Origin of the sequence: Klebsiella sp. YJ, from assembly GCF_002108615.1 — a bacterium.
Taxonomy (GTDB): Bacteria; Pseudomonadota; Gammaproteobacteria; order Enterobacterales; family Enterobacteriaceae; genus Klebsiella; species Klebsiella planticola.
Genome location: NZ_MTEG01000017.1, coordinates 57,672 through 115,342, shown reverse-complemented (window position 1 = coordinate 115,342; position 57,671 = coordinate 57,672). Strand labels below are relative to the sequence as shown.

At 57.9% G+C, this 57,671-nt stretch carries 48 protein-coding genes (2 of these 48 cut by a window edge); 17 read left to right on the top strand and 31 right to left on the bottom strand.

The features are described from left to right. The 8 genes from aldA to BV390_RS18520 form a co-directional block, all read right to left on the bottom strand. On the bottom strand, positions 1 to 565 hold the start of the coding sequence (aldA, locus tag BV390_RS18555) for an aldehyde dehydrogenase (protein WP_085397208.1). The gene continues 875 nt to the left of window position 1, outside the view; the window shows 565 of its 1,440 coding nt (coding positions 1–565); the start codon lies at positions 563 to 565; its stop codon lies off the left edge, out of view. Between the two features lie 198 nt (positions 566 to 763). After that, positions 764 to 1,564, bottom strand: coding sequence for a YdcF family protein (locus BV390_RS18550; RefSeq protein ID WP_046852596.1), 801 nt, complete (start codon positions 1,562 to 1,564; stop codon positions 764 to 766). A gap of 367 nt (positions 1,565 to 1,931) precedes the next feature. After that, positions 1,932 to 3,368, bottom strand: a complete 1,437-nt coding sequence (locus tag BV390_RS18545) for an amino acid permease (RefSeq protein WP_032687948.1) — start codon at positions 3,366 to 3,368, stop codon at positions 1,932 to 1,934. Positions 3,369 to 3,378: 10 nt separating this feature from the next. Further along, positions 3,379 to 4,374 (bottom strand): succinylglutamate desuccinylase, encoded by a 996-nt coding sequence (gene astE / locus BV390_RS18540; protein ID WP_085397207.1) that lies wholly within the window; start codon positions 4,372 to 4,374, stop codon positions 3,379 to 3,381. Between the two features lie 10 nt (positions 4,375 to 4,384). Beyond that, positions 4,385 to 5,725 carry an N-succinylarginine dihydrolase gene (astB, locus tag BV390_RS18535; protein WP_032687950.1) on the bottom strand — a complete coding sequence of 447 codons (1,341 nt, stop codon included), beginning with the start codon at positions 5,723 to 5,725 and terminating at the stop codon, positions 4,385 to 4,387. Between the two features lie 22 nt (positions 5,726 to 5,747). Continuing rightward, positions 5,748 to 7,214 (bottom strand): succinylglutamate-semialdehyde dehydrogenase, encoded by a 1,467-nt coding sequence (gene astD, locus BV390_RS18530; protein ID WP_032700028.1) that lies wholly within the window; start codon positions 7,212 to 7,214, stop codon positions 5,748 to 5,750. Beyond that, entirely contained in the window at positions 7,205 to 8,227 is a 1,023-nt protein-coding gene (gene astA / locus BV390_RS18525) for an arginine N-succinyltransferase (protein WP_165457264.1), read from the bottom strand. The genes astD and astA overlap by 10 nt, the downstream gene beginning before the upstream one ends. A 17-nt stretch (positions 8,228 to 8,244) precedes the next feature. Continuing rightward, complete coding sequence (locus tag BV390_RS18520) at positions 8,245 to 9,450, bottom strand: bifunctional succinylornithine transaminase/acetylornithine transaminase (protein ID WP_032687954.1); 1,206 nt, start codon at positions 9,448 to 9,450, stop codon at positions 8,245 to 8,247. 528 nt (positions 9,451 to 9,978) lie between these two features. Here BV390_RS18520 and BV390_RS18510 point away from each other — a divergent pair. From BV390_RS18510 to BV390_RS18485, 6 genes are all read left to right on the top strand, one after another. Beyond that, positions 9,979 to 11,253, top strand: coding sequence for a Glu/Leu/Phe/Val family dehydrogenase (locus BV390_RS18510; RefSeq protein WP_004861355.1), 1,275 nt, complete (start codon positions 9,979 to 9,981; stop codon positions 11,251 to 11,253). 249 nt (positions 11,254 to 11,502) lie between these two features. Continuing rightward, positions 11,503 to 11,934, top strand: a complete 432-nt coding sequence (locus BV390_RS18505) for a MarR family winged helix-turn-helix transcriptional regulator (RefSeq protein ID WP_032687956.1) — start codon at positions 11,503 to 11,505, stop codon at positions 11,932 to 11,934. Then, positions 11,934 to 13,586, top strand: a complete 1,653-nt coding sequence (locus BV390_RS18500; RefSeq protein WP_032687958.1) for an MFS transporter — start codon at positions 11,934 to 11,936, stop codon at positions 13,584 to 13,586. The genes BV390_RS18505 and BV390_RS18500 overlap by 1 nt, the downstream gene beginning before the upstream one ends. Positions 13,587 to 13,614: 28 nt before the next feature. Beyond that, a complete protein-coding gene (locus BV390_RS18495) occupies positions 13,615 to 14,700 on the top strand; it encodes an HlyD family secretion protein (RefSeq protein WP_032687959.1) in 1,086 nt (361 codons plus the stop codon). Further along, complete coding sequence (locus tag BV390_RS18490) at positions 14,697 to 16,076, top strand: efflux transporter outer membrane subunit (RefSeq protein WP_032687960.1); 1,380 nt, start codon at positions 14,697 to 14,699, stop codon at positions 16,074 to 16,076. The genes BV390_RS18495 and BV390_RS18490 overlap by 4 nt, the downstream gene beginning before the upstream one ends. Before the next feature lie 15 nt (positions 16,077 to 16,091). Beyond that, on the top strand, positions 16,092 to 16,751 hold the full coding sequence (locus tag BV390_RS18485) for an O-methyltransferase (protein ID WP_032687961.1): 660 nt from the start codon (positions 16,092 to 16,094) through the stop codon (positions 16,749 to 16,751). 119 nt (positions 16,752 to 16,870) lie between these two features. Here BV390_RS18485 and hrpA read toward each other — a convergent pair whose 3' ends face one another. After that, positions 16,871 to 20,773, bottom strand: coding sequence for an ATP-dependent RNA helicase HrpA (hrpA, locus tag BV390_RS18480; protein WP_085397204.1), 3,903 nt, complete (start codon positions 20,771 to 20,773; stop codon positions 16,871 to 16,873). Between the two features lie 201 nt (positions 20,774 to 20,974). On the opposite strand from hrpA, the gene azoR reads away from it, so the two are divergent. Next, positions 20,975 to 21,580: an FMN-dependent NADH-azoreductase gene (gene azoR, locus BV390_RS18475; protein WP_032687963.1), complete on the top strand. Its 606-nt coding sequence runs from the start codon at positions 20,975 to 20,977 to the stop codon at positions 21,578 to 21,580. A gap of 268 nt (positions 21,581 to 21,848) precedes the next feature. Here azoR and paaY read toward each other — a convergent pair whose 3' ends face one another. The 13 genes from paaY to paaA all read right to left on the bottom strand — a co-directional run bounded on the left by paaY (position 21,849) and on the right by paaA (position 33,052). Then, positions 21,849 to 22,445, bottom strand: a complete 597-nt coding sequence (gene paaY, locus BV390_RS18465; protein ID WP_032687964.1) for a phenylacetic acid degradation protein PaaY — start codon at positions 22,443 to 22,445, stop codon at positions 21,849 to 21,851. A gap of 9 nt (positions 22,446 to 22,454) precedes the next feature. Further along, positions 22,455 to 23,381 carry a phenylacetic acid degradation operon negative regulatory protein PaaX gene (gene paaX, locus BV390_RS18460; RefSeq protein ID WP_163922586.1) on the bottom strand — a complete coding sequence of 309 codons (927 nt, stop codon included), beginning with the start codon at positions 23,379 to 23,381 and terminating at the stop codon, positions 22,455 to 22,457. A gap of 130 nt (positions 23,382 to 23,511) precedes the next feature. Next, positions 23,512 to 24,828 (bottom strand): phenylacetate--CoA ligase PaaK, encoded by a 1,317-nt coding sequence (gene paaK, locus BV390_RS18455; RefSeq protein WP_032700076.1) that lies wholly within the window; start codon positions 24,826 to 24,828, stop codon positions 23,512 to 23,514. Between the two features lie 26 nt (positions 24,829 to 24,854). Then, a complete protein-coding gene (gene pcaF / locus BV390_RS18450; RefSeq protein ID WP_032700034.1) occupies positions 24,855 to 26,060 on the bottom strand; it encodes a 3-oxoadipyl-CoA thiolase in 1,206 nt (401 codons plus the stop codon). Continuing rightward, positions 26,060 to 26,482 (bottom strand): hydroxyphenylacetyl-CoA thioesterase PaaI, encoded by a 423-nt coding sequence (gene paaI, locus BV390_RS18445; RefSeq protein ID WP_032687967.1) that lies wholly within the window; start codon positions 26,480 to 26,482, stop codon positions 26,060 to 26,062. Before paaI ends, pcaF begins: the two co-directional genes overlap by 1 nt. After that, on the bottom strand, positions 26,472 to 27,914 hold the full coding sequence (gene paaH / locus BV390_RS18440; RefSeq protein WP_085397203.1) for a 3-hydroxyacyl-CoA dehydrogenase PaaH: 1,443 nt from the start codon (positions 27,912 to 27,914) through the stop codon (positions 26,472 to 26,474). Before paaH ends, paaI begins: the two co-directional genes overlap by 11 nt. Positions 27,915 to 27,917: 3 nt before the next feature. Further along, on the bottom strand, positions 27,918 to 28,706 hold the full coding sequence (gene paaG, locus BV390_RS18435; protein WP_032687969.1) for a 2-(1,2-epoxy-1,2-dihydrophenyl)acetyl-CoA isomerase PaaG: 789 nt from the start codon (positions 28,704 to 28,706) through the stop codon (positions 27,918 to 27,920). A 2-nt stretch (positions 28,707 to 28,708) separates the two neighbouring features. Next, positions 28,709 to 29,476: a 2,3-dehydroadipyl-CoA hydratase PaaF gene (paaF, locus tag BV390_RS18430; RefSeq protein ID WP_032700037.1), complete on the bottom strand. Its 768-nt coding sequence runs from the start codon at positions 29,474 to 29,476 to the stop codon at positions 28,709 to 28,711. Beyond that, positions 29,473 to 30,543: a 1,2-phenylacetyl-CoA epoxidase subunit PaaE gene (paaE, locus tag BV390_RS18425; protein WP_032687972.1), complete on the bottom strand. Its 1,071-nt coding sequence runs from the start codon at positions 30,541 to 30,543 to the stop codon at positions 29,473 to 29,475. Before paaE ends, paaF begins: the two co-directional genes overlap by 4 nt. 7 nt (positions 30,544 to 30,550) lie before the next feature. Then, complete coding sequence (gene paaD, locus BV390_RS18420) at positions 30,551 to 31,048, bottom strand: 1,2-phenylacetyl-CoA epoxidase subunit PaaD (RefSeq protein ID WP_049267979.1); 498 nt, start codon at positions 31,046 to 31,048, stop codon at positions 30,551 to 30,553. A 12-nt stretch (positions 31,049 to 31,060) separates the two neighbouring features. After that, positions 31,061 to 31,816: a 1,2-phenylacetyl-CoA epoxidase subunit PaaC gene (paaC, locus tag BV390_RS18415; protein WP_032696329.1), complete on the bottom strand. Its 756-nt coding sequence runs from the start codon at positions 31,814 to 31,816 to the stop codon at positions 31,061 to 31,063. Between the two features lie 7 nt (positions 31,817 to 31,823). Continuing rightward, entirely contained in the window at positions 31,824 to 32,111 is a 288-nt protein-coding gene (gene paaB, locus BV390_RS18410; protein ID WP_004861295.1) for a 1,2-phenylacetyl-CoA epoxidase subunit PaaB, read from the bottom strand. 11 nt (positions 32,112 to 32,122) lie between these two features. After that, positions 32,123 to 33,052 carry a 1,2-phenylacetyl-CoA epoxidase subunit PaaA gene (gene paaA / locus BV390_RS18405; RefSeq protein WP_085397202.1) on the bottom strand — a complete coding sequence of 310 codons (930 nt, stop codon included), beginning with the start codon at positions 33,050 to 33,052 and terminating at the stop codon, positions 32,123 to 32,125. A 286-nt stretch (positions 33,053 to 33,338) separates the two neighbouring features. Here paaA and paaZ point away from each other — a divergent pair, with 286 nt between their 5' ends. After that, on the top strand, positions 33,339 to 35,384 hold the full coding sequence (gene paaZ / locus BV390_RS18400; RefSeq protein WP_049267978.1) for a phenylacetic acid degradation bifunctional protein PaaZ: 2,046 nt from the start codon (positions 33,339 to 33,341) through the stop codon (positions 35,382 to 35,384). A 319-nt stretch (positions 35,385 to 35,703) separates the two neighbouring features. Continuing rightward, a complete protein-coding gene (tynA, locus tag BV390_RS18395) occupies positions 35,704 to 37,971 on the top strand; it encodes a primary-amine oxidase (protein WP_085397201.1) in 2,268 nt (755 codons plus the stop codon). A gap of 78 nt (positions 37,972 to 38,049) precedes the next feature. Here the strand turns inward: tynA and BV390_RS18390 are convergent, their stop codons facing one another. The 4 genes from BV390_RS18390 to BV390_RS18375 form a co-directional block, all read right to left on the bottom strand. Beyond that, the gene (locus tag BV390_RS18390) at positions 38,050 to 39,681 is read right to left on the bottom strand and encodes an esterase/lipase family protein (protein ID WP_085397200.1); all 1,632 of its coding nucleotides are present in this window, start codon (positions 39,679 to 39,681) and stop codon (positions 38,050 to 38,052) included. A 28-nt stretch (positions 39,682 to 39,709) separates the two neighbouring features. Next, positions 39,710 to 40,489: an NlpC/P60 family protein gene (locus BV390_RS18385; protein WP_085397199.1), complete on the bottom strand. Its 780-nt coding sequence runs from the start codon at positions 40,487 to 40,489 to the stop codon at positions 39,710 to 39,712. Positions 40,490 to 41,085: 596 nt separating this feature from the next. Next, on the bottom strand, positions 41,086 to 41,976 hold the full coding sequence (locus BV390_RS18380; protein ID WP_085397212.1) for an oxidoreductase: 891 nt from the start codon (positions 41,974 to 41,976) through the stop codon (positions 41,086 to 41,088). A 122-nt stretch (positions 41,977 to 42,098) separates the two neighbouring features. Beyond that, positions 42,099 to 43,628 (bottom strand): DUF2235 domain-containing protein, encoded by a 1,530-nt coding sequence (locus BV390_RS18375; RefSeq protein ID WP_032700046.1) that lies wholly within the window; start codon positions 43,626 to 43,628, stop codon positions 42,099 to 42,101. Positions 43,629 to 43,815: 187 nt separating this feature from the next. Here BV390_RS18375 and BV390_RS18370 point away from each other — a divergent pair, with 187 nt between their 5' ends. After that, a complete protein-coding gene (locus tag BV390_RS18370) occupies positions 43,816 to 44,466 on the top strand; it encodes an SLATT domain-containing protein (RefSeq protein ID WP_085397198.1) in 651 nt (216 codons plus the stop codon). Positions 44,467 to 44,474: 8 nt separating this feature from the next. On the opposite strand, the gene BV390_RS18365 is transcribed toward BV390_RS18370, so the two are convergent. Next, positions 44,475 to 45,974, bottom strand: a complete 1,500-nt coding sequence (locus BV390_RS18365; RefSeq protein WP_085397197.1) for an aldehyde dehydrogenase family protein — start codon at positions 45,972 to 45,974, stop codon at positions 44,475 to 44,477. Between the two features lie 234 nt (positions 45,975 to 46,208). On the opposite strand from BV390_RS18365, the gene feaR reads away from it, so the two are divergent. The 3 genes from feaR (at position 46,209) to BV390_RS18350 (ending at position 49,996) form a co-directional block, all read left to right on the top strand. Further along, positions 46,209 to 47,117, top strand: coding sequence for a transcriptional regulator FeaR (gene feaR, locus BV390_RS18360; RefSeq protein WP_085397196.1), 909 nt, complete (start codon positions 46,209 to 46,211; stop codon positions 47,115 to 47,117). Positions 47,118 to 48,126: 1,009 nt separating this feature from the next. Continuing rightward, positions 48,127 to 49,572 (top strand): sugar porter family MFS transporter, encoded by a 1,446-nt coding sequence (locus tag BV390_RS18355; RefSeq protein WP_085397211.1) that lies wholly within the window; start codon positions 48,127 to 48,129, stop codon positions 49,570 to 49,572. Next, positions 49,562 to 49,996, top strand: a complete 435-nt coding sequence (locus BV390_RS18350; RefSeq protein ID WP_032687982.1) for a PTS sugar transporter subunit IIA — start codon at positions 49,562 to 49,564, stop codon at positions 49,994 to 49,996. The genes BV390_RS18355 and BV390_RS18350 overlap by 11 nt, the downstream gene beginning before the upstream one ends. 88 nt (positions 49,997 to 50,084) lie before the next feature. Here the strand turns inward: BV390_RS18350 and BV390_RS18345 are convergent, their stop codons facing one another. Genes BV390_RS18345 through BV390_RS18335 form a run of 3 tightly spaced genes read right to left on the bottom strand, consistent with a single transcriptional unit; the run spans position 50,085 to position 53,237 of the window. Continuing rightward, on the bottom strand, positions 50,085 to 50,408 hold the full coding sequence (locus tag BV390_RS18345) for a YdbL family probable chaperone protein (RefSeq protein ID WP_032700050.1): 324 nt from the start codon (positions 50,406 to 50,408) through the stop codon (positions 50,085 to 50,087). Between the two features lie 7 nt (positions 50,409 to 50,415). Beyond that, the gene (locus tag BV390_RS18340) at positions 50,416 to 50,601 is read right to left on the bottom strand and encodes a YnbE family lipoprotein (RefSeq protein WP_004861256.1); all 186 of its coding nucleotides are present in this window, start codon (positions 50,599 to 50,601) and stop codon (positions 50,416 to 50,418) included. Further along, entirely contained in the window at positions 50,598 to 53,237 is a 2,640-nt protein-coding gene (locus tag BV390_RS18335) for a YdbH family protein (RefSeq protein ID WP_085397195.1), read from the bottom strand. Before BV390_RS18335 ends, BV390_RS18340 begins: the two co-directional genes overlap by 4 nt. Positions 53,238 to 53,652: 415 nt before the next feature. Here BV390_RS18335 and BV390_RS18330 point away from each other — a divergent pair, with 415 nt between their 5' ends. The 3 genes from BV390_RS18330 (at position 53,653) to hslJ (ending at position 55,837) form a co-directional block, all read left to right on the top strand. After that, positions 53,653 to 54,153 (top strand): DedA family protein, encoded by a 501-nt coding sequence (locus BV390_RS18330; protein ID WP_032687987.1) that lies wholly within the window; start codon positions 53,653 to 53,655, stop codon positions 54,151 to 54,153. Between the two features lie 146 nt (positions 54,154 to 54,299). Next, positions 54,300 to 55,289 (top strand): 2-hydroxyacid dehydrogenase, encoded by a 990-nt coding sequence (locus BV390_RS18325; RefSeq protein ID WP_032687988.1) that lies wholly within the window; start codon positions 54,300 to 54,302, stop codon positions 55,287 to 55,289. Positions 55,290 to 55,414: 125 nt separating this feature from the next. Further along, positions 55,415 to 55,837, top strand: coding sequence for a heat shock protein HslJ (gene hslJ / locus BV390_RS18320; RefSeq protein ID WP_032700055.1), 423 nt, complete (start codon positions 55,415 to 55,417; stop codon positions 55,835 to 55,837). On the opposite strand, the gene BV390_RS18315 is transcribed toward hslJ, so the two are convergent. Then, the gene (locus BV390_RS18315) at positions 55,834 to 56,100 is read right to left on the bottom strand and encodes a putative hemolysin (RefSeq protein ID WP_004861238.1); all 267 of its coding nucleotides are present in this window, start codon (positions 56,098 to 56,100) and stop codon (positions 55,834 to 55,836) included. The genes hslJ and BV390_RS18315 overlap by 4 nt on opposite strands. A gap of 1,371 nt (positions 56,101 to 57,471) precedes the next feature. Between BV390_RS18315 and nifJ the strand changes: the two genes are divergently transcribed. After that, positions 57,472 to 57,671, top strand: the beginning of a protein-coding gene (gene nifJ / locus BV390_RS18300) for a pyruvate:ferredoxin (flavodoxin) oxidoreductase (protein ID WP_032700058.1). The gene runs 3,328 nt beyond the window's last position; the window shows 200 of its 3,528 coding nt (coding positions 1–200); it begins with the start codon at positions 57,472 to 57,474; its stop codon lies off the right edge, out of view.

The window sequence follows — 57,671 nt, the reverse complement described above, 5'->3', positions numbered from 1 at the left end:
CAAATGCGACGGCGTTGTTGGGGGTAAACTCGCTGGGTTTAATGACGATGGTGTTGCCGGTAATTAGCGCTGGCGCCAGCTTGCGGGCGATGAGGAAGAACGGGAAGTTCCACGGCAGAATTCCGGTGGTGACGCCCAGCGCGCGTTTGAAGACGAGGATATTTTCCCCTGGCCGATCGCTCTGGACGATTTCGCCTTCATAGCGACGCGCCCACTCGGCCATATAGTCAAGATAATCGGCGGTAAATGAGACCTCCACCGCCGCCAGCTGCTGGATTTTGCCCCCTTCCGCCACGATCAGCGCGGCAATCTCCTGCGCGCGCTGGCGAATGCCGGCGGCAATTTTCCGCAGCCAGCCCGCGCGCTCAATCGCCGGCAGCGCCTCCCAGGCCGGCTGCGCACGCTCTGCCGCCTCAATAGCCCGCCGGGCATCGTCAGCCGTACCATCGGGGATACGGGAAAGCAGCGCTTCCGTTGCCGGGTTGAGTACATCGATCCAGGCGTCGCCACGCCCAACCACAAACTGACCATCAATATACATCGGGTGCTGAACGGGTGCTGTCATGGCCTGCTCCTGTAGATTTAGTGTTTTTAACAAGTAACTTATTTGTTAAAAATCTACCCACGCGCAGCGCCAGAAGCAGACGGTCAGCATGATTTTGTGAAACAGCTCATGAAAACGCGCCGACATCACGGCGATAAAGTTACATATTGGCAACAAAAACTGCCCGTTTGCGAAAAACGCGCCGCAAACGGGCAACACTCAGCCGGGAGCGCGGGCGTTCAGCGCTTCACCCAGCAGGTTGTCCTCACTCAACCGTTGTCCGGCTTCGAGGATCCGGGCGGGGATATCCACATGGACGATAAAATCTTTTCCGCGCGGGCCGTATCCCTGGGGGGCATCCAGCAACCGCGGCAGCTCTCCCAGAATCAGCGACAGATAGCGTCCGACCGGCCACAGCCCGGCAGCGTCACCGCGAAAAGCCAGCCCGTTCGCCGTATTGCCCAGCAGCGGCGCACAGCCCGGCGTACTGTACCACTGCGGCGCGACCGTCTCGTCCTGCCAGACGCGGGCAAAGGTCGCCATGGTCCGCCGCTGCATCGTCGGATCCTGGAGCACCACGCCGGCGCGGGGAGCGATTCCCGTCGCCGCCAGCATCTCGCGGGTAAAGCGCGCGTTCTCGCCGCAGTTGGTGGAACGATCCTCAACCACGATCCTGTCGCGGGGGATATGCCAGAAACGGTGGGCGATATCGGCGAGGATATGCGCCTCCGGGCGCCCGTCGACCGGCAGCGACCGATAGCGCGGCTCGTTGCGTATCGCGTCGTAAAGAAAGGCCGTGGAGTGGCCAACCCCGCCGCTAATCAGCAGCGGCACCCCGGCGTCAGCCGCCAGCCGACAGGCGGCGTCAATGGTCGGGATCACCGCGTTGCCCGCCAGCACCACAATATCCACCGCCGGCGTCGGCGCCTGTGCGGTAAAATCATCCAGCGCCAGCCACTGGCCCAGGCAGTTGGCCGCCGCCAGCGTGGCATCCGGCAGGGATGGAAACTGCTCACTCATACTCGCTCCTTTCGTGCCATCTCATCCGTCAAGGACGTCGGCCATATCATAAACCGCCGCCCACGGTGGCGGCGAATAAACGGCAATACATCACTAAAAAAGAACCCACAATAGCGAAAAACGCTGGCCTGCGCCCGAATCATGGCCGCAATGATGCCATTAACGCGCAGAGGCTCGCTAATAATCATGTTGGCCACGCGAAGATCGATAACAGGCGCGGAGGACGGTCGCGGGGGTATCTGGCAGGAACGACGGGCTTGTCGACAGACGCCCTCTTCTGTGGCAGCAGACGGAATACGATGCCTGCGGGCAGGTCATGATTGGCTAAGACCACGCCGACAGCAGACTCGCTGCTGTCGGCGTCAGGTCAGGCGTTCAGCTTCTCCAGCTGCGTTTGCCCTTCCCGCTTCTGTTTTATCTTCCAGAACAGCCACAGCGCCACAAACCACAGCGGCGTCGCCATCAGCGCTTTCAGCGTATCCGGATCGAAGATCATGATAAAAATCGAGAAGGCGAAAAACAGCAGGCTGATCCAGCTCATGACAACCCCCGCCGGCATCTTAAACATCGATTGCTGATGCAGATCCGGACGCTTGTGGCGGTACACCAGATAAGCCACCAGAATCATCCCCCAGCTGAATACCACCATAATCGCCGCCAGCGTCGAGACAATGGTGAACAGCGTCATCACGTTCGGCACCAGGAACAGCAGCAGCGTGCCGCTGAGCATGCAGAAGCAGGAGAACAGCAGGCTACGCACCGGAATACGCGTGGTGCGCGACAAAATGCGGAACTGGCCGTGGGCATGTTTCTCTACCGACAGGCCGTACAGCATGCGGGTACTGGAGTAGACGCCGCTGTTGGCCGATGACATCGCCGAGGTCAGCGCGACAAAGTTAATCACCGCCGCCGCCGCAGGCAGCCCGGCATTAGCAAACAGCGTCACGAAGGGGCTGGCATCCGGCGAGACGCCAGGCCAGGAAGCCACGGCAATAATCACCACCATCGAGAGCAGATAAAAAATGATAATCCGCAGCGGCAGCGCGTTAATCGCCTTCGGTAAAATCTTCTGCGGGTCACGGGTTTCGGCGGTCATCGTTCCGAGCAGCTCAATTCCGGTAAAGGAGAAGATAGCTATCTGGAAACCGGCAAAGAAGCCGGTGACGCCATGCGGCATAAACACCGTCGGGTCGGTGATGTGGCTCAGCGAAGCTTTCACGCCATCAGGCGAGGTCCAGCCGGTCGCCACCATCCACGCGCCGGTGACGATCAGCGCAATAATCGTAATGACCTTGATCAGCGCAAACCAGAATTCGGCCTCGCCGAACATTTTGACCGACAGCAAATTGAACAGGAACAGAATGCCGAGGGTGCTGAGCGCCGGCATCCAGGCTGACATCTCCGGAAACCAGTACTGCATATAGCTGCCGCACACCACCACATCGGCGATGCAGGTCACCACCCAGCTCAGCCAGTAGGTCCAGCCTAAATAGAAGCTGGCCTGCGGACCGAGATAATCGCCGACGAAATCGGCGAAAGAACGGTAATCAAGCCGGGTGAGCAGCACCTCGCCCATAGCCCGCATCACCATATAGGTAAAAAAACCCACCAGTAGATAAATCACGAGGATTGACGTCCCCGCCACCGCAATATTTCTTCCCGCCCCCATGAACAGGCCGGTGCCGATAGCGCCGCCCAGCGCAATCATCTGAATGTGCCGGGCGCCAAGGCCGCGTTTGAGTTGCGACGGGCACTCCCCGTCGATGGCAGGATTCACCTGCCCCTCGCGTTGATGTTGAGTCATGTCGATTCCTTCAAGCAGGCAAAGAAAGGCATGGCGCGGCTGACTTCAGCAACAAACCGGCGCGTTGCCCGGTTGCCACTCCCGCATTCGGAAATAAGATGTACGGCGCGTGAGCCGGAACAACCCACGTTTTATCCGGCTGGCGGGCAATTTCATACCCGGCGGGCAGCGCGGTGAAGTTGTCAATTTTCGGGTCAAGGTTGAGCGTAAAATCGCTGTCACTCTTGATGATGCTCTCCTGCACCAGAAAATAGTCCGCCGGCGCTTTGGTCCGCGCAGGTAGCGCAGCGTCGGCAATCAGCGCGCGCACCGTGGCGTCGGTCCCGGTAAACAGACGGAGGTCGTTTTCGCCAAAAGCCAGCACCTTGCCCAGCTCCAGGGTGGCACTTTGCGCGCCGAATTTTTCGCTGGTGTAGTGCGTAAAGGTGCCGCCCGGTTCGGTATGACGCACGATGGCATCCATATCGCTGGCCTGCAGCAGCGCGTAAAACCCGGCGTCATACTCGCCCTCGCGGGCCGGGAGCAGCGCAAACTGGCGGTAGCGCGAACCGCGTATCGCGGTATGCAAATCCAGATGCAGACGGCGCACCTGGCCCTGGCGATCCGCGGTCGCAAAGAAGGCCGTAACCGCCCCCTCCAGCTCCGCCGCACGCCGGGACTCATTCCCCGGCGCCACGGCGAGATGCCGCCCGCCGAACAGGCGGTTCAGGTCGTTATGTAAATAGCGGCGACCGGCGCGAATGGCCGGCAGATTGCCGAACACCAGCAGCAGCGCATGGCTGAGCGGCTGTTTACCCTCGCTCAGCGCCTGCATGATCTGCAGCAGGATCTCAATCGGCGCGGTTTCGTTGCCATGAATCCCCGCCGACACTACCGTAGCCTGCGTCCAGGGCGTCTGCGGCAGCAGTTGCAGCACGCCATCGGCTAACCAACTGGCCTCCATCGCCGCCGGAAAAGGCCAACTGCTCAGCTTGCAGTGGAGTAAATCATTGACTGTATTTTCCATTCCCGGCCCCTTAGCGCTGGAAGTCATAGACCGAACCCAGACCTAAAATCTGCGTCAGTTCATCAAGGGCCTGGTAAACCTCGCTCAACAGCTGCGGGTCGCCGAGATCGCTGGCATGCAGACGGTCGCGGTAATGTTTTTCAACCCAGCCGGTCAACTGCTGATAGCGTTCGTCATTCATCAGGCTACGTGGATTCACCGCCGCCAGTTCGTCATGATTCAGCACGACGCGCAGGCGCAGGCACGCCGGGCCGCCGCCGTTACGCATGCTTTCTCGCAGATCAAAGACCGCCACTTCGTTGATCGGCGAAGCGCCGCTGCTGACCAGTTCATTCAGGTACTGCCAGACATTACTGCGCTGGCGACACTCTTCCGGCACCACGATCAGCATCGAACCATCCGCTTTACTGAGCAGCTGACTGTTGAACAGATAGGAGGCCACGGTATCGTCGAGACTGACCTGCGCCTGGGGCACTTCGACGCTGGTAAACGGGATATCCAGCCGTGCAGTTTTCTCCCGCAGCGTGTCCAGCACCGCCTGCTGATTTAAAAAAGCATGCTGATGATGGAACAGCACGTGGCGGTTGCTGACCGAAATCACATCGTTATGGAACACGCCGTGGTCGATGGCCGCCGGATCCTGCTGGGCGAATACGGTATATTCCGGATTCAGCCGATGCAGCCGTGCAATCGCCTGGCTGGCTTCGAGGGTCTGGCGGGCCGGATATCTCGACGGCGCCACGCCGCCGCTGGCGCGCTTACCGTAGACAAAAAACTGTACCCCCTGGCGGCCATAGTCGGTGCAAAAGCGGTTATGGTTCGCCGCCCCTTCGTCGCCTAAATCGCCATGCTGCGCCAGCGCGTCGTGGTGGCTAAAACGGGTCTCATCGGCAAAGGTGGCGCGCAGAATCGACGCTGTGGTCGGCGCCTCCTGAGAACGATGCAGCTTGTTGTTCAGGTTGGCGACCGTGAAATGCAGCTTCCCGTCGGCGCTGTCGGCGGAAGGCGATACCGTGGCGGCGTTAGCGGTCCACATCGACGACGCAGAGCTAAATGCGGACAGCAGGTGCGGCGCTTCGACTGCGGCCTGCTGAATCACCTGCGCATCGCTCCCCTGAAAACCCAGTCCGCGCAGAGCGGAAATATTCGGCCGCGGCTGCGGCGGTAAAATCCCCTGAACGAAGCCTTTATCGGCCAGGGTTTTCATTTTAAACAGCCCCTGCAGCGCCGCTTTCTTCGGGTTGGATAAGCCGTCGCGGTTGTTTTGCGAGGCTTCGTTGCCGACCGAGAGACCGGCGTAATGGTGCGTCGGCCCAACCAGGCCGTCAAAATTAGCTTCAAAACCAGACATGGTGTCCTCACAGAATCCGTTATCAGAATGACAGGCCAGGCGAGAGGGTCGCCGGTAGCGTCAGCGTTTCGCTGACCAGGGAGGCCATTGGCCACGCGCAGTAATCGGCGGCATACCACGCCGAAGCGCGATGGTTGCCGGAAGCCCCCACGCCGCCAAAAGGCGCTTTACTGGAGGCGCCGGTCAGCGGCTTGTTCCAGTTAACGATCCCGGCGCGTGCCTCGTCGGCAAGCTGCGCAAACAGCGCCGGATCGGCGGAAATGAGCCCTGCTGCCAGCCCATAACGGGTGTGGTTAGCAATGCGGATCGCCTCATCAAAGGTGTCATAGCGGATCACGGTCAACAGCGGGCCGAAGTACTCTTCATCGGGAACATCCAGGCCGGTGACGTCGATAATGCCCGGCGTTAAGACCGTGGAGCGCGGGTCCGGCTGACGCAGGCGCAGCAGGATGTTGCCGCCCAGTTCTTCCAGTTTGTCCTGCGCCGCCAGCATCCCCTGCGCCGCCTGAAGCGAGATCACTCCGCCCATAAACGGCTGTGGTTCGGCGTCCCATTTTCCGCTGCGAATCTTCGCGCTGGCCTCAACCAGCCGCTGCAGCAGCGCATCGCCTTCGGCGCCGCGTTTGACCAGCAGCCGACGCGCGCAGGTGCAGCGCTGTCCGGCAGAGATAAAGGCGGATTGAATAATCACGTTCAGCGCCGCGTCGCTGTCGGTCACGTCGGCGACGATCAGCGCGTTGTTGCCGCCCATCTCCAGCGCCAGCATTTTCTCCGGCTGGCCGCTGAGGTAGCGATGGAAATGGAACCCGGTAGAAGCGCTGCCGGTAAACAGCACGCCGTCGATATCCCGGTTTTCCAGCAACGCCTGGCCGGTCTCTTTCCCCCCTTGAATCAGGTTGATAACGCCGTCCGGGATCCCGGCCTGCAGCCACAGCTGCACCGTCAGTTCGGCGGTGGCGGGGGTCAATTCGCTCGGCTTAAACACCACGGTATTCCCGGCAATCAGCGCCGGAATAATGTGTCCGTTCGGCAGGTGACCGGGGAAATTGTAGGGGCCGAAAACGGCCATCACGCCGTGCGGCTTGTGGCGCAGCAGCGCTTTACCGTCCGGCATCGCCGTTTCGCGCTGGCCGGTACGCTCGCTGTAGGCTTCAATCGAGATGCCCGCTTTGCCAATCATCGCCTGCACTTCGGTCCGGGTTTCCCACAGCGGCTTGCTGGTTTCCCGGGAGATAAGCGTCGCCAGCGCCTCTTTTTGCGCTTCCAGCAGGGCCGCAAATCGCTGAACGCAGGCGATGCGCTCCGCCAGCGGTCGGTGGGACCAGGCATAGAATGCGCCGCGCGCCGCCGCGCAGGCCGCCTGCACCTCCGCCGCACCGGCGCTGGCCGCCTGCCACAGGACGGATTGATCTTCCGGAGCCAGTTTGGTCAGCGTTGCGCCGCTCCCCTGCTGCCATTGCCCTGCGATTAACTGTGCATTTATCGCCATGATGTTCTTGCCTCCGGATGTAAAGTCACCGCATGAACCCGGTCGGTTTCATTCACCGCCAGTGCGTCCAGCGCGGCCTGATTAAGTTGCGGTTGAACGTCCGGCGATATCAATACCGCGCGGAACTGTTCGAACTGGTTGTTGGCGACGATAAGCGGCGTCGAGCGCTCCGTCATCAGCTGCATGGCCGGAATAAACTGGCTCTCGCTGATGGCCCTGATGGCGTCAGTTTCGGCTTCCAGTACCGGTCCGGCATCAAAAATGTCGACCGAACCGCGCCAGCTGAATCCCTCTTTCTCGAGAATCGCCCGCGCTGGCGAGGTATTGGCATGCACCTGGCCTATCGCTTCGCGGGCGTCATCCGGCAGCAGCGACACGTAAATCGGGTACGCCGGCATCAGTTCGGCAATAAAGGTTTTCATTCCCGTACCGGTCAGCCGGTCGGCATCGGCAAACGGAATGTCGAAAAAGTGATGGCCCAGCGCGTCCCAGAAGGGGGAATTGCCCTGCTCATCGCTACGCCCGCGCAATTCAGCAAACAGATGCGGTGAAAACAGCTCTCTGAAGGCGGCGATAAACAGGAAGCGCGCCTTCGACAAAAACAGACCATTACGGTTTTTCTGATATTCCGGGTCAAGGAACAGCGTGCACAGCTCGCTGTGTCCGGTATGGTCGTAGCTGAGGTTCAGCAACTCCTGATTTTTATATACCCCCAGCTCTTTCGAGGCGCGGACGGTACGCTGCAGGCGGAAATTATAAAACGGCTCATCGAGGCCCACGGCGACTTCAATGGCGCTGACCCCCACGACCCGCGCCAGGCGGGTATCTTCCAGCACAAAGAGGAAGCCCTGCTGGCCGCGCGGCAGCTTACCGGCAAAGGTCTCGACGCTGCGCTGGATCCGCGCGGCCAGCCGCGCGGGGTCGTTGGGTAACGAGGTCATGCCGACCCCCGCCCGCGACGCGAGGCGGATAATATCGTCGAGGTCATCTTGCCGAACGGGACGAAATAGCATCATAAACCGTCTCCCGATTAGCGCGTCAGGCGGGCGACGGCGCGTTCAAGGCGCACGAAAGCGTCCTCAATGTCCGCCAGCGGAATATTGAGCGCCGGTGCAAAGCGCAGAACATCGGGACCGGCAATCAGCGCAATGAGACCCTCTTCCGCTGCCAGATTGGTCAGGGTTTTGGCCTGGCCGCGCAGATGGCTGGCCAGCTCCGCGCCGATCAGCAGCCCCATACCGCGTACCGCACTAAAGAGATCGTAGCGGGCGTTCAGCGCATTCAGCTTCTCGACGATAAGGTCATGCCGCCGGGCGACGCCGGCCAGCAGCTGGTCATCCAGCTGTGCCAGAACGGTATTGGCGACCGTCGCCGCCAGCGGATTGCCGCCGAAGGTGGTGCCGTGGGTGCCTGGCTGGAAAACCTGAGCCCAGGCCTCTTTGGCCAGCATCGCCCCGATCGGGAAACCGCCGCCGAGTCCTTTAGCGCTGGTGAGAATATCCGGCACCACGTTGTAGTGCTGGTAGGCATACAGCGTGCCGGTACGTCCGGCGCCGGTCTGGACCTCGTCAAAAATCAGCGCCGCATCGTGCTGGTCGCACAGTTCGCGCAGCGCCTGCAGGAACGCCGGGTCGGCAGGCATCACGCCGCCTTCGCCGATAATCGGCTCGACGATCACCGCGCAGGTGCGGTCCGATATTGCCGCTTTGACCGCCGCGATATCGTTATAGGGCAGATGGGTAATATCCTGCGGCAGCGGCGCATAATCGCATGAGTATTTCGGCTGCCCGCCAACCGTCACGGTAAACAGCGTGCGGCCGTGGAAAGCGTTCTGGAAGGCGATGATTTCGCTTTTTTCGCCGCCGGACTTATCGTGGGCATATTTTCGCGCCAGTTTCAGCGCCGCTTCATTGGCTTCCGCCCCGGAGTTACAGAAGAACACCTTATCGGCAAAGGTCGACTCCACCAGCGTTTTCGCCAGCTGCAGCACCGGTTCATTGGTGTAGCCGTTGCCGATATGCCAGAGGTTATCAAGCTGAGATTTCAGCGCCGCAACCAGCGCCGGATGGGTGTGCCCGAGAGAGTTAACGGCAATACCGCCCGCTAAATCGATATATTCTTTACCCTGCTGATCCCAGACTTTCGAGCCCGCCGCCTTCACTGGAATAAAGGGCGCAGGGGCAAAACAGGGAACCATGTAAGAATTAAAATCTTCACGAGTCATAGAGCCTGACATAACAATTCTCCGGAACGAATATTGGCATTATTCAGTGGGCCAATCATGGTGAGTCGACATTAACAATTCCCCGCGCCTTGTTTTACGGGCGAACGAGCCCGTTGCGATGAAGGTAAATTCACCACAATAAAACAAAGCCTTTTTATATTTATGGGTATTTGTTAACTCTCAGTTAATACCTTGTGTATTGCGTGCCCTCATGCTGGGCCCTGTCGCGTAACAAAGTCAATACCGGAACTGTCATTTTATTCACTTTTTGAAGATCATCAAGATAATGATAAATATGAAAAAATTATTTTACCATTCACTTAAGTGCATAAAATATGCATACAAATGCACAACATGACCGCATTTTTCGGTGCGTAGTTATGCAATCAAAAAACCAAAGTTCTAACAAAAATTTAAAATTCGGAATGCCCGTCAAATACCGGTTTATAAAATTGGTGATAACATTCATTGCACAGAGTTTACTGCTGTACCTATTCCACGGTTTCACACGACATAAATAACATTGAGAACAGGACTCTTATGGAAAAGTTATCTTACGCATCTGAAAGTAGTACATCTCCATGGACAACCTACCTGCGCCAGATCGACCGCGTCGCGCCTTATCTGGGCGATCTCGCCTACTGGGTGGAAACTCTGCGTCACCCCAAACGCGCGCTGATTGTCGACATTCCGGTGCAGATGGATGATGGCACCATCCGCCACTTTGAAGGTTACCGCGTACAGCACAATCTATCGCGTGGACCGGGTAAAGGTGGTGTTCGCTACCATCCAGACGTTGACCTGAACGAAGTGATGGCACTTTCTGCCTGGATGACCATTAAGTGCGCCGCGGTCAATATTCCTTACGGCGGCGCCAAAGGCGGCGTTCGCGTCGACCCGTTCAGCCTGTCAGAAGGCGAGCTGGAGCGTCTGACCCGCCGCTATACCAGCGAAATCGGTCTGATTATCGGGCCGCAGAAAGATATTCCGGCCCCGGACGTCGGCACCAACGGTAAAGTGATGGCGTGGATGATGGATACCTACTCCATGAACCATGGCACCACCATTACCGGCGTGGTGACCGGCAAGCCGATTCACCTCGGCGGTTCGCTGGGACGTGAAAAAGCGACCGGGCGCGGCGTCTTTATTACCGGCCGTGAAGTCGCCGGTCGTTCCGGGATTGAAATTGAAGGCGCGAAAGTGGCGCTGCAAGGTTTCGGTAACGTCGGTAGCGAAGCCGCACGTCTGTTCGCCGAAGTGGGCGCGCGGATCGTGGTGATTCAGGACCACACCGCCACCCTGTATAACGAAGGGGGCATTGATATGGCCGCCCTGACCGCATGGCAGGCTGAGAAGAAACAGATTGCCGGTTTCCCGGGCGCCCGTGAAATCGACAAAGATGCCTTCTGGACCACCCAGATGGACATTCTGATCCCTGCCGCGCTGGAGGGCCAGATCACTCGCGAGCGCGCGGAAAAACTGACTTGTAAGCTGGTGCTGGAAGGAGCGAACGGCCCGACCTATCCGGAAGCGGATGATGTCCTTGCCGAACGCGGCGTCGTCGTGGTTCCTGACGTTATCTGTAACGCCGGCGGCGTGACCGTCAGCTACTTCGAATGGGTCCAGGACATGGCGAGCTTCTTCTGGAGCGAAGAAGAGATCAACGCCAAGATGGACCGCATCATGACTGACGCGATCATTCACGTTTGCGAGAAGGCCGCGGACAAAGAGTGCTCTCTGCGTACCGCAGCCTATATCGTCGCCTGTGAACGCATTCTGATGGCGCGTAAAGACCGCGGTATCTATCCTGGTTAAGGATGCCGCAATCACCGCCCGGGCTATAGCCCGGGCTTTTTTTTGCCCACGCCCGGGCATGCCACCAGCCGCGCCCTTTCCCGGTCCGTTCCTCCCCCTCCCTGCGTGTCTGGTTGTGACGTCTCCCCCCCTGATAAGCGCAGGTAGTGTTAACAACTTTTTAGCATCTGCCCTTGAATTTGGTTTTCCATCAGGAATAGAATCGTTAGAGCTCTAATGATTTTGTCAGGATCGGATACGAAGAAGACTATGGATAACCGCCAGCTTACCTTTTCCCATTTGTTGTATCTCACGGCCCACCACTGGCGGCTGGCGGTCAATCGCCGGCTGAAAGACCTCGGAATGAGTCAGGCCAGCTGGGTCGCGGTGGCGGCCATTGCCCGCAACGCCGAGCCGCTGTCGCAAATTGAGCTGGCCCAGGAACTGGGCGTGGAAAGCGCCACCATCGTTCCACTGGTCAATCGCCTTGTCGGGCTGGGGCTGGTCGAGCGCGTTATCACCGAGCGCGATAAACGCAAACGGCTGCTGGTCGCCACTGAGAAGGGGCTTGAGGTCTATCAACAGGTCAAAACCGTGGCCGACGCCCTGCGTGAAGAGATCCTCAGTTCCATCAGCGCCGAGGAGCGCGAGCACACTCAGCGGGTGCTGGAAAAACTGCTGCGCGAGCTGGAGAAAAAATAATGCCGCGCCGCGAGAGTAATCCCTATCGCCCTCATGACTGGGCGCCGCATGAGAAACCCGCGCTGCTCGGCTCGCCGTCCACGCCGATTCACAGTCCTCCGAAGCGCATCGCCTATGGTATCGTCGGGCTGCTGGTGTGCCTGACCGGCGCGCTGGGTAATGCGGTCGTGACCGCCAACCTGCAAAACCTGCAGGGGACCTTTGCCGCGTGGTCCACCGAAATCGCCTGGCTGCCCGCAGTGTACGTGATGACCAACGTGTCGATTAACCTGCTGCTGGTGAAATTCCGCCAGCAGTTTGGCCTGCGCGCCTTTACCGAAGGCTTCCTCGTGCTCTATGTGCTGGTGACCTTTTTCCACCTCTTCGTCAACGATCTCAGCTCGGCGATGATGGTCCGCGCCGCCCACGGCATGGTGGCGGCAGCGCTCAGTTCTTTGGGTATCTATTATCAGGTGCAGGCGTGGCCCGCTCGCCATCGTTTGAAAGCGTTGACGATTGGTATTACCGGCTCTTCTCTGGCGATCCCCATTGCCCGCCTGTTCTCCACCGAACTGTTACAGCTTGACGAATGGCGCGGACTCTACTTCTTCGAACTGGGGCTGGCGCTGATCTCCCTTGCCTGCGTTATCGTGCTCAAGCTGCCGCCCAGCGATCGGAAAAAGGTGTTCGAGAAAAAGGATTTCATTACCTTCATGTTGCTGGCGCCTGGGATGGCGCTGGTCTGCGCGGTCCTGTCGCTTGGCCGTCTCGACTGGTGGTTTGAAGCCCCGTGGATTGGCTGGTCGCTGGCGGGCGCGGTGGTGTTAATTGTCTCGGCCATTGTTTTTGAGCACAACCGCAGCAACCCGCTGCTCAATACGCATTGGCTTTCCAGCGGCAGTATCCTGCGCCTGGGGCTGATTATGCTGCTTATTCGCATCGTCCTGGCGGAGCAAAATACCGGGGTTATCGGCTGGCTACAGTATGCGGGGCTGCAAAACGAACAGATGGGCACCCTGGCCTGGTCGATTTTCGCCGGCATCCTCAGCGGGATTGTCGCCAGCTGTCTGACCCTCAATCCGCAGCGGCTCTACTGGCCGATCGCCACCGCGCTGGCCTGCATTATGATAGCCTCGCTGCTCGACAGTCAGTCCACCATCCTGACTCGCCCGGAGCAGCTGATGTTCAGCCAGTTCTTACTCGGCTTCGGCAGCGCCTTTTTCCTCGCTCCGGCGATGCTCGCCGGGATCGGCGGCGTCATTGCCGACCCGCGCAACCTGGTCAGTTTTTCGGTGCTGTTTGGCATGAGCCAGAATATCGGCGGCCTGCTGGGTTCGGCTATTCTCGGCACCTTCCAGACCTGGCGTGAGAAGTTCCACTCCAGTCAGTTGGCCGATCAGCTCACCACCCTGAACCCGTTAATTACCGAGCGCCTGCAGCAGTACAGCCAGCTGTACCAAAGCCAGATTGGCGACAGCACCCTGCTGAACGTGCAGGCCAGCACGCTACTGCAAAACGCCGCGACGCTGCAGGCCAATATTCTTGCCTACAATGACACCTATCTTCTGACCGCGGCGATTTCCGCCGGGACGCTGATCTGGGTGTTCTGGCGGTTGATAAGACTGCGTGTTACCGCCCGTATCGCGCTGAAACGCGCGACGGGCAGCAAATAACATTGATAATTTTTACTCTGGAGTCGTTATGAGTCAGCAGGATGCGGCCAGGCAACAGGCCAACACCCGCAATAATATCCGCGTGGTATCTATTTTTACCGCCGCCGCCATCGGCCTTATCGGCGTACTGGCGATTTTGTACGCCTGGCAACTGCCGCCGTTTACCCGGCACAGTCAGTTCACCGATAACGCCTATGTGCGCGGACAGACCACCTTTATCAGTCCGCAGGTCAGTGGCTATGTCACCGCCGTCAACGTGCAGGATTTTGATAATGTCAAACCGGGACAGGTGCTGTTCCAGATTGATGACCGTATCTATAAACAGCGCGTTCACCAGGCGCAGGCGACGCTGGCGATGAAACAGGCGGCGCTGAAAAATAACCTGCAGCAGCGCAAAAGTGCCGAGGCGGTCATTCAGCGTAACGAAGCGGCGCTGCAAAACGCCCGCGCGCAGAACCAGAAAAACCAGGCGGATTTAAAACGCGTGCAGGATTTGACCGCCGACGGTTCACTGTCCATTCGCGAACGCGATTCTGCCCGGGCCAGCGCGGCGCAAGGTTCCGCCGATATCGAACAGGCACAAGCAACGCTGGAAATGTCGCGCCAGGATCTGCAATCAACCATCGTAAACCGCGATGCGCTGGCCGCCGACGTCGCCAGCGCCGGCGCGGCGCTGGAGCTGGCGGAAATCGATCTGAACAACACGCGCATTGTCGCCCCCACCGCCGGTCAGCTCGGACAAATATCCGTGCGCCTCGGCGCCTACGTTAGCGCCGGTACCCACTTAACCTCGCTGGTGCCGCCGCAGCATTGGGTGATCGCCAATATGAAAGAGACCCAGCTGGCACAAATTCGCATCGGCCAGCCCACCACCTTTAGCGTTGATGCGCTGAACGGTGAAACATTCAGCGGTACCGTACAGAGCATCTCGCCGGCGACCGGCGTTGAGTTCAGCGCCATCTCCCCGGATAACGCCACCGGCAACTTCGTCAAAATCGCCCAGCGCATTCCGGTACGCATTGCCGTGAATGACGGACAGAAGAACAGTTCGCGACTGCGCCCGGGGATGTCGGTGCAGGTCACCATCGATACACGCGAGGGAGCGCAGCCATGATCCGCCCGCTGACTCTCGCGCTGGCCCTGGTCCTGATCGGCTGTCAATCGGCGGACGTTCAGCGGGCCGGGCCGTCATTACAGATCCCGGCCGCCTGGCGTGCCGCTGTCGGGCCGACCAGCCCGGTGGAAGGCGTATGGTGGCGCAACTTTCACGACAGCCAGCTCAATCGCTATGTCGACCAGGCGCTACGCTACAACAGCGATGTCCTGATCGCCCGTGAACGGGTCAATGAGTATCAGGCCCGGGCCTACGCCGCCGACAGCACCCTCTTTCCAGCGCTGGATGCCTCATTGACCGGCTCCCGCGCGCGGGCGCAGTCCGCCGCAACCGGCCTGCCCGTGCACAGCACGGTCTACAAAGGCGGATTAACCGCCAGCTATGATGTGGATATCTGGGGCGCCAACCGCAGCGCGGCCAGCGCCGCGCAGGCGAGTCTGGAGGCGCAAAAAGCCGCCGCCGCCGCCGCCGATCTCACCGTCGCCACTTCGGTGGCCGCGGGGTATCTGACGCTGCTCTCGCTGGATGAACAGCTGCGGGTCACCCGGCAGACGCTGAAATCGCGCCAGGACGCGTACAACCTGGCTAAACGTCAGTTTGAGACCGGCTATACTTCGCGCCTGGAGCTGATGCAGGCAGATTCCGAACTGCGTTCAACGCGCTCGCAGATCCCGCCGCTTCAGCATCAGATAGCTCAGCAAGAGAACGCCCTGAGCGTCCTGACCGGCAGCAACCCTGGCAGCATTCAGCGTCAGGATTTCGCCCGACTGACGCCGCTCGCACTGCCGTCCCAGCTGCCCTCCACGCTGCTGAACCGCCGTCCGGATATCGTTCAGGCCCAGCGGCAGCTGATTGCCGCCGATGCCACGCTCGCCTCATCGCAGGCGCAGCTCCTGCCGTCGATCAATTTGACCGCCACCGGTAGCCTGCAGGATCGGACGCTGCCGGACCTGCTCGATAACCCGCTGCGGCTGTGGAGCCTTGGCGGCAGTATTCTCGCCCCGTTGCTCAACCGCCAGGCGCTCAATGCGCAGGTGGATGTGTCGATGGCGCAGCGCAACCAGGCGCTGTACGGTTACGAGAAGACGGTGCGCGGCGCGTTTCAGGAAGTGAATGACAGTCTTGATGCCATCGCCCGCTATGGCGAGCAGTTAAATGAACTCCTCAGTCAACAGGAGGTGGCGCAGGAAACCTTGCGCATTGCGCAGAATCGCTACCGTAACGGCTACTCCTCCTATCTTGACGTACTGGACGCCCAGCGCACGCTGTTCGCTACGCAGATTAGCGTTGTGCAGGTGAAAAACAATCTGCTGCTGGCGCAGGTGGATTTATACCGGTCGCTGGGAGGCGGCTGGTCTGACTCATCAGGGACGTAACGCGGGAAATCGCCTATGCAACAACAATGGTCTGCCGTAGACAGTTATCTGATTGATACTTTAATTCCCCACGATCCGCTGCTCAGCCAGGTGCTGGCGAACAATCAGCGCGCCGGGCTGCCCGCTTTTGACGTCGCCGCGAATCAGGGGCAGTTTCTGGCGCTGCTGGTGCGCATGGTGCGGGCGCAGCGGGTGCTGGAAATCGGTACACTCGGCGGATACAGCACCATCTGGATGGCTCGTGAGCTGCCGGAAGATGGCGAGCTGCTGACGCTGGAGGCCGATCCGCACCATGCCGCGGTGGCCCGAGAAAATCTGCGCCTGACAGGGGTCGATAAGCAGGTCACGCTGCGGGAAGGTCCGGCGCTGCAGACCCTCGAATCCCTCGGCGATCGCCCGCCTTTTGATCTGATTTTTATTGATGCCGACAAACCCAGTAACCCCGACTATTTACGCTGGGCGTTGCGCTATTCCCGAGCGGGAACATTGATTATCGGCGATAACGTGGTGCGCGACGGCGAGGTGGCGAACCCGCACAGCGAGGACGATCGCGTGCAGGGGGTACGACGCTTTATCGAGATGATGGCCGACGATCCGCGTCTGACGGTCACGGCGCTGCAAACGGTAGGCAGTAAAGGCTGGGATGGGTTTACGCTGGCGTGGGTGAACGGCTAATCATCCGCGACGCTGCCCGGACAGCGGCGCGACGCCGTTATCCGGGTAAGCAGGTCAAGCGATTGCTTAAACCCCGTCGCCCGCGCCAGCAGGAACGTCCGCAGCTTGCAAATCGTCGCTTACGCGACGATTTGTTCCATAGCCTGCAGCACCCGCTTGTCGGAGATGGGATATGGCGTTCCGAGCTGCTGGGCGAAGAAGCTGACGCGCAGCTCCTCAATCATCCAGCGAATCTCCTGCACATCCGCATCCCCACGCCGCCCCGGCGGTAGCTTATTCAGCCACTGCTGCCAGGCCTGCTGGATGCTCTCCACTTTGAGCATCTGCGCCCGGTCGCGGTGCGGATCGATGGCCATTTTCTCCAGTCGTTTTTCAATCGCCTGCAGATAGCGCAGGGTATCCCCCAGTCGGCGGAAACCGTTGCCGGTCACGAAGCCGCGATAGACCAGCCCGCCCATCTGCGCCTTAATATCCGACAGCCCCAGCGCCATGCTCATGTCGACGCGCCCTTTCAACCGCTTATTGATGTTAAACACCGCGGTCAGAATCTGTTCGACCTGTTTGGCTATCTCCACCACCGTCTCATTCAGTTCGGCGCGCACCTTATCGTGCAGTTTCGCGAAATCCTCCTCGCTCCACACCGGGCCGCCCGCCTCATCGATAAGTTTATCGACGCCACAGGAGATACAGTCATCAATCAGATCCAGCACTTTGCCGTAAGGGTTAAAATAGAGCCCCAGCTTGGCTTTATTCGGCAGCTTCTCATGCAGATACTTAATCGGCGACGGGATATTGAGCAGCAGCAGACGGCGCAGCCCCTGCCACATCGCCTGCTGCTGCTCCAGCGGATTATCAAACAGCTTAATCGCCACGCTGTCGCGTTCATCCACCAGCGCCGGCCAGGCTTTCACCTTATAGTTGCCGCGTTTTTGCTCGTAGCTCTCCGGCAGTTGACCGAAACTCCAGATATGCAGCCCGCTCTGCTCGATACCATCGTCGGCAACGGCAGAAAGCGTCTCCTGCACTTTGCCCTTCAAGGCCTCTTTTAACTCCTGCAGCGAGCGCCCTTCCGCGAGCTTTTTGTTCTGGTCATCCACCACCCGGAAGGTGATTTTCAGATGATCGGGCACCTGTTCCCACTGCCAGGCTTCGCGGTCGATGGTCACGCCGCTCATACGCCGCAGCTCGCGCTCCAGCGAATCCAGCAGCGGCAGCTCCAGCGGCGTCGCGCGGCCTAAAAACGCCTCGGCGTAGTTCGGCGCCGGCACGAAATTACGCCGCACCGGTTTTGGCAGCGATTTGATCAGCGCGATAATCAGCTCACGGCGCAGACCGGGAATCTGCCACTCAAATCCGGCCTCTTCGACCTGGTTGAGCAACGGCAGCGGAATATGTACCGTCACCCCATCAGCATCAGCGCCCGGTTCAAACTGATAGGTCAACCGCAGCTTCAGGTTGCCCTGATGCCAGAAGTTCGGATAGTCCAGCTTGCTGACCTGCTCCGCCCCCTCTTTGATCAGCATACTCTTTTCAAAGTTGAGCAGATCCGGCGTGTCGCGGCTGGCCGCTTTCCACCACTTATCGAAGTGACGCGCGGAAATAACGTCATGGCTGATACGCTGGTCATAGAAATCGAACAGCGTATCGTCATCCACCAGAATGTCGCGGCGGCGCGATTTATGCTCCAGCTCTTCAATTTCCGTGCGCAGCCTGTTGTTGTCGCGGAAGAAGGCGTGACGCGTCTGCCAGTCCCCTTCCACCAGCGCATGGCGGATAAACAGCTCGCGGCACAACGCCGGGTCCATCTGGCTATAGTTCACTTTGCGGGCGGCGACGATCGGCAGACCGTAGACGGTCACTTTCTCCGTCGCCATCACCGCCCCCTGCGCCCGCTCCCAGTGCGGTTCGCTGTATGACCGTTTAAGCAGGTGCTGCGCCACCGGTTCTATCCATTCCGGGTCGATGCGGGCGGCAATCCGTCCCCACAGGCGGCTGGTTTCCACCAGTTCGGCGACCATCGTCCACTTCGGCGGTTTCTTGAACAAACCGGATCCCGGGAAGATAGAGAAACGCGCATTGCGCGCCCCGGTAAACTCCTGCTTATCGTTATCTTTCATCCCGATGTGCGACAGCAGACCGGTCAGCAGCGCGGTATGGATTTCGCGATATTCCGCCGGCTCGCTGTTAATCGGCAGCCCCAGCTCTTTCACCACCTGGCGCAGCTGGGTGTAGATATCCTGCCATTCACGCACCCGCAGATAGTTGAGAAAATCGGTGCGGCACTGGCGACGGAACTGGTTCGAGGAGAGCGCCTTTTGCTGCTCGCCGAGGTAGTTCCACAGGTTCACAAACGCCAGGAAGTCGGACTCTTTATCGTGGAAACGGCGATGTTTCTCATCGGAGGCCTGCTGCTTGTCCATCGGGCGCTCGCGCGGGTCCTGAATCGACAGCGCCGAGGTGATGATCATCGCCTCGCGCACGCAGCCGTGTTTTTGTGCTTCCAGCACCATCCGCGCCAGGCGCGGGTCAACCGGCAGCTGGCTGAGCTGGCGGCCCATCGGCGTCAGCTTATAGGCGGTCTGCTGCTCGTCGGTGGTAATCGCCCCCAGCTCCTCGAGCAGACGCACGCCGTCCTGGATATTGCGCTTATCCGGCGCTTCAACGAACGGGAACGCGGCAATATCACCGAGGCCCAGCGCGGTCATTTGCAGGATCACCGACGCCAGGTTAGTACGCAGAATTTCCGGGTCGGTAAATTCCGGGCGCGAGAGGAAATCGTCTTCCGAATAGAGACGAATACAGATCCCTTCAGACACACGGCCGCAGCGGCCTTTACGCTGGTTAGCAGAGGCCTGAGAAACCGGCTCAATCGGCAGACGCTGCACCTTGGTACGATAGCTATAGCGGCTGATGCGCGCGGTACCGGGATCGATAACGTACTTAATGCCCGGAACGGTCAACGAGGTTTCGGCGACGTTGGTCGCCAGCACGATCCGCCGCCCGCTGTGGGACTGGAAGACGCGGTTCTGTTCGCTGTTCGACAGCCGCGCATACAGCGGCAGGACTTCGGTATGGCGCAGATTGAGCTTATTGAGCGCATCGGCGGTATCGCGAATTTCGCGCTCGCCGCTCATAAAGATCAGGATATCGCCGGGACTTTCACGTCCCAGTTCATCAACGGCATCGAAGATCGCCTGCAGCTGATCGCGTTCGGTATCGTCGGCATCTTCAACGATTGGCCGGTAGCGCACTTCCACCGGGTAAGTTCGGCCGGACACTTCGATAATCGGCGCGTGGTTAAAGTGGCGCGAAAATCGTTCCGGGTCGATGGTTGCCGAGGTGATGATAATTTTCAGGTCCGGGCGACGCGGCAGCAGTTCCCGTAAATAGCCGAGCAGGAAGTCGATGTTCAGGCTACGTTCGTGCGCTTCATCGATGATGATGGTGTCGTACTGCATCAACAGCCGATCCTGCTGGATTTCCGCCAGCAGAATACCGTCGGTCATCAGCTTGACCATGGTGTTGTCGCTAACGTGGTCGCTAAAACGGACTTTATAGCCGATGCAGCCGCCCGGTTCGCTTTGCAGCTCTTCGGCGATACGGTTGGCCACGGTGCGCGCCGCCAGACGACGCGGCTGCGTATGGCCAATCAGCCCTTTCACCCCGCGCCCCAGTTCCATGCAGATTTTCGGCAGCTGGGTGGTTTTACCGGAGCCGGTCTCCCCTGCCACGATAACCACCTGATGGTCGCGAACCGCCTGCAAAATCTCCTCTTTTTTCTGGCTGACCGGCAGATTTTCCGGGTAGGTAATCGTTGGGCGCGAGGCTTCACGCAGCAGGACTCTCCCTGCGGCTTGTTCGATCTCCTGCGCCATCTCCTGAAGAATGGCCTGCTGGGCTTCAGGATTTTTAACCTTCTTCACGCCATGCAGGCGACGGGAAAAGCGTGACTTATCACGCAGCATCAGGCCATCAAGCCGTTGGAATAGCTGAGAGAAGGTGAACTTTTGTTGTTCTGTCATAGCGTTATCGGGCAGTGCACTGCCGGGAAAAATCTCTTGTGATGTATTGCTGTATATTACCACATCTGCGAATCGCATGCCTTGTTCAAAAAAATTGAATACAGGGTTCGATTTATTGCGCTTTCTCTGTGGCATGATTGTGAATACAGTGTCAACAAGCACCAGGGCATCGACCCGTCAATCTCATATAAGGAAACACCCATGAGCAAAGTATTAGTACTGAAATCCAGTATTCTGGCAGGGTACTCACAATCCGGTCAGCTGTCCGACTATTTTGTTGAACAATGGCGCGAACAGCACGCTGATGATGTTATCACCGTGCGTGACCTGGCAGCCAATCCGATTCCGGTACTGGATGGTGAACTGGTTGGCGCGCTGCGTCCGAGCGATGCCCCGCTGACGCCGCGTCAGCAGGAAGCGCTGGCGCTGTCCGACGAACTGATCGCCGAGCTGAAAGCGAATGACGTGATTGTCATCGCGGCGCCGATGTATAACTTCAACATCCCGACCCAGCTGAAAAACTACTTCGACCTGGTGGCTCGCGCCGGTGTGACCTTCCGCTACACCGAAAAAGGGCCAGAAGGTCTGGTTACCGGTAAACGTGCGGTTGTGCTGACCAGCCGTGGCGGTATCCATAAAGACACCCCGACCGACCTGGTCACGCCGTACCTGTCTACCTTCCTCGGCTTCATCGGTATCACCGACGTGAACTTTGTCTTCGCAGAAGGCATTGCTTATGGTCCGGAAGTCGCAGCCAAAGCGCAGTCCGATGCCAAAGCGGCCATCGACAGCGTGGTTGCAGCATAAGATTTCCACTCCCACCGCCCGGTGGGAGTGTTTTTTTCACCCTCTCCCCATTTCCCTTACGCACCGCCTCGTAGAGCGCAGCTGAAGGCGTCTCCGACGAAAATGGCGCAAGCGCTGGAAAGCAGCGTGGATAGCATTAAAAGCCGGTAATCCAGGCGACGTAACCCCATGGAACTCGCGGCAAAAGTGCTGGCGGCGATTCAGGCGCACCCGGCACTCTTTCGCGAGCGGGCTAAATATGAGGCCCCCGATGCCCGAGGGCTCTTGTTCAGGATGATGATTTCGGCCGCAGGTTCTCGTCAAACTCCAGCCGTTTTCTCTCCGGCTCGGCTTCTTTTAACGGCTCCACCTGATGCAGCGACTGCTTGCAGCGCTCCACCAGCACCTGGTATTCCCGCGTCCCCTGCTTTTTCCACGCGATTTCCTGCTCGCTCAAGGTGCGGATCGCTTTTGCCGGACTGCCGACAATCAGATGGTTGGCCGGCATCTCCGCTTTCGCCTTCACAAACGCCGATGCGCCGACAATGCTGTTCTCACCGATGGTCGCGCCGTCGATAATCACCGCGCTCATTCCCACCAGCGCGTTGCGGCCAATGACGCAGCCATGAAGAATTGCCCCGTGGCCGATATGCCCGTCCTCCTCCACCACCGTATCCTGACCGGGGAAGCCGTGCATCACGCAGTTATCCTGAATGTTAGCGCCGTCTTTAACCACAATCCGCCCAAAATCGCCGCGCAGGCTGGCATTAGGGCCAACGTACACGCCTTTCCCGAGGATCACATCGCCAATCAGTACCGCCGTGGGATGCACGTAGCTTTCATCCGGCACAACGGGAGTCATACCGTCAATCTGATAAATCGGCATCAAGCCTCCTTAGGCGCCTGGCAAACCGCCAAAACGCTGATAATAGAGCGGCCCCGGCGCAGGCAGTTCCCCCACCGAGCTTTCCCCTTTTTCGCCGACGAAGGTCAGCGCGCCGGGAGCGACCCGCTGGTAAATATTGATGCACAGCTGGCGCGCGGTTTGTCCGGCCCAGTGCGCAGGCAGTAGCTCCTCCGGCAACAGCGGATCTTTGAGCACCACGCGACGATAGAAATGGATCAGCAGCAGCTGGATCTGGAAGCAACGTTGCGGCGTTAACTCGTCGGCATCGGCATCGCGCAGCAGCGGTAGCAGCGGGCGAAACAGTGCAATAAAGGTGTCGTACATCGTGTTCTGCTCGGTCAAATGCCAGCACTCTTCCACACGGGCGCGCAGCGCCGCCTGGGAGAGCGCCAATGGCGAATGGGCTTCAAAACAGATCACGTTTTCCGCCACGCCCGCTTCGTGCAGCAGCGACTGGACATCGGCCATTTTTTGCGACGGCGAGGCAAGCAGACTCGGTGCCAGGGCGCCAAAGCCTTGCCACAGCAGCTGCTTTTTCACTTCCGCCAGCTGATTTTTCTCCAGCCCTTCCGACAGCAGCAGCAGCCAGGTCCCGTCCCATTCCGGCGCGCTGGCGCGGTAGATTTTATGCTCCGCCCGGCGCGTCAGACGCAGCCCTTTGTCGCTCAGACGATAGAAACTGCGTCGGCCGATGCGTACCACATCCAGCCACTCCTCTTTGTTCAGCCGGAACAGCGCCGTGCGCACGAACCGTTCGCCAAAGCCCAGCCCTTCCAGCAGCGCGGCCACGCTGCCGAGCCACACTTCTCCACCGCGCTGTAGCAAGGAATCGCCGTACAGCGAGGCGATCAGCGAAGTGCCGCTGATTGGCATCGCTTCGACCGCCTGTTGAATAAAAGTATCGAGTTTACTCATTTGATTCATTCTGTTGTTATTGTTGTCCTTTCTGAATCATAGCACAGGAAAATCCCCGGTAGCGCAGGCTTACCGGGGATCGGGTCTGGTGCCCGGGTCGGGCGCAAGCCGCCACCCGGGAAGACTCGGCTTAACCGTTGGCGACGATTTTGCGCAGGTCGGAGACGCGGCAGGCCTTGCCTTCCGAGCGAGGGATACTTCCGCAGTTGACGATGCTAATATCCGTCGAGATCCCGACCATCGACTTAATTCGGTGACGCAGCTGATGGCAGATCTGGCAGCGCTGCTCATGACTCAGCGACAAGCTGCTCTCTTTCAACTCGACGCGGACCGAAAGTGAATCAAGATGGCCGCGACGATTGACTTCCAGCTGATAGTGCGGCGACAGATGCTCGACTTTCAGAATCTCCTCTTCCAGTTGCGACGGGAAGACGTTGACCCCGCGAATAATCAGCATATCGTCACTGCGCCCGCTGATGCGATCCATCCGGCGCATGGTGCGCGCGGTGCCCGGCAGCAGGCGGGTCAGATCGCGAGTACGGTAGCGAATCACCGGCAGCGCCTCTTTGGTCAGTGTGGTAAACAGCAGCTCGCCGTGTTCGCCATCCGCCAGCGGCGTACCGTCGTTGGGGTTAACCACTTCCGGGAAGAAGTGATCTTCCCAGATAGTCGGACCGTCGGCGGTTTCCAGACACTCCATCGCTACCCCCGGCCCCATCACTTCCGACAGGCCGTAAATATCCAGCGCGGAGATCCCCAGCCGACGCTCAATCTCCCCCCGCATCGCCAGCGTCCACGGCTCGGCGCCGAAGACGCCGACCCGCAGCGAGCAGCGGCTGGCGTCGCCGCCCATCTGGCGCTCCAGCTCTTCAATCAGGTTCAGGCAGTAGGAAGGCGTCACCATAATCATGTCCGGCTGGAAATCGCGGATCAGCTGCGCCTGTTTTTCCGTCTGGCCGCCGGACATCGGGATCACCGTGGCCCCCAGGCGCTCTGCGCCGTAGTGCGCGCCGAGACCGCCGGTGAACAGCCCGTAGCCGTAGGCAACATGAATTTTATCTTTTGCCGTACCGCCGGCGGCGCGCAGCGAACGGGCAACGATATTGGCCCAGGTGTCGATGTCATTCTGCGTATAGCCCACCACCGTCGGTTTGCCGGTGGTGCCGGAAGAGGCATGAATACGCACAATTTGTTCCATCGGTACCGCAAAGGTATCAAACGGATAGTTATCGCGCAGATCCTGTTTGGTGGTACACGGGAATTTGCTCAGGTCGCTCAGTTCGCGAAAATCCTCAGGATGGACGCCCGCCGCGTCAAATTTACGCCGGTACATCGGCACATTGTCATAGGCATGTTTCAGCGTCCATTTCAGGCGCTGGGTTTGCAAAGCTTGTAATTCGTCACGAGAAGCAGTTTCAATCGGATCTAATTTTGTATTAGTTATCATTTTAGGGTACTCGCAGGTAAAGTCGCTCACACTCGCTCAAGGATCATGGCAATGCCCTGACCCACGCCAATACACATCGTACACAGCGCATAGCGCCCGTTCCGTCGCTGCAGCTCCAGGCTGGCGCTCAATGCCAGCCGCGCGCCGCTCATTCCCAAGGGATGACCTAAGGCGATAGCACCGCCGTTGGGGTTAACATGCTCCGCATCGTCCGCCAGCCCCAGCTGTCTGAGCACGCCTAAGGCCTGCGCAGCAAAGGCTTCGTTCAGTTCGATAACATCCATATCGTTAATATTCAGTCCGGCGCGCTCCAGCACTTTGCGTACCGCCGGCACCGGCCCCAGCCCCATAAACCTGGGCTCCACGCCCGCGGTCGCCATCGCCACAATTCGTGCACGTGGGGTTAACCCCTGCGCCCGCGCCTGCTGTTCGCTGGCGATAATCAGCGCGGCGGCGCCATCGTTCACCCCGGAGGCGTTTCCGGCGGTAACCACGCCGCCTTTGCGAAACGGCGTTTTTAGCCCGGCCAGCTGTTCAAGGGTGGTCTCCGCCCGCGGGTGTTCGTCCTCGCGAACCGCGCTCACCGCCCCTTTCTTGCCAATAATTTGCACCGGCACGATTTCCTGCGCCAGAATCCCCGCCCGCTGCGCTTTCGCCGTCAGCTGCTGGCTGCGAAAAGCGAAGGCATCCTGATCGGCCCGGCTGATGTTTAACAATTCAGCTACATTCTCTGCCGTTTCCGGCATACTGTCAGTGCCAAATTGCTGCTGCATGAGCGGGTTCACAAAACGCCAGCCGATGGTGGTATCAAACAGCTCGGCCTGGCGCTGGAACGGCGCGCTGGCTTTGCCCATCACAAACGGCGCCCGCGACATCGATTCCACGCCGCCGGCAATCAGCAGATCCGCCTCGCCGGCTTTGATGGCGCGTGCGGCAAAGCCGATCGCATCCAGGCCGGAACCACACAGCCGGTTGATGGTGGTGCCGGAGACCGTCTGCGGATATCCCGCCAGCAAGGTCGCCATATGCGCCACGTTGCGGTTATCTTCCCCGGCCTGGTTCGCACAGCCGAAAATCACATCATCGATGACCGAGGGATCGAGACCCGGGTTACGGCTCAGCAACTCTCGCAGTGGAATGGCGGCTAAATCATCGGCGCGGACGCTGGCCAGCGCCCCGCCGTAACGACCAATCGGCGTACGAATCCCATCACAGATAAAGGCGTCACGCATCAGACTTCTCCCGTTATTGTGCCGCCGATGCGGTGCGATTTGCCGCGAAACAGGGCCACAATCTTTTGTTGTTGATTAACAATTTCAATGTCGTAGACGCCGGTCAGTTTCCCCTGCTGCTTCACCCGCGCCGTGGCGACCAGCCGGTCGCCGGCAAACGCCGGACGCAGGAAGTCGATACTGGCGGCAGATGCCACCGCCGCCAGCCCCTGGCTGTTGCAGGCGTAGGCAAAGGCGGTATCGGCCAGCGAAAACAGCTGTCCGCCGTGACAGGTCTGATGGCCGTTAAGCATGGCTGGCGAGACGGTCATGCTCATCTGCGCGTAGCCGTCATCCATTTCAATCATCTCGATGCCCAGGGTTCTGGCGCAGGTATCTTTTTCGTACATCGCGCGCGCGTTGCGCCAGGCCTCATTGTTCATTACGCTGCTCCACCAGCGCCTTCTGGCGCAGTAAGGAACCGGGGCGATAACGCTCTTCGCCATAGTGCTGTTGCAGGTTCTCCAGCATGCGCAGCACGCGCTGCCAGCCCACCGATTCGCCCCACGCCAGCGGGCCGTGCGGGTAGTTGACGCCCAGGCGCATCGCGGTATCGATATCTTCCGGGCTGGCGACCCCTTTTTGCACCGCGTCGAGCGCTTCATTAATCAGCATGGCGAGGGTACGCCAGACCAGCAGGCCGGGATAATCGGCAATCAGCAGCACTTTCTTGCCCTGCTGCTGGAAATAGCGCACCGCTTTGTCGGTCGCCGACGCCGGGTTCGTCGCCGCCGTTGCCAGAACCACGGTGTCACCCGCGCAATAGTCATATACCACCACCGGGCAGCCATACTGCACGCTCAGCGCCTGGGCGGTTTCGCCTTCCGTTTCCAGCACACGAACGTCGTCCAGGGCGATCGTGACCCTGCCGGTGACACTGTCACCTGTTGTGCGAACTGCTTTGGCCCCGCAGGTTTCAGCCACTGCGGCCAGCGCCGGCACGGCTTCGCTCTCAAGGGGCCAGCGATAGACGCCCTGGCCGCTCTTCTTGCCCAGACGCCCGGCCAGCGCCAGCTCCTGCTGGACCAGCGATGGCAGAAAACGGCGGTCCTGCCAGAACGCGTTAAACACCGAACAGGTGACGGCGAAGTTGACGTCCTGACCAATCAGGTCGGTCAACGCCAGCGGCCCCATCGGGAAACCGCCGCCGTCGCGCAGCGCGGCATCAATCACCGCCGGGGGAGCCACCTGCTCCTCCAGCGCCCGCCACGCTTCGGCGTAGAACGGCCGCGCCACGCGGTTAACGATAAACCCCGGCGTCGAACGGCAGCGTACCGGCTGCTTTCCCCATGCCGTAACGCACCGGCACAGCTGTTCAACCACTTCCGGCGATGTCGCCAGACCGCTCACCACCTCCACCAGTTTCATCACCGGCGCTGGGTTAAAGAAGTGCAGACCGGCCACCCGTTCAGGGTGCTTTACATCGGCGGCAATGGCGGTAATGGAGATCGATGAGGTATTGCTGGTCAGCAGCGTTGACGGGGAGCAGATCGCCGCCAGCTGGCTGAAAAGCGCTTTTTTGACATCCGGGCGCTCTGACGCCGCTTCAATCACCAGCCAGGCGTCGGCCAGCGCGGCTAACTCGGTGACCGGAACAAGGCGGGAGACCAGCGCATCCGCCTGGTCCGCCGTCAGCTTGCCTCGCGCCACGCGGGCGGCCAGACGCTGACGAATGCCTTCCACCGCGCGGGTCAGCGCCTCGGTGGCGATATCGTAGAGCAGGACAGGATGTCCGGCCGCGGCGGCCACTTCCGCAATGCCGGCCCCCATCGTGCCGGCGCCGATCACGGCGACGGTTTGCAGTGTTTGGCTCATGGTCTATTTCCCGCTGAACTGTGGAGGACGCTTCGTCAGGAAGGCACTGACGCCTTCCCGATAGTCATCGCTGCGTCCGGCCAGACGCTGATAGTCGCGCTCAAGATCCAGCTGCGCATCGAGGCCGTTGGTCTCCGAGACCTGGAGCGCTTTTTTGATAAGCCCCAGCCCGAAGGTCGGCTGCGTCGCCAGATGGCGGGCCAGCTGACGACTGGTATCGGCCAGCTCGGCGTCCTCCACCAGCTGCCAGATCATCCCCCACTGAGCGGCCTGTTCGGCGCTGAGCTTCTCACCCAAAAGCGCCAGCCCCATTGCCCGAGCGCGTCCGGCCACCCGCGGCAGGAACCAGCTACCGCCGCAGTCGGGTACCAGCCCCAGCTTGCTGAAGGCCATCACAAAATTCGCCGACCGCGCGGCGAGAACAATATCGCAGCCCAGGGCGAGGGTGGCGCCCGCGCCGGCCGCCACGCCGTTCACCGCGGCAATCACCGGCTTCGGCAGCGCCGCCAGACGGCGCACCAGCGGGTTATAGAAACGCTCAACGGACAGGCCCAGATCCGGCGCCGGACCGCTGGGGTCGACGTTGCGATCATTTAAATCCTGGCCGGCGCAAAAACCGCGTCCGGCACCGGTAATCAGCAGGCAGCGCACGTTGTCATCGCGCTCGGCCTGAGTCAGACAGGCCGCCAGCTGCTGATGCATAAGATCGTTAAAGCTGTTAAGACGATCCGGGCGGTTAAGGGTAATCGTCATCACACCCTGTTCTACTTCGCTGAGAATAAAAGCGTCCACGATTAGCGTCCTTTAAATTCCGGGGTTCGTTTTTGTAAGAAGGCGTCAATACCTTCGCGGCGATCGTCGGTGGCGCTCAGCAATGTAAACAGCTGGCGCTCCTGTTGAAGACCGGCCTGAAGGCTCACTTCCTGCGCCTGGCGCAGCGACTGTTTCGCCGCACGCAGCGCCAGCGGCGAATGACCGGCGATGGTCGCCGCCAGCTTCAGGGCATATTCGTCGGTCAACAGCGCCGGGGTTATCTCACTCACCAGACCGGCCTGTTGCGCCCGCGGCGCATCAATACTTTCGCCGCTCAGCACCATCCGGCTGGCCAGCGCTTTCCCTACGCAGCGGATCAGACGCTGGGTGCCTCCGGCGCCAGGCATTATGCCGAGGGTGATCTCCGGCAGGCCGAAGCGCGCGTTATCGCCCGCCACCACCAGGTCGCAGAGCAGCGCCAGCTCGCAGCCCGCCCCAAGGGCGTAGCCGTTCACAGCGGCGATCAGCGGTTTCGGAAAGGCATCAATCCGCGCCCACAGACGCGGGCGAATATCGTCCATCGTGGCGGGCAGGTCTTTTTCCGCCATTTCGTTCAGGTCGGCGCCGGCGGCAAAGAAACGGCGGTTGCCGCCGATCACGCAGGCACGGATATCCGGGTCAGACGCCGCCGCGTCCAGCGCGTCGGCAATCTGCGTCAGCAGCGCGTTATTCAAGGCATTACGCGCCTGCGGACGATTCAGGGTCAGCAGCAGGACCCGCTGGTGACGGGCTATCAGCAGATCGCTCATGCCATTCCCCTTGCGTCAAAGTCGACCACCACGTCGCCGCTGGTCGGCAACGCCTGGCAGCTCAGCACATATCCGGCAGCCAGTTCGTCCGCTTCCAGGCTGTAGTTGGCCGCCATCGCCACTTCGCCGCGCAGCACTTTACATTTGCAGGTGGCGCAGACGCCGCCTTTACAGGCGAAGGGCAAATCCGCCCCCTGGCGCAGCGCCGCATCCAGAATGCTGTCATCTTCCGCGGTGAGGGCAATCTGCCGATCGCGGCCGTCCTGACGAATCGTGACGGTGCGGCCTTCAGCCTGCACGCCGGTGGCGCGTTTAGCGCGACTTCCGGGGGTATTAAAGCGCTCAAGATGAATCTGGTTTTCCGCCATCCCCAGCTCGCGCAGCGCCGCTTCAGCTTCATCCATCATCACCGCCGGACCGCAAATAAAGGCCTCGTCGAAGCGGCTGAAATCGAGCAGTCTGGCAGAGAGCGCGCGCAGTTTGTCGCCATCAATGCGCCCCTGCAGCAAATCGCTGTCCATCGACTCCTGGCTGAACAGATGCACCACCTGCAGCCGCTGCGGGTAGCGGTCTTTTAAATCCGCCAGCGCCTGACGAAACATCATGCTGCTGCTACTGCGGTTGCCATAAATCAGGGTGAAGCGGCTATGCGCTTCGGTGGCGAGCGTGGCGCCAATAATCGCCATCATCGGCGTGATACCGGATCCGGCGGCAATCGCCAGATAGTCAGCCTCGCGCCCGGCCTGCGGCTGGTAGCCGAAATGCCCCTGCGGCACCATCACCTCCAGCACCATGCCCTGGCAGATATCGCTCTGCGCATAGCGGGAAAAACGTCCGCCGTCGATGGCTTTGACCGCCACGCTGATTTCCGCCGGCGAGCGGCTGCGACAGATGGAGTAGCAGCGGCGCAGCTCTTCCCCGCCGAGGCGGGCTTTCACGGTCAGATGCTGGCCCGGACGGAAGGCATATTCCGCCTGCAGCGCGTCGGGAATCGCAAAGGTAATGGTCACAGCATCGCGGGTTTCCGGCTCCACTTTCGCGACGGTAAGCGAATGAAACGTCGTCATGGCAACCTCAAATACATTTAAAGTAATCAAAGGGTTCACGGCAGCTGTTGCAGCGGTAAAGCGCTTTACAGGCCGTCGAACCGAATTCACTGATCGGCGTGGTGTGTACGCTGCCGCAGCGCGGGCAAACCACCTCATCCGGAAGACCGGCATGGCAGGCGTGCCCCTGCGGCGGGCTGATGCCGTACTGGCGCAGACGCTCGCGGGCATCCTGGTTCATCCAATCGGTGGTCCACGGCGGGTCAAGCTGCAGGACAATCTGCACCGGCGTATAGCCGTGGCGGGCCATCGTTGCGCGAATCTCCCCCAGCAGATGCTCGGTCGCCGGGCAGCCCGAGTAGGTCGGCGTAAAGCCAATCACCCAGCCTTCACCGTGCGGTGTCACGCTGCGCACCATGCCAAGGTCGGTAATGGTCAGCACCGGCACTTCCGGATCGGGGATCTCACTTAACAGTGCCCAGATAGCGTGGACTTCTGCGGGTGCGATAGCGGCGAGACGTTGCATAGCCACCTCCTGTTACCACTGCTGACCGGGATAAGCGCGTTGCAGATACTGCATTTCCGCCAGCAACGGCCCGAGATGTTCACTGTGCAGTCCCTGTTTGCCGCCGTGGCGAAACGCCGCCTCTTGCGGGATCTGCAGACCGGCATCAAGCAGCGCGGTGTGAACCGTGCTCTGCCACTCCGCCTGCAGGTCGCGGGGGTCAACGGCGATACCCTGCTCAACAAGGGCAATCTCCAGCGCGTCGGCGAGGAACAACTCCCCGGTAAAACGCCACAGATCGTCGACCGCCTGCTGCATTTTCTGCGCCGATACCTCAGTGCCATTGCCCAGACGTTCCAGCCAGCCGCGGCTAAAGCGCAGGTGATAGCGCACCTCCTTGAGCCCCTTGGCGGCGATGGCGGCAATTTGCGCGTCACGACTGTTTACCAGCCGGGTAAACAGCGCCACATGCCAGGCATCGATAAAGAACTGGCGGGCGATGGTATCGGCAAAGTTGCCGTTCGGCTGTTCCACCAGCAGGAGATTGCCGTACTGACGTTCATCCCGGCCGTAGGCCAGGGTATCTTCATCGCCGCTCCCCGCCAGCTCAGCCGCATAGCTGAGGAAGTTGCGCGCCTGGCCCAGCAGATCGAGGCCGATATTAGCCAGCGCGAGGTCAATTTCCAGCTCCGGGGCATGGCCGCACCACGCGCCCAAGCGCTGGGCCAGCACCAGGCCGTTATCACCGAGACGCAGCGCATAGGTTGCAACGGGATTGAGGTTGTTCATCGTTGCCTCACATATGTTCCATGCCGTCCGGCACGCTGTAGAAAGTCGGATGGCGATAGACTTTGCTCTCCGCCGGATCAAAAAACTCGCCGCGTTCTTCCGGCTGGGATGCGACTATCTGGCTGGCTTTCACCACCCACAGCGAGCAGCCTTCGCTGCGCCGGGTGTAGACATCGCGGGCATTTTCCAGCGCCATCTGGTCATCGGCGGCGTGCAGACTGCCGACGTGACGATGGGATAATCCCTGCTTGCTGCGGACAAATACTTCATATAACGGCCAGTAAACGTTGCTCATCATGCTTCTCCTTATGCCGCGTCGCGGGAGTGTTGTTTTTGCGCATGCGCCAGCGCGGCTTCCCGCACCCATGCCCCCTCTTCCCAGGCTTTACGCTTGGCGGCCAGGCGTTCGTGGTTACAAATGCCGCGCCCGTTGATCACTTCATTCAGTTCCTGCCAGTTGATTTCGCCAAAGCGGTAGTGCCCGGTCGCTTCATCCAGCTGCAAATCGGCGTCCGGCACGGTCATGCCGAGGATCGCGACCTGCGGTACGGTGTTATCGACAAAGCGCTGACGCAGTTCGTCGTTGGAGTGCAGTTTGATTTTCCACGCCATGCTGCGGGCGCTGTTCGGCGAGTTATCGTCGCTCGGGCCAAACATCATCAGGACCGGCCACCAGAAGCGGTTAATCGCATCCTGCAACATCTGACGCTGCGCTTCACTGCCCTCGGCCAGCGCCATACAGGCTTCAAACCCCTGACGCTGGTGAAAGCTCTCCTCTTTGCAGATTTTGACCATCGCCCGGGCGTAGGGACCGTAGGAAGTCCGGCACAGCGCCACCTGGTTGACGATAGCGGCGCCGTCGACCAGCCAGCCAATCACGCCGATATCCGCCCAGCTCAGCGTCGGGTAGTTAAAGATCGAGGAGTATTTCATCTGCCCGTCGAGCATCTTCTGATACAGATCTTCCCGGGCGCAGCCGAGCGTCTCCGCCGCGCTATACAGATACAGGCCATGTCCGGCCTCATCCTGCACCTTCGCCAGCAGAATCGCCTTCCGACGCAGCGTCGGCGCGCGGGTAATCCAGTTGCCCTCCGGCAGCATGCCGACAATTTCCGAGTGCGCGTGCTGGCCAATCTGGCGGATCAGCGTCTTGCGGTAGGCATCCGGCATCCAGTCCTGCGGTTCGATGGCCGTATCCTGCGCGATACGCTGGTCAAAGCGTTGTTCTTCTGTCACGTCATCACCTTTATGATTCCAATAAATTCAACAAATACGCATTTGTGAATCACTTTGTTTTATAAAAGTTACACTCAGGTTAAATAAAACCACAAATTTTGTTTGTGTTTTTTGTGATGATGACGACAAAAAATCGCCACCAGACCGCGACACCGCAGGCCGGAAGCGGCAGGACATGACGCGCCCGCGATCACAATGTTAATAAATTATTAAATAGTCGCTTGCATTTCATGATTCATAAAATAACTATTTATAGAGATTTCACGTAACATATTGGAGATTCACCATGCAGCAGTTAGCCAGCTATTTATCCGGCACCTGGCAGAGCGGTCGGGGCCACGCCCGCCCGCTTCGCCACGCCATCAGCGGTGAGACATTATGGGAAGTCACCAGCGAAGGGCTGGATATGGCACAGGCGCGCCGTTTTGCCATCGACCGCGGCGCTAAGGCGTTACAGGCCATGACCTTTATCGAACGCAGCGCGATGCTGAAAGCGGTAGCGAAACACCTGCTGGCAGAAAAAGAGGCGTTTTATGCCATTTCAGCGCAAACCGGGGCGACCCGAGCCGATAGCTGGGTTGATATTGAAGGGGGGATCGGCACGCTGTTTACCTACGCCAGCCTCGGCAGTCGCGAGCTGCCGGACGATACGCTGTGGCCGGAAGATGAACTGATCCCGTTGTCGAAACAGGGGGGCTTTGCCGCCCGCCACGTTCTGACCTCAAAATCCGGCGTCGCGGTGCATATCAACGCCTTTAACTTCCCCTGCTGGGGCATGCTGGAAAAGCTGGCGCCAACCTGGCTTGCCGGCATGCCGGCCATCATCAAACCGGCAACCGCCACCGCTCAGCTGACTCAGGCGATGGTCAGGTCCATCGTCGAGAGCGGACTGGTACCGGACGGGGCCATCAGCCTGATTTGCGGCGGCGCGGGCGATCTGCTTGATCATCTGGATAGCCAGGATGTGGTGACCTTTACCGGCTCCGCCCATACCGGCCAGCAGCTGCGTGTTCACCCTAACCTGGTCGCGAAATCGATCCCCTTCACCATGGAGGCCGATTCGCTGAACTGCTGCGTGCTCGGAGAAGACATTACTCCCGGGCAGCCGGAATTTGCCCTGTTTATCCGCGAAGTGGTGCGCGAGATGACGACCAAAGCCGGGCAGAAATGTACCGCTATCCGCCGCATCATCGTTCCGCAGGCCCAGCTTCATGCGGTCAGCGAAGCGCTGATTGCCCGCCTGCAAAAAGTGACCGTCGGCGATCCGGCGCAGGAAGGGGTGAAAATGGGCGCGCTGGTCAGCCATGACCAGCGCCAGGATGTACAGGACAAGGTGAACGCGCTGATTCAGGCCGGGTGCGAAGTTCTGCTCGGCGGCAAGGCCGATCTTAACGCCGCCGGCGCCTTCTTCCCGCCGACGCTGCTGTTCTGCCCGCAGCCGGATGAAACGCCGGCGGTGCATGCCATCGAAGCCTTCGGCCCGGTTGCCACCCTGATGCCGTATCAACATCGCGAGCACGCGCTGTCGCTGGCGCGCGCCGGGGAAGGCAGTCTGGTCGGAACGCTGGTAACCGCCAGCGGCGAGCTGGCGCGTGAGTTTATCCTCGGCGCCGCCCGTTCACATGGCCGTATCCAGATCCTCAACGAGGCCTCTTCCGTCGAATCCACCGGTCACGGTTCACCGCTGCCGCAGCTGGTTCATGGCGGGCCGGGTCGTGCCGGCGGCGGCGAAGAGCTCGGCGGTTTGCGCGCGGTAAAACACTATATGCAACGCACCGCGGTTCAGGGCAGCCCGACGATGCTGGCCGCCATCGGTCAGCAGTGGGTTCGCGGCGCCGAAGTCAGCGAGGACCGTATTCATCCGTTCCGTAAATATTTTGAACAGATCCAGCCTGGCGATAGCCTGCTGACCCCGCGTCGCACGCTGACCGAAGCGGATATCGTCAATTTTGCCTGCCTCAGCGGCGATCACTTCTATGCCCATATGGACAAAATTGCCGCCGCGGACTCCATTTTTGGCGAGCGCGTGGTCCACGGTTACTTCCTGATCTCCGCGGCAGCCGGGCTGTTTGTCGATGCCGGCGTCGGGCCGGTCATCGCCAACTATGGCATGGAAAACCTGCGCTTTATCGAACCGGTGAAGCCGGGCGACACCATTCAGGTGCGTCTGACCTGCAAGCGTAAAACGGTGAAGCGCCAGCGTAGCGCCGAGGAGAAAGCGACCGGGGTGGTGGAGTGGGCGGTAGAGATATTCAACCAGCACCAGCAGCCGGTGGCGCTCTATTCCATCCTGACGCTGGTGGCCCGTCAGCACGGCGACTTCGCGGTTTAACCGATGCCTGTCCCCGCCGTTCCGGCTAACGCCGGGCGCGCCGGGCCGGTACCCGATGCCTCTGCGGAGGCATTTTTTGTGCCCCGCCCGCTTGCTCCGGGCATAACTGGCAAATCTGACAAACAACCTGGCAAGAGCACACAAACGCCAACCGGCCAACCGCTGGTAGGTTAAAGCGAGTAAAGCCGGCATTTCGCAGCGGCAAGCGACAACACAACTCGCCGGAATCATTGGCGTTGCAGACAATCAGCAGGGACGCGTGGTCACCGTAGATGCAACCCAAAGCATGACGGGAATATAAATATAAGATGAGGTCACAATGGCAAATAACTCAATTCGTTCCCCGCGTAAAACAGCCTTAGCTCTGGCCGTTGCGCTGTTTTGTGCCTGGCAATCACCGGTGTTCGCGCACGGCGACGAAGCGCATATGGTCCCAATGGACAAAACGCTGCAGGCGTTTGGTGCCGACGTGCAGTGGGATGATTATGCCCAGATGTTTACCCTGATGAAGGATGGCGCCTACGTCAAAGTGAAGCCCGGTGCGAAAACGGCCATCGTCAACGGTAAGTCGCTGGATTTACAGGTTCCGGTGGTGATGAAAGACGGTAAGGCGTGGGTCTCCGATACCTTTATCAACGATGTCTTCCAGTCCGGTCTTGATCAGACCTTCCAGGTCGAGAAACGCCCGCATCCGCTCAACTCGTTATCCGCAGCGGAAATCAGCGAAGCGGTGACGATTGTCAAAGCCTCGCCGCAATTCCGCCCCAACACCCGTTTTACCGAAATCTCACTGCACGAGCCGGATAAAGCGGTGGTGTGGGCCTTCGCGTTAAAAGGAACCGCCGTTGAGGCGCCGCGGACCGCTGACGTGGTGATGCTCGATGGCAAACACGTCATCGAAAGCGTGGTGGATTTACAGAATAAGAAAATACTCTCCTGGCAGCCAATTAAAGACGCCCACGGCATGGTCCTGCTGGATGATTTCGTCAGCGTGCAGAACATTATTAACGCCAGTGACGAATTCGCCGCAGTGCTCAAAAAACACGGCATCACCGACAGCAAAAAAGTCATCACCACTCCGCTGACCGTCGGTTATTTTGACGGCAAAGATGGCCTGAAGCAGGATTCACGTCTGCTGAAAGTGGTGAGCTATCTGGATACCGGCGACGGCAACTACTGGGCGCACCCGATTGAAAACCTGGTCGCCGTGGTGGATCTTGAGCAGAAGAAAATCATCAAAATTGAAGAGGGTCCGGTGATCCCGGTGCCGATGGAATCGCGCCCTTATGATGGCCGCGACCGCGTGGCTGCCGCGGTTAAACCGCTGGATATCACCGAGCCGGAAGGCAAAAACTACACCATTACCGGCGACACGATTCACTGGCAGAACTGGGATTTCCACCTGCGGCTGAACTCCCGCGTCGGGCCGATTCTCTCCACCGTGACCTACAACGACAACGGGCAGAAACGTCAGGTAATGTATGAAGGCTCGCTGGGCGGGATGATCGTGCCTTATGGTGACCCGGACGTGGGTTGGTACTTCAAAGCCTATCTCGACTCCGGCGACTACGGCATGGGCACCCTGACCTCGCCAATCGTCCGCGGTAAAGATGCGCCGGCGAATTCGGTGCTGCTGGATGAAACCATTGCTGATTATACCGGCGCGCCAACCACTATCCCGCACGCTATCGCAATCTTCGAGCGTTATGCCGGTCCGGAATACAAACACCAGGAGATGGGGCAACCGAACGTCAGCACCGAGCGACGCGAGCTGGTGGTCCGCTGGATCAGTACCGTCGGCAACTACGACTATATCTTTGACTGGGTGTTCCACGAGAACGGCACCATCGGCATCGACGCCGGCGCCACCGGAATCGAAGCGGTCAAAGGCGTCATGGCGAAGACCATGCACGATCCGAGCGCGAAAGAAGATACCCGTTACGGGACGCTGATCGACCATAACATCGTCGGCACCACGCACCAGCATATCTACAATTTCCGCCTTGACCTTGACGTTGACGGCGAGAACAACTCGCTGGTGGCCATGGACCCGGAAGTGAAGCCCAATACCGCCGGTGGCCCGCGCACCAGCACCATGCAGATTAACCAGTACACCATCGACAGCGAACAAAAAGCGGCGCAGAAGTTCGACCCGGGCACCATTCGCCTGCTGAGTAATACCACCAAAGAGAACCGGATGGGTAACCCGGTGTCGTATCAGATTATCCCTTACGCGGGCGGCACTCACCCGGCGGCAACCGGCGCCAAATTCGCGCCGGATGAGTGGATTTATCACCGTCTGAGCTTTATGGATAAGCAGCTGTGGGTCACCCGCTATCATCAGTCGGAGCGTTATCCGGAAGGGAAATATCCGAACCGTTCGATCCATGACACTGGCCTTGGCGCCTATGCAAAGGATAACGAGTCGCTGACCAACCACGATGACGTGGTCTGGATAACCACCGGCACCACCCACGTGGCGCGCGCGGAGGAGTGGCCGATTATGCCGACCGAATGGGCGCATGCGCTGTTGAAACCGTGGAACTTCTTTGACGAAACCCCGACGCTGGGCGAAAAGAAAAAGTAGTTTGTCGCAAGGCCTGAGAGAGAAATCTGCCCGCCACCGGGGGTAACCTCGGTGGCGCTATCGCTTTTAGCACGCTTCTCAGTTCCAGAGCTGGACGTTAAAACGCAACGCCCCAGAGATCCCCGGCACCGAAGGCCGTTTATTGCCTTTGGTATCGATGGAGACACTTTCTACGGGAATCGTGACCTCACAGGCATTATCGGCGATTTGCTGCGGGTCCAGAATAATATCGGCGTTGGAAACCCCTGAGTCCTGCCAGGCATATTTTATCCGCCAGGGGCTGTCGTCATTTGCCGGAGGAACAATTTCAAGGATCAGAGAGTTGCGGAACAAATACCCCCCTTCATAGTGTTCGTTAAACCAGAATCGCTTTTCTATTTCGTAATCGGGAATTTTCACTCCCAGTACCAGGCTGTAGGCCAGAGAGCGCCGGGCTTTATTCACTCGCGCACGCCTGGACAAGAAGACGCTCGAGAGATATTGCGTAGCATGTCCCTGTGTATTCCACTCTTTTTGCGTCACACAGGCAACGGAATCTTCTTCGGCGACACGTCGGGTTAACGACCAGGGTTTACCCCGGGGAGAGGCAATAGCTTCTATCTGATAGATTGCGTCAATCTTATTCGCCTCTCCACCGGCCGCTTTTAGCGCCGCATCCGGAAGACGAATGTCCTTAAGTTCCAACCATATATCCACGCGGACATCGCCAAAAAGAAAGCGTGCCAGATTCTGGAAAGCTTCTTCGCTATTCACAATACCGAAATAGCCGGAATGGGCGCGATAGGTGAAGGCTTTCGCACAAGGCGCGCCGATTGAGCCATCATCATTAAGACCATTCAGCGTAGCATTCTCAATTTTTACCAGACCATCGCTGCCGTTCCCGACAAAGGTTCTCGAGAGTCCGGCGGCAACGTCATAATCAAGGCGATTGGTCCCTACCATAGTGAAAATGCGCGATGAGGGAAGTCGGGACTCAGGGATCAAATCGACCCGTTTATAACGCTGGTACGCATTCTCGAGGTCGAGATACTGCGCCATACGGTCACGATTAAAGTTAGCGACGCTACTTTGCCAGGGAAGATTCGGGATATTAATCTCCGCAAACTCAATCCCGTTATGTGGCGTAGCGTAGGTGAAAAATTTATCGACGCTTCTGGCCATCTGCTGCGGATCAAGCGCCTGATTTTGTAGAAAAGCCCGGCAAACAAGGCCTCCCATCGAGTGGGCCACCAGATAACAGCGAAAGTCGTCGGGCTCCTGCACGCCGCTGTTGGGGTTTGCCAGCAAAAGCTGCCTGATCGTGGCCAGCAGGCTTGACAGTCCAACTGCCGCCGTTGCTATGTCGGGCGTTTTACCCCTTCCCAGTAGCGTGGACGCATCGTCATAATAGCGATACACAATCACCGATTTATCATCCAGGATGTTTCCGGTAGGTTTACCCTCCGGATCCAGCGCCCAACCAGCGTCCGTGATATCCAGTCCCTGCTCAAAAACATCGCTATAACCAAACTCCGAGGCCAGACGAATAACGGGCGATTCAAAATAAAATTTCTTCGGGCGATCTTTCTGGCTCGCAGAGGCTCGCAGCATCGTTGAGCCAAGATTAAAACCATTAAAAGGATCGGCGGTAGTCTCATTAATATCGTGATCAGTCATCGCATAACCACGAACATAAATAATAGGGTAAAAAGGCATTTTCTTATTGGCCATTTTATTATCCTGTAGAATTTAAATATTATCAGGGATGGCGCGAGAGCCCATACAGTCCCTTAAACTTATCATTAGTTGCTGAAGCAACTAAAACTGACCATGAATAATGGAAGATATTCACTTTTGAGGGGTAAGCTCCACGATTACCTTCAATAGTCCACAAAATGCCATCGGCATAGCCTTGAACAATACCAACATGCCCCATCCAGGCAGTCTCTTGCTGCTTTTTAGGATCGACTCTCAACCAACAAATAATATCACCCGGCTGTGGTGGATTGCTCAATGAAGGAGTGTAAGAATAGCCTAATGACTTCATTTTATTATGCAATGCCTGAGCTGATGTTTGATAGCCGAATACCGCAGTTGCTCCCTGGTTAAAACAGTAACTGACAAAGGCCGCGCACCAGCTTTGCCCCTGGTTTCCGTACCCGGCGAAATATTTTTTAATATCAGGACCGTGATTATCCGAACCTTCTTCACCATGGCCGATCTCCGCCTGAGCGACTTTAAGCGCGGCCAGGCCCGCATGGCTTCCCCCTGATGGGGTGAACGTCGGGAGAGTCGGGTGTTGAAGCACAAGGCTGTGTTTACCCAAAGCAGCATCGAGAGCCCAACGGGTGTGTGGTCCTACTTTACCATCGACAATTAACGGTTGGCCTGAGGCATCCACGTTGGCCACCTGGAAAGCTTCTACTGACTTTTTTACTACCTGATCAAATTTATCCGTTGGCGCAAGACCGAATGATAGCTTGCGGAGATCGTCAACCAATTGTGCTACCGCCTTACCTTCATCACCGATTTTTAACATAGAGCCCCCGTAGCATTCAGGTGATTTAATAAACTCAGGTTTGTACAACGCATACAATAATTAGCAGCAACATTAATACTCACCAAAAATAAAATCTGGCCTCTCGATTACCTGCTGAGTCAGACTGTTATTTACAATGTTTGCCCGGAGTCATTTTTAATAAATACAAACAGGTTATCTTTAAAATAAGAGGCAGGTCTTGTCATGTGACACCTCGCTCAACGACACGATGAGTTACAGGCATAAATATCCCGGGCAACAACCAGGTCAGAGAATGAAATGAATATCCAGCATCAGAATGGTGCTACGCAAGAATTGCATTTAAACGCAGCGCTACTTTTTATGGTAGACAGCTCTAACAAGAGATCAAGTTTCTATGCTTCTCTTCGCCAAATATATTGGCAGCTTGCACATAGCAGGCTGAGATCAAACACAATTTTGGTGCGACGGTGGGACAGTGAGCAAGCAGATCTCCGCTTGCCAGCGCTCAAGGGGATAACATACACAGACGGCAACCGCGTTGCCAGCCACAGCGGCCAGACCTCGCGGAATGCCGCCTGCTATCCGGCGGCTGCAAGTGCCGCCGCTTTATCCCGTCAGCCCGGTCCGTCGCTGGCGGCTGCCAGCAGCGGAACGATAAGATCGCTCAGCGGCGTCGGAATGCCGTGCCGACGCCCGCGGCGCTGTACCACGCCGTTACGAATCTCCCACTCCAGCGGCCGCCCGCTTTCGCGGTCAATCTGAATCGAGGTACTGAGATCGGGTGGCGCACGATGAAATCCGTCAATAATTTCCTGCGGTACGCTGTCGCTCAGCCTTGCGCCTTCCGCGCGCGCGACAAGCAGGCATTCACGTAAATAGGCCAGCGCGATGTCGTTGATATCGCCACGGGAGAACATACCGGCACGGCGGCCCGTCAGCACCATCAGGCCAGCCACCGCATTTTGCAGCAGCTTGCGCCAGGCGACGGTGGTGAAATCATCGGCGAGATCCACGGCGCAGCGGGTCCCTTGCAGCGTTTGCTGTACCAGCCGGGCCTGCGGCAGATCCGGCAAGGTCAACCGGGGTGTCGCTCGCAGCCAGACGGAGGCATCGGGTTCGCGCTGCGCCGGAAACCACACCACCGCAGGCAACACCGTCGCCCCGGCAACGCGGTCGGCAAACTGCGCCTGCTGTTCGACGCCGTTCTGCAACACACACACCACCGTTTTTTCATCGCACAATGCGCTCAGCCACGCGGAAATCGTAGGGTTCTGGGTGGCCTTGACCGCGACGAAAACCAGCGAAAATGGCCGCACAATGGCCGCCGGGTCGGTCAGTACCGGTCCGGGAAACGTAATCTCTCCGCCATCGAATCTGAGCAACAGCTGTGCATGAGACGTTCGCCCGCACACCACCGGCGTGCGCCCCACTTCATGCAGCGCCGCGGCTATCGTGGTCCCAATCGCGCCGGGCCCGATAAGGGCAACGGTAGGCTCCTCCGACATCATATCCGCCTCCTGATGATAAGCTCCGCCACGATGGCGGGAAGGCATTAACAGTAGCGATAAATACTGTGATTCAGCAAGTCCTGTTCGTGGATAACGACAGGCACGGCGTTCAATGGCGCTTAGCGGGAAATCGTCAGGGAGACGCTGCCACGATTGTTATCATACATTTGCCACGCATCGTTGGCGTAAGCGTAAAAATAGCCGCTTTTAGCCGGTGTGAACCGGCATCCGCTGCCGATAATCACAATCTCATGCCGCGGCTCAGGCGCGTCGGGTGCGGGATCTGCGTGATTGGCAACCACGCCAATCAGAGCGAACCACGGTGCCGTACCGACGCGTCGACTCAGCCAAAAATCCACATCCTGGTTTTTAGTCGCCCCCTTCCATAACGCTTCCAGTTTGTCGGAAACGGAGGCCATAATCTGCGCGGCCTCGCCGGGATAAAACTTACCGTCATCAGTCCCGCCCGCCTCGCAGGGCACCGAGCCATCCAGCCATTTCCCCGTGGCCGTAAAGCGATACTCCACTCCCGCTTCCAGCCAGATCCCCGTTGCATTCCAGCGTTCGCGCGCAAAAACGTCAAAGGTCGCCGGGTGTTCTGCCGTCACATCGGTGACCGGTCGGTAGCGACCGTGGAGCAGCATCGGCTGACTTTGCCGCTGTATCACGCTGGCATCAACATCGGGGCTTCCGGCGACAATCCGCGGTACGCTGCGCGGGCAGGTATGCAGCAGTTTAAAAATGCCGGTGACCGAATCATGCAGCAGTCCATGGGGATCGGGGGCCAGTTGGGCGTCGATACCCGGCAGCAGCGTCAGTCCCAGTCCGGCTGCCTCTGCCATCATCCATTGCAGGGTGATATCCGATAATCCGCACTGCGCGTAGCCGCCGCCGACATCAGCATGCACGCCGGCAAACCAGCGCTGTTTCACCTGCGGGTTATCCGCCACATTGTCCCACAGCGTGGGAATGAAACTTTGCCGCTGCTCGTCCAGCGCCAGCGCATGGCGGGCATGTTCGACAATCGGGCTGAGTGACGTATCGTGGAAGGCATACTTTTTGGGATCATCCAGCAGATTGGCTAACGCCATATCATCGGGAATACCCAGCGCCCCCACCGTTTCCCAGACGCCAATAAAATATATAGGGATGCTCTCCCTGGTCGGACGCCCCGTCGCCACCGAATAAAAAGGTCTACCCACGCTGGCAACGATCGCCGGCGCGCTGCCTGCAGGCTGGCGGTAATCGCTGAAGAGATCGTTGATATCCTCCCAGACTTTATCGTCGCCGGTTCCTGCCTGGCTGGCATTCAATAATCCGCAGCGCGAAATCATTCCGCCTAAACTCCTGACGGTATAAGCTCCGCGGCTAAAGCCAAACAGCCATATTTTATCGCCGGGCTGATAGCGGGTCGCCAGCCAGTAATAGGCGCTGATAATATTCTTATCAAGGCCTTCGCCGATGCCGCCGCCGATATAGCGATCGACCACCCCGCCATCGGTACCGACGCCGGAGTGGTAATAGACTCGCTGCTGGGTGTTTTCCGCCACGGCATTCCTGAGTTTGACCACATTGGTCGGCGCGGGTTTTCCATCATCAAGCTGTTGGGGCGTATTCCAGGTACCGTCGCAAAACACCAGTAAGTTCATAGGAACCTCATCGCAGGCTGCGTGAAAAGCGGTCAGGATTGACAAAGTAAAAATAGCAGACTGTACTCGAAGTAAGAGTTCAATCGATAAAATACCCGTGATATCCGGCATCGACAGTCACTGGCAGGCATTCGTGGGGATTGTTGGCTAACAGCATAATTAACATAATGTTATTACGGGGATAATCATGGGAACAGAAACTCACTACCTCCTCGCTGTCAACGAGTTAGCTAAATTACATTTAGTACCGGCAGAACAAAAACTGGATACAGTTTTTAAAATTTGCACCATGTACAAAGAAAGCATTACCGGTTGGTATAAAAAAGAGGTCAGAAAAAAACGCTTACTCTCTTTATTATTGCTCTCGGTAATCTTAATCATCATGCTAATCATCGGTAGCATTCAGACCCTTAGACTTCCGTTTGCTGCTGATGCAACTGAGAAACTGCAGTTAACTCAATTATCCCTCGCACTATTAACGCTTGCCGTGCTGCTATTTATAGCCGATCGGGCATTTCGTCTCACCGCTGGATGGATAAATTATATCAATACTATTATGGCCATCGAGACACGCTATGCTGAATTTATTACCGAATGGATCAAAAATGATGCCACTTACCTTACGCAACAAAATAAACATTATAGTCAAGCGGCAGTCATTGCCGCTGCGTTTATTAATACTATTCACCTTGCGCAGCAACAGGAGACACACTCATGGTCAACCCAGTTAACGGAAACCATCAAGCAATTAGACTCTTTAATAAATAAGCAACAGCAGGATAAAAAAACAGGTTTCAGCGCCCGGCCCGGAGTTCGAACTCCGGGCGTCAGGCGCTGAGGCGAGAGTCAGTAACGCACGCAGACCGATTTCGTTTCGCACCAGTCGTCCAGCCAGTCCGGGCCAAAGTCGCGCCCGGTTCCGGACTGCTTCATACCGCCAAACGGCAGGTTGGCATCGATAAGCGTATGGCTGTTGACCCACACCGTCCCGGCCTGCAGGCGCTCGGTGTAGCTGAGTGCCTGTGTTAAATCGCCGGTCCAGACGCTGGCGGTCAGACCAAAATCACTGTCGTTAGCCAGACGCAGCGCCTCTTCGCCATCGGCGACGCGCACCAGGTTGACCACCGGACCAAAGACCTCTTCCCGGCTGAGTCGCAGCCCGGCGTCCGGATTAATCACCAGCGTCGGCGCGATATAATAGCCGTGCGTATCCGGCCCGGCCTGTCCGCTAATCAGTTCCGCATGCTGCTTGCGCGCCTCATCGAGGTAAGCCGCCACTTTCTCGCAGTGCCCTTTTGACACCACCGGGTTAATCTGAGTCGTTTCCAGCATCCCCGGTCCCACCTGCAGCGACTTCACCGCCTGTTCAAAACCGCTCACCAGGTTATCGAACAGCGGGGCTTCAATATAGATACGCGAGCTGGCGGCGCAGACCTGGCCCTGATTGAGGAAACTGCCGGTCATCAGCCCTTCGATTACCCACTCCGGGTTGGCGTCTTTCAGCACGATCGCCGGGTTTTTCCCCCCCAGTTCCAGCGTTACGCGGGTCAGGCGGTCGGCGGCCGTCCTGGCGATATGCTTACCGGTTGCGGTGGAACCGGTGAAGCTGACCTTCGCCACCTGCGGATGAGAGGTTAACGCCGAACCGCATCCGGCGCCGCTGCCGGTCACGACGTTAAATACTCCGTCCGGGATCCCGGCCTCGGTGGCCAGCTCGGCAACCCGCAGCAGGGTCAGCGGCGTGGTCTCCGACGGCTTGATGACGATAGAACACCCTGCCGCCAGCGCCGGCATCACTTTCCACATCCCGATCATCAGCGGGAAATTCCACGGCACGATCCCAGCGACAACGCCAACCGGCTCTTTTCGCGTCCACGCCTGGTAGCGTGCTCCCTGCGGGAACGGAATCGACACATCGAGAGTACGTCCACTGATTTTGGTCGTCAGTCCGGCGGTATAACGCATCCAGTTCAGCGTACAGCCCACTTCAAATGCGCGAGAAATCTGGATGGATTTCCCCTGCTCCAGCGTTTCCAGCTGCGCCAGTTCTTCGCCGTGCTGTTCGACCAGATCGGCAAAACGCAGCAGAATACGTTCGCGGTCGGCCGGCGTGCGCCCTGCCCAGCTGCGGGCGACGAAGGCGCGCCATGCCGACATCACCGCGCGATCGACATCGGCCGCGTTGGCATCCGCGGTACTGGCGATGGCCTGCCCGGTTGCCGGGTTCCAGACGGTCAGGCGCTGTTCGCTCTGCGACGCCTGCTGGGTGCCGTCGATATATAAGCCATGCTGGCGGTCTAAAAACTGTTGAACGCTGGCAAGCAGCGCTACCTGTGCTGTGGACATATCGCTTCCTTATTGCTCACGGATCGTGAATTCAGTCTACGACGAGGCTGACGATCGCGCTTTTTTCTCTGTGACATTCGTTTGTGCCGCTGTGACAGCCGCCGCAATTCAACATATTGCGGACGCAGAAATGTGCCTCAGGTAATAGTTCTTTCATATACTCCGCGCCTCGCTCTTGTATGCCACCGTGTAAATGCAACAATGCAAAAACATTATGTTTACATGAGACAGACTATGGCGACGGCGGAGCACGGACAGGACTACCAGCGCTGGTTGGCGAAAATCAATCAGGTCTGCGGCCATTTTGCCGCTCGTCCGCTGGAAGGTCGCTTTCATGGGGAGATTGACGCCAGCTATGCCGGCACTCTGAAAGTCAGCACCGTCACCGCCAGCGGCGTCAATCTGTTCCGCACCCGCAACGAAATTAAGCGCAGCAATGACGACTGGTTTTATACCGTTTTCCAGCTCTCCGGCCAGGCGGCCATCGAGCAGGACGATCGCCAGGTGGTCCTCGACGCCGGCGACATCACCCTGATTGACGCATCACGCCCCTGCTCTATTTTCTGGCAGCAGACATCGCGCCAGGCCTCCCTGCTACTCCCCCGACAGCTGCTTGAACAACAGCTGCGCGGCAGTGAGATAAGCATCGCCACGCGGCTGGAAAAATCGCTACCGATGGTCCAGCTCAGCCAGCGGCTGTTGCAGGAGAGCATGTGCAGCCCGGAGCTGTCGGAAACTGAGAGCGCCGCGGCGCTGGAGGCCATCGTCTGTCTGCTGCGTCCGATGCTGCATCATCACGACCCCCGGCCATCGCGCAGGGAGAAGCAGTTTCAGAAGATTATGGATTTAATTGATGAGTCCATTCAGGCGGAACATCTGCGTCCGGAGTGGCTGGCCAGCGAGACCGGGATGTCGGTTCGCAGTCTGTACCGGTTGTTTGCCGACAAGGGGCTGGTGGTCGCGCAATATATTAAGAACCGGCGTCTCGATCTCTGCGCGCAGGCGCTGCACAGTGCCCGTGATGACGAAAAGCTGGCGGGAATTGGCTATAGCTGGGGATTCAGCGACCACAGCCACTTCTCGACCGCTTTCAAACAGCGTTTTGGCGTGTCGCCTGGGGAATACCGCAAGCGCTGCCGCTGATTTATACGCCAATGGGCCGTAGACTTGCGTTCCCCCCGGCGCTATCCGGCCGTCGCTCTCCCTGTTGCCCTCTGGTTCGTCTATCCGTCGCCGGGTGCCCGCCTGACGTCCGCTGTGTTCCCCCGGCTGGCCTCGTCCCGCGCGTTTCGCCCCGGTTCCCGCCTGACCAGGCTGTGACCCGGAAAAAAAACAAAAGCGTATAAAAAATATAAAATGGAATTTTAATTTCACTAATAATCGTATGGATTTAAAAGCGTGACTCGTATCAAAAATTTAACTTTTAATTCAATAGCTTATTTTTAACACCCTCACAAACCCCATCAAAATTTAACCTTAATTATCAATGATATAAAAACATTATCTTTTCTCACAAAGAGAAATTTGTTTCGTCTCAAACAAAATGAAATGAAATGAAATTTTCAATTTGTGATCTATTTGTGATTTTATTTCATTAGCGGATGTCATATTACCCTTCGATAAAACGCAATCTGTCCACTCTCGGCGGTACGCAAACCCGCAAGCACGGAGGAGACCATGAAGGAAACAGCAAGAAGATTGACCTCGTCGGACGGCAGGGAGCGTTGTCATGCCATTGACTACGTACTGGTCGCGATGGTTTTCCCATTGAAAGGAACGCCGGTGACAAAGAACAACGGGGCGTCGGCAAAACACCTCGTACCGCAGATTGGCTTTCATCGCTGCATAAACGACGGCCACACACGGTGGCGGATCCGCACAGTCTGTTCTGTGCAAAAGCGCTGTCGGGTAAGCGTGTGAAGGTCGACAGCAAGCAACACAGATGCCACACACAATCCAGAGACACTGATAACACACCGTCAATCAAAAACACGCCTCATCGCCCGCTGCTCCTCAGCATAGTGTGATGAAGACGAATAATCGCACCACCCATCTCGTCTCCCTCCGTCATCGTTCGACAGGATAAACCTGTCGCCGCGGGCGAAGAGAAACAGAATGACCGGTGCTGTTAATGAAAATAAAAGGTATGAAAATGTCAGCTATCATGAAACTGAACGTACAGCAAAGAAAGCGGCTTCACCAAATAACGCTGGTGGCAACATTTGGCGGCCTGCTATTCGGCTATGACACTGGGGTTATTAATGGTGCATTTTCTTCACTGAAGCAATATATGGGCCTGACGCCGACGACGGAAGGTCTGGTCATGAGCGTATTGCTGGTGGGCGCCGCTATTGGCAGCGTTTTTGGCGGAACCCTCGCCGATTATTTTGGCAGACGAAAATATCTGCTCTGCCTGTCATTTATTTTCCTTGTCGGGGCATTAATGTCAGCCCTCGCGCCGGATATCAGCGTATTACTGATATCCCGTTTCCTGCTCGGATACGCCGTTGGCGGCGCTTCCGTCACAGCACCAACGTTCATTTCCGAAGTCGCCCCCACTGAAATGCGCGGTAAACTCACGGGGTTGAATGAAGTCGCCATTGTTATCGGGCAGCTTGCCGCATTCGCCGTCAACGCCGTGATAGGCATCATCTGGGGCCACCTCCCCGATGTCTGGCGATATATGTTAATGGTCCAGGCTCTCCCGGCCATCTGTTTATTTGTCGGGATGTTGCGCTCTCCGGAAAGCCCGCGCTGGCTGGTGAGCAAAAACCGACATCAGGAAGCGCTGGAAGTATTAAAGCAGATCCGCTCACCGGAACGCGCGGCGCAAGAGTTCGCCGATATTTCCACCCTCATCAAAGTCGAAGCCGATCGTAAATTCAGTACGCAAAACGCGTTTGTCACCATTCTCAGTACGCCGTGGATTTTTAAATTACTGCTGGTGGGCATCATCTGGGCCGCGTTACAGCAGACCACCGGGGTCAATGTCATTATGTACTATGGCACCGAAATCCTGAGTACGGCCGGCTTCTCTGAAAGAACCTCCTTAATATGTAATGTGCTCAACGGGGTCTTCTCCGTGGGGGGGATGCTGGTTGGGGTGTTCTTCCTTGTTGATCGCTTTAAACGCAAAACCATCATTATTTACGGCTTTGCCATTATGGCGACGCTGCACCTGATCATTGCCGGCGTCGATTACACGCTGGTTGGCGATATCAAAGCGACGGCCATCTGGCTACTCGGCGCGCTGTTTGTCGGGGTCATGCAGGGGACGATGGGCTTTATTACCTGGGTGGTGCTGGCCGAACTGTTCCCGCTGAAATTCCGCGGCCTGTCCATGGGGATTTCCGTGTTTTTCATGTGGATCATGAATGCCGTTGTCAGCTACCTGTTTCCGCTGCTCCAGGCCAAGCTCGGCCTTGGCCCCGTATTCCTGATTTTTGCGGCTATCAACTATATCGCGATTATCTTTGTGGTCACGGCGCTCCCGGAAACCTCGAACAAATCGCTGGAACAATTAGAAGAAGAGTTATCGTCGAATAAATATGATGCGCGGGTGAATAACGGCGCGGAGGTCGCTCACAATGATCGCTAATATTACGCAAGAGAATCTTCACCTTGGTTACAAGGCGAAAAATAAGACCGAAGTCTTGACCCTGCTTGGTGAGGAATTTAAAAAGAAAGGCTACGTTAGCGAAGACTGCATCGCTTTTCTTGCTGAAAGGGAGCGTCAGGTGTCCACCTTTTTAGGCAATGGCATTACGCTTCCGCACCTGCCGAAATCCGCGACCAATATCATTCTGAAAACCGGGATAGAAATATTTCAGTTCCCGGACGGTGTCATCTGGGACAGAAGCAACGTCATGTTTATCGCCATTGGCGTGATTGCCAAAGAGAAGGAGCATATTGATGTTCTGAAGGACATCGCCTCTATTTTCAGCGATGAAATCATTGCCAATGCGCTGTCATTGATCTCCAGTAAACAGGACTTCTTGACGATTTTACAACAACACCGCTAACCCTGACGCTAATCGCCGTCCGGCCCCGCCGCCGCTGATGAAAGTGAGTCTCATCAGCGGCCGTTTCTGCGAGGCAAAAGCGGCGGCGCTATTTCCGCAGCCATTTGCCATTCAGTCCCTGAACATACTCCCCCGGCTGCGCCCGGGAGACCAGTTTTTGCCCGGCCATTTTCGCCACCTCATCCACCGGCAGGTTATTATCATCCGCCAGCTGCTGATAGCTTTCGCTCCTGGCCGCGTTGATCTGTTTGACCAGCTCCAGCGTTTCTTTGTCCTGACGCAGCGGCGCCAGATAGCCATTCAGCGTTTCCCCGACCCGCCCTTGCTCCCGGGCCTCCCCCAGCGTCAGCGCCAGCGCCGATGAGCTGAAGAGGCCAAACGCTAACGCCGCCGTTAACAGTCGTTTTCTCATCGCCACCTCAGAATAGATCGCTACGCGACTTCAGTAACTCTTCAACATCTTTATCCACTTTGATATGAATCTCATGCTCAATTTTGACATTCATATTGATGGTGATCGGCTCTTTTGACGCCGCGATTTCAATTCGTGGCGTACAGCCCGCCAGCAGCATCGTCATCAGCACCGGCGTTAGCAATTTCATCATTGTTGTTCCTTACACTTTTTACTGTCCGTACAGCTGCGCACGGGGAGCACCGCATTTTGCTCAAACCATGCCTGCAAATTGTCGCCAAAACGTAAACTGCGCCACAGGTCAAAAATATTCTCTTCATGAGAATAGTTTAAATGCACCGTATTACTCTGCTCCCCGACGCGGCTGGTTCCGCTGATGGTCGCCTTCAGCGTCAGCATGCCCAGATTATCGAGATCGATGCGCGTCCATGAACGGGAGATCTCCATATAGCGCAGCCAGTTAATCGCCGCACCGGCGGAAATATTGTCGTTGACCATCGCATCCGCCATATCCTTATCAAGACGTAAGGTCATCGGCCCCGGGTTACCCAGCCAGCCATCTTTAATGATCCATTTGTCATTGTTCAGCCACAGCGGCAGCGCGCCGTTGAATGCGCCGGACATGGCAAACTGCTTAATATTTATCGCGCTCACCAGCTCGCTGCTGGAAATTTGCTGCAGACGCAGTAGCGCCGGGTCATGCTGCGGCATCCGCAGCTGCTGCATGGTCACCTTACCACCGAGAATATCCACGCTGACGTTGCTCAGCTGAAGCGGTTCGCTCTCGCTCCACGGCCAGGAGCCCTGCAGATCCGCCGAGAGGTTTTTCGCCGTCACCTGGTTGACGACTTCGCCAATACGCAGCGACACCGGTCGGCGGGTTCCCAGCTGCCAGGTCCCCTGACTAAAGCGGAAAGGCAGAACAAAATCTACGCCATTAATCTGATTGTCAGGCATCCAGGCGCTGCCGCCTTTTAAGACGCCGTGGCCGCCGGCTTCAAACCCCTGATCTGCCGCCGCGGAGAAGGCGACCTGCGCATACAGCATTCCTTCACGCAGATTCATTTTCCAGTCTGGCGGCACCAGCGGCTGAAACACGGTTAACGACTGTTTCGGCCACCAGGCCTGGCCCCGCAGACGTTCGCCATCCCAACGCCCGGTGACCCGCACGGGACCGATCTTCCTGGCGTGGAGCGCCCCGTTGAACTGAAACCAGGTGGGATCCCGTCCGTCGATCTTGAACTTTAACGTGGAGGGGGGAAGTTCGCTGCCGCTGCTAAAGCTGGTTTTACCCGCGTCCAGCGACAGCGCGCCGGTCAGTTTAGGGTGCTGTTCGCCGCGCAGCCAGTGCACCGGTTCGTCCAGGGTTAACCGCGGCGTGCTGACCAGCATCGTGCCGTACTGCAGCTTATCGAATCCCGTCGACAGGCTGTTCAGCACAATCGAATTGTCTATCCACGCCCCCGCCCCTTTGACGTCCCACTTCGCCTGCATCGGCGTGAAGCGGCCCTCGCCCCAGTAACGCCACTGCCAACGGCCGCTGTCGGGCATAAAGTTGTCGGCCTGACCGTCAAGATGCAGCGAGAAGTCGCCCATTTGCTGTTCGTGCGCGCGCAAAATAGCCTGCAGACGGCCGTCCACGCCCTGCTGAGTCACCTTCACGCCAGCCAGCGGCAGACGGACTTCATCAATATTGAGCGAGTCAATGACCCGGCCGCGGGAACGCAGCAGCGCGCCGGGATGGAACGTCAGCGCCGGCGCGGTCAGCGGGCCAGTCAGGTTCGCCGGCAGCACGGCATAAACGATCAGATCGCCGAGCTTGGCCTCGCCGGTTAACTGCAACGGCATGTCGCTGTTGTCCATGCTCAGTTTGCCAGGACCTATCGTCAGTACGGCGTTCCCCTTCCCGCCTTCCCCGTGGGTGAGAACGTTGAGACGACCGCTGACCCGCATCTGCTCGGTGCCCTGTTGCCAGTTGCCAACCGACAAGGCCACGCGGCCGCTCAGCGGATACCCGGCATACTCGGTACTCCAGCGACCATCGCTGATGGCAATACGCTCCGGGGTGATCTCCCAGGGTAAGTCGAGCATCGGCTGCACATCGCCGCGCGGCGTCACCAGCAGCTGCCCACGGTTTTTCTGCCACTCCAGCTCCGCATCAACCAGTCCTGCCGTCTGCGGGAACGCGAGCGTGGCGATCAGATGCCCATCTACCGGCAAACCATCCGGCACCAGCGGCATATGAAATTCGCCCACCAGCTTCACCGGCGCCTGTCCTTCGACCAGTTGCGCGGAGAAGTCGCTCACCGTCAGCGCCTGCCCGCGCAGGCGCGCCTGCAGCGTCACCTCTTTACCGCTGTAGCCGATATCCTGCTGCTGCGGAGTCAACGACATAACCAGTCGTCCCTGCCACTTTTCCCACGGAGAGAGACGCAGGTTCTCAATCGTCAACCAGCTATAGGGAAGCATGGACTGCCATTCCGCCAGCGTACGCGGCGCGCCGGATGCCGGCTCACTTTCCGGCAGCTTGCTCAGGCAGGCGCTGTTGATATCAAGTTCGTCAACCTGCAGCCGCCAGCGGCTGGGATGTGAGAGTCGGGCATCGGTTATCCTCGCCAGTTCGCAGTCGCCGACCAGATAACGTAAATCGGGTATACGCAGCGCAGAACGCGTCAGGCGCGGACTGTCATGCAGCGAAATGCGGGTTCCCTCTGGCAGCCAGATCCCTGCCAGCGTAGGTACCCAATGGGTAAGCGTCGACAACAAGGCCAGCGGTAGCAGAATAAGTGCTAACAATAGCGCGATGGCGGCTTTATATTTACCCTTCATGGGCAGTTAATATCCTGATTAAACAAAAGTAAAAGCCGAAAGTAGCGCGTATTGTGGCACGTTCGACCAGTGAGTTAAAGTTTCTGTCCCGCTTAAGAGCCTATCTCAGCAGGACTATTTTGCTTGTCATTTTGCCCCGGGCAGTGCGCGCAACGATTTATCTTTGAGCGCCCTTCAGAGCGGCCGCAGGGTGAGCGAAGCGAATCAAATTCTCACCGACTCCCTCCACGCTCCGCTTTCTCCGCGCTGTTTCGCGCGCAAATTGCCTGTGCCGATAGCCCTGCCGGGATAGATTCTAAGAATAGTTGCTGTGACATCATCGTTATGGTGAATTGTTGCCATTCGCTTATTTAACCGCCATTTAGCCAGCGCCTGTCACACTCGCGGGAATCGTTCAAATAAGTGGGTGGATCCCGTGGAGTTTTTTGTTTCGCTAATTGAGTATGCGCAGCGCCACTATTCATTCCTGCTGCTGCTGGTCTTTCTGCTGACGTTCAGCAAATCCTGTGCCCTGATTTCTCTGCTGGTGCCGGGCACCTCCGGGCTGCTGCTGCTCGGCCCGCTCGCCTCCGGCAGCCTGAATCACTTCTTATTTATGTGGCTCAGCGCCAGTCTGGGGGCAATCGGCGGATTCTGGATCTCCTGGTGGCTGGGACGGCGGCATCAGCATCGTCTGCTGCGGCTGCGTTGGCTGCGCGGCGATCGGCTGGCCCGTAGCCTGACCTTTCTCCATCGCCACGGCGAATGGGCGGTGTTTTTCGGCCGTTTTCTCTCTCCGCTTCGCGCCACCCTGCCGCTGGCCAGCGGCGTCAGCGGCACTCCGTTCTGGCGTTTTCAACTGGCCAATGTCAGCTCGGGACTTCTCTGGCCGCTGCTCCTGCTGGCTCCCGGTGCCTTCAGCTTCAGTTTTTGGTAAAATACATTGTGTTTTAAAGAGATACCTCAACTCAGTGATATGCTCTAGAATTAATATTATATCCGCCAGGCTAAACTAATTTTTAATATTTGTACGATTATTTTAAATATGCTACCGTGACGGTATAATCACTGGAGAAAAGTCTTATGAAAATCGCTGTGTATAGTACGAAGCAGTACGATAAAAAGTACCTTCAGCATGTTAATGATACATATGGCTTTGAACTCGAATTTTTCGACTTCCTGTTAACCGAAAAAACCGCGAAAACGGCCAACGGCTGTGAAGCCGTGTGCATATTTGTCAACGATGACGGCAGCCGTCCGGTGCTGGAAGAACTGAAAGCATACGGGGTGAAGTACATCGCCCTGCGCTGCGCCGGGTTTAACAACGTCGATCTGGATGCGGCAAAAGAGCTGGGTCTGCGCGTTGTCCGCGTTCCCGCCTATTCGCCGGAAGCCGTGGCTGAACATGCCGTCGGCATGATGATGTCGTTGAACCGCCGCATCCACCGCGCTTACCAGCGTACCCGCGATGCTAACTTCTCGCTGGAAGGCTTAACCGGCTTTACCATGCACGGTAAAACCGCCGGGGTGATCGGGACCGGCAAAATCGGCGTCGCCACGCTGCGTATTCTGAAAGGGTTTGGCATGCGCCTGCTGGCGTTCGATCCCTATCCAAGCGCCGCAGCGCTGGATCTCGGCGTCGAGTATGTTGATTTGCCGACGCTGTATGCACAGTCCGATGTGATCTCCCTGCACTGTCCGCTGACGGAAGAGAACTACCATCTGCTGAATCATGCGGCGTTTGAGCAAATGAAAGACGGCGTGATGGTGATCAACACCAGCCGCGGGGCGCTGATTGATTCTCAGGCGGCGATCGATGCGCTGAAACACCAGAAAATCGGGGCGCTGGGCATGGACGTGTACGAGAACGAACGCGACCTGTTCTTCGAAGATAAGTCCAATGACGTGATTCAGGATGACGTCTTCCGTCGCCTGTCTGCCTGTCATAACGTGTTGTTCACCGGGCATCAGGCTTTCCTGACCGCCGAAGCGCTGATCAGCATTTCACAAACGACCCTGGATAACCTGCGCCAGGTCGATGCTGGCGAAACCTGCCCGAACGCGCTGGTCTGAAAGTCCTTTCCCTTTTGTGCCCTCCTTGCGCGGGGGGCACATTCAGATAACCCCCACAGAAATTGCCTGCAGTAAAGTTAAACTGTGCGTATTTAACAGATGTGATAAATGTTTTTGGAGGAAAAATGAACAAGTTTGCTGCACTGCTGGCGGCAGGAATGCTGTTATCCGGCTGTGTCTACAACAGCAAAGTTTCCACCGGCGCGGAGCAACTTCAGCACCATCGTTTCGTCCTGACCAGCGTGAATGGCCAGGCGCTGGCGGCAGGAGCCAAACCACTGGAGCTGAGTTTTGGCGAAGAGATGTATGTTTCAGGAAATATGTGCAACCGCTTTAGCGGTAAAGGCAAAATCAGCGGCGGCGAGCTGAAGGTCAAAACGCTGGCGATGACCCGTATGCTGTGCACCGATCCTCAGCTGAATACGCTGGATAATACGCTGAGCAACATGCTGCGTGATGGCGCACAGGTTGACCTGACGGAAAATCAGCTGACGCTGGCCACGGCCGATCAGACCCTGGTCTATAAACTCGCCGACCTGGTCAACTAGTAGTTACCGCAGCTTCCGCCCGCTAACGCCTGCTCGCTGCAGCGCTTGCCGTTAGGTAACGCGCACATGCCGATCGCCGAACCATCAAGCTGTCGTGCCACGGACAATGAGCCACCGATCATCGCGCAGTTCGCCTGCCCTGAGCTGCTCATCGCGGCACGCATTCCCGGCGACACGTGTGCCGCTGTCGCCTGTTGAACAGGTTCGCTACTACAGGCCGACAATAATAACGCGGCACACCCTACTAAAAACGCTGCTCGCATCGTCTCTCCCCTCAGAAACTTCCCAAAATAAACAAACCCCAGAATAATAGGCAGCGCAGCGCCTGACGTCGAGAGGCGAAAACCGTATTTATGCGCTCCATTAACATTTCTTAGCAAATTTTCCGCCGATCGTTATCCTGGCAGGGAAAATGATGGACATTCAGCGGGCCATCCATACCCGCGACGAGCGCCGTTGGCCGCTATGGCGGATTGTCACTTTCGCCGTCACAGGGTTGTACGTCTGATGAGGGAAGAGCATCTGCTAATACGCCCGTCGCTCTCACGACCAGGCTGATACCATCCATAACGTTAAAACCCCGCCTGGTGGCAGGGTTGTAATGGCATCCATTTTCCCGGCACTTATCTCCGGAGCGCGGGTCTGCGATGAAGGTTATCCCGATCGGCTATTTGTCCACCCGCCGACGCCGTCATAGTGTTAAGGCTATTAACAGATCGCAATCCCGCGATCGGGTAACCTTTTTTCATTTAAAATCCGGCGTTTTTAGATATACCTTAAAGTCTATTTTCAGCCATCAAAGGGAACGTATAATTTAAGTTCCGGGGGAGACTGCCTCCTTAATTTTCATACAGGAGGCAGGAACCTAATCAAATATCACTCACAGCTCAGGGGGGAGTTTTTACCGCACAACGTTAAGCCCGCTTTTTTCCACTCTTTTTTACGGCAACGGCTGTCTTTATGCTCTGACCAAATTTGATCAAACCGATCTTTTTGCAGGTCCTGTGATTCAGGCGTCCGTGACCATCGCTTTGTACAAAGGGCTTTTCGGGTAGATTTTTGCATAAAAACTCTCCAGGTTGACTTTTGCTAACCATTCCGTAGTTAATCCAGCAAGCTGAGCTGATATTAGCATCATCAGAAGAGAGTTTATTTCAACCTTTGTTTATCTTTGTAAAGGCAGAATATTAAAATCATATTTACCATTTCAGACCTGGGCAGTGCGCACAATCCTCGCGCACAACCTGTACGCTCCGGTTATTCCGCGCGGTCCGTGTCCAGACTGGCTGGACTAATTTACCCCAACCTGAACAGACTCTAACCCGTTCAGAGATCTCAAAAACAGAATGACCGTTCTCATCTGCGATACCTTCAGCAGATGGGCTGTCACCGCGGGGAGCCTGACCGTTACGACGCCTCCCTGTTCGCATATAAATTTATAATAATCAGTAAGATAAATGCTCTACCGTCGGTAAAATCTGCCTCTCGGGGGAGAATTCGTGGATCAATTTGTGCACTCGAAAGCCTCACAACTTCAAGGGTATAGATAATGCCCTTATACTAGCCACTATAATTACAGGACCTGTAGCCGTTTGTCGGGTCTCTTCTTTTGCGCAATGTTAGGGTGTCTTCTTATGATTACTATCGACGGTAATGGCGCGGCCGCTTCAGTCGCGTTTCGCACCAGTGAGGTTATCGCCATCTACCCGATTACGCCCAGTTCAACGATGGCGGAACAGGCGGATGCCTGGGCGGGTAACGGGCTAAAAAACGTGTGGGGGGACGTGCCTCGCGTCGTCGAAATGCAGTCGGAAGCCGGGGCCATCGGTGCCGT

Bases quoted from the DNA above. Each gene is read 5' to 3' on its own strand.
- BV390_RS18370 (WP_085397198.1), top strand. From the start codon at position 43,816: ATGGGAACAGAAACTCACTACCTCCTCGCTGTCAACGAGTTAGCTAAA.
- BV390_RS18550 (WP_046852596.1), bottom strand. From the start codon at position 1,564: ATGAGTGAGCAGTTTCCATCCCTGCCGGATGCCACGCTGGCGGCGGCC.
- BV390_RS18500 (WP_032687958.1), top strand. From the start codon at position 11,934: ATGCCGCGCCGCGAGAGTAATCCCTATCGCCCTCATGACTGGGCGCCG.
- BV390_RS18375 (WP_032700046.1), bottom strand. From the start codon at position 43,628: ATGAACTTACTGGTGTTTTGCGACGGTACCTGGAATACGCCCCAACAG.
- BV390_RS18335 (WP_085397195.1), bottom strand. From the start codon at position 53,237: ATGAAGGGTAAATATAAAGCCGCCATCGCGCTATTGTTAGCACTTATT.
- hrpA (WP_085397204.1), bottom strand. From the start codon at position 20,773: ATGACAGAACAACAAAAGTTCACCTTCTCTCAGCTATTCCAACGGCTT.
- paaY (WP_032687964.1), bottom strand. From the start codon at position 22,445: ATGCCGATTTATCAGATTGACGGTATGACTCCCGTTGTGCCGGATGAA.
- astA (WP_165457264.1), bottom strand. From the start codon at position 8,227: ATGCTATTTCGTCCCGTTCGGCAAGATGACCTCGACGATATTATCCGC.
- BV390_RS18365 (WP_085397197.1), bottom strand. From the start codon at position 45,974: ATGTCCACAGCACAGGTAGCGCTGCTTGCCAGCGTTCAACAGTTTTTA.
- hslJ (WP_032700055.1), top strand. From the start codon at position 55,415: ATGAACAAGTTTGCTGCACTGCTGGCGGCAGGAATGCTGTTATCCGGC.
- BV390_RS18340 (WP_004861256.1), bottom strand. From the start codon at position 50,601: ATGATGAAATTGCTAACGCCGGTGCTGATGACGATGCTGCTGGCGGGC.
- BV390_RS18345 (WP_032700050.1), bottom strand. From the start codon at position 50,408: ATGAGAAAACGACTGTTAACGGCGGCGTTAGCGTTTGGCCTCTTCAGC.
- BV390_RS18390 (WP_085397200.1), bottom strand. From the start codon at position 39,681: ATGGCCAATAAGAAAATGCCTTTTTACCCTATTATTTATGTTCGTGGT.
- BV390_RS18490 (WP_032687960.1), top strand. From the start codon at position 14,697: ATGATCCGCCCGCTGACTCTCGCGCTGGCCCTGGTCCTGATCGGCTGT.
- feaR (WP_085397196.1), top strand. From the start codon at position 46,209: ATGGCGACGGCGGAGCACGGACAGGACTACCAGCGCTGGTTGGCGAAA.
- paaE (WP_032687972.1), bottom strand. From the start codon at position 30,543: ATGACGACGTTTCATTCGCTTACCGTCGCGAAAGTGGAGCCGGAAACC.
- BV390_RS18520 (WP_032687954.1), bottom strand. From the start codon at position 9,450: ATGTCAGGCTCTATGACTCGTGAAGATTTTAATTCTTACATGGTTCCC.
- BV390_RS18485 (WP_032687961.1), top strand. From the start codon at position 16,092: ATGCAACAACAATGGTCTGCCGTAGACAGTTATCTGATTGATACTTTA.
- paaB (WP_004861295.1), bottom strand. From the start codon at position 32,111: ATGAGCAACGTTTACTGGCCGTTATATGAAGTATTTGTCCGCAGCAAG.
- BV390_RS18385 (WP_085397199.1), bottom strand. From the start codon at position 40,489: ATGTTAAAAATCGGTGATGAAGGTAAGGCGGTAGCACAATTGGTTGAC.
- BV390_RS18545 (WP_032687948.1), bottom strand. From the start codon at position 3,368: ATGACTCAACATCAACGCGAGGGGCAGGTGAATCCTGCCATCGACGGG.
- BV390_RS18380 (WP_085397212.1), bottom strand. From the start codon at position 41,976: ATGTCGGAGGAGCCTACCGTTGCCCTTATCGGGCCCGGCGCGATTGGG.
- BV390_RS18355 (WP_085397211.1), top strand. From the start codon at position 48,127: ATGTCAGCTATCATGAAACTGAACGTACAGCAAAGAAAGCGGCTTCAC.
- BV390_RS18350 (WP_032687982.1), top strand. From the start codon at position 49,562: ATGATCGCTAATATTACGCAAGAGAATCTTCACCTTGGTTACAAGGCG.
- astD (WP_032700028.1), bottom strand. From the start codon at position 7,214: ATGGCGATAAATGCACAGTTAATCGCAGGGCAATGGCAGCAGGGGAGC.
- paaI (WP_032687967.1), bottom strand. From the start codon at position 26,482: ATGAACAATGAGGCCTGGCGCAACGCGCGCGCGATGTACGAAAAAGAT.
- tynA (WP_085397201.1), top strand. From the start codon at position 35,704: ATGGCAAATAACTCAATTCGTTCCCCGCGTAAAACAGCCTTAGCTCTG.
- paaX (WP_163922586.1), bottom strand. From the start codon at position 23,381: ATGAGTAAACTCGATACTTTTATTCAACAGGCGGTCGAAGCGATGCCA.
- BV390_RS18325 (WP_032687988.1), top strand. From the start codon at position 54,300: ATGAAAATCGCTGTGTATAGTACGAAGCAGTACGATAAAAAGTACCTT.
- paaC (WP_032696329.1), bottom strand. From the start codon at position 31,816: ATGAACAACCTCAATCCCGTTGCAACCTATGCGCTGCGTCTCGGTGAT.
- BV390_RS18495 (WP_032687959.1), top strand. From the start codon at position 13,615: ATGAGTCAGCAGGATGCGGCCAGGCAACAGGCCAACACCCGCAATAAT.
- paaZ (WP_049267978.1), top strand. From the start codon at position 33,339: ATGCAGCAGTTAGCCAGCTATTTATCCGGCACCTGGCAGAGCGGTCGG.
- azoR (WP_032687963.1), top strand. From the start codon at position 20,975: ATGAGCAAAGTATTAGTACTGAAATCCAGTATTCTGGCAGGGTACTCA.
- BV390_RS18315 (WP_004861238.1), bottom strand. From the start codon at position 56,100: ATGCGAGCAGCGTTTTTAGTAGGGTGTGCCGCGTTATTATTGTCGGCC.
- astB (WP_032687950.1), bottom strand. From the start codon at position 5,725: ATGTCTGGTTTTGAAGCTAATTTTGACGGCCTGGTTGGGCCGACGCAC.
- pcaF (WP_032700034.1), bottom strand. From the start codon at position 26,060: ATGCGTGACGCCTTTATCTGTGATGGGATTCGTACGCCGATTGGTCGT.
- paaH (WP_085397203.1), bottom strand. From the start codon at position 27,914: ATGAGCCAAACACTGCAAACCGTCGCCGTGATCGGCGCCGGCACGATG.
- BV390_RS18510 (WP_004861355.1), top strand. From the start codon at position 9,979: ATGGAAAAGTTATCTTACGCATCTGAAAGTAGTACATCTCCATGGACA.
- paaD (WP_049267979.1), bottom strand. From the start codon at position 31,048: ATGCAACGTCTCGCCGCTATCGCACCCGCAGAAGTCCACGCTATCTGG.
- astE (WP_085397207.1), bottom strand. From the start codon at position 4,374: ATGGAAAATACAGTCAATGATTTACTCCACTGCAAGCTGAGCAGTTGG.
- BV390_RS18505 (WP_032687956.1), top strand. From the start codon at position 11,503: ATGGATAACCGCCAGCTTACCTTTTCCCATTTGTTGTATCTCACGGCC.
- paaF (WP_032700037.1), bottom strand. From the start codon at position 29,476: ATGAGCGATCTGCTGATAGCCCGTCACCAGCGGGTCCTGCTGCTGACC.
- paaK (WP_032700076.1), bottom strand. From the start codon at position 24,828: ATGATAACTAATACAAAATTAGATCCGATTGAAACTGCTTCTCGTGAC.